At 68.0% G+C, this 56,768-nt stretch carries 54 protein-coding genes and 4 tRNA genes (1 of these 58 only partly in view); 11 read left to right on the top strand and 47 right to left on the bottom strand.

The features are described 5' to 3' along the window. Positions 1–162 precede the first annotated feature (162 nt). Positions 163–645 (bottom strand): DUF309 domain-containing protein, encoded by a 483-nt coding sequence (locus JOE46_RS23805; RefSeq protein WP_097210979.1) that lies wholly within the window; start codon positions 643–645, stop codon positions 163–165. A 115-nt stretch (positions 646–760) separates the two neighbouring features. Here JOE46_RS23805 and JOE46_RS23800 point away from each other — a divergent pair, with 115 nt between their 5' ends. Then, on the top strand, positions 761–1,222 hold the full coding sequence (locus JOE46_RS23800) for an SRPBCC family protein (RefSeq protein ID WP_097210978.1): 462 nt from the start codon (positions 761–763) through the stop codon (positions 1,220–1,222). 115 nt (positions 1,223–1,337) lie between these two features. Beyond that, positions 1,338–2,414, top strand: a complete 1,077-nt coding sequence (locus JOE46_RS23795) for a class I SAM-dependent methyltransferase (protein WP_209928668.1) — start codon at positions 1,338–1,340, stop codon at positions 2,412–2,414. A 77-nt stretch (positions 2,415–2,491) separates the two neighbouring features. On the opposite strand, the gene JOE46_RS23790 is transcribed toward JOE46_RS23795, so the two are convergent. Continuing rightward, positions 2,492–3,736 (bottom strand): acyl-CoA dehydrogenase family protein, encoded by a 1,245-nt coding sequence (locus JOE46_RS23790; RefSeq protein WP_097210976.1) that lies wholly within the window; start codon positions 3,734–3,736, stop codon positions 2,492–2,494. Positions 3,737–4,002: 266 nt separating this feature from the next. Here JOE46_RS23790 and JOE46_RS23785 point away from each other — a divergent pair, with 266 nt between their 5' ends. Continuing rightward, a complete protein-coding gene (locus tag JOE46_RS23785) occupies positions 4,003–4,626 on the top strand; it encodes a class I SAM-dependent methyltransferase (RefSeq protein WP_257017254.1) in 624 nt (207 codons plus the stop codon). Positions 4,627–4,650: 24 nt separating this feature from the next. Here the strand turns inward: JOE46_RS23785 and JOE46_RS23780 are convergent, their stop codons facing one another. After that, positions 4,651–5,040, bottom strand: coding sequence for a hypothetical protein (locus tag JOE46_RS23780; RefSeq protein ID WP_209928666.1), 390 nt, complete (start codon positions 5,038–5,040; stop codon positions 4,651–4,653). A 191-nt stretch (positions 5,041–5,231) separates the two neighbouring features. Between JOE46_RS23780 and JOE46_RS23775 the strand changes: the two genes are divergently transcribed. Together JOE46_RS23775 and JOE46_RS23770 are read left to right on the top strand one after the other, a co-directional pair. Next, on the top strand, positions 5,232–5,669 hold the full coding sequence (locus JOE46_RS23775; RefSeq protein ID WP_209928664.1) for a PaaI family thioesterase: 438 nt from the start codon (positions 5,232–5,234) through the stop codon (positions 5,667–5,669). Next, a complete protein-coding gene (locus JOE46_RS23770) occupies positions 5,666–6,604 on the top strand; it encodes an FAD-dependent oxidoreductase (protein ID WP_209928662.1) in 939 nt (312 codons plus the stop codon). Before JOE46_RS23775 ends, JOE46_RS23770 begins: the two co-directional genes overlap by 4 nt. On the opposite strand, the gene JOE46_RS23765 is transcribed toward JOE46_RS23770, so the two are convergent. Next, complete coding sequence (locus JOE46_RS23765; RefSeq protein ID WP_209928660.1) at positions 6,605–7,078, bottom strand: MarR family winged helix-turn-helix transcriptional regulator; 474 nt, start codon at positions 7,076–7,078, stop codon at positions 6,605–6,607. Further along, complete coding sequence (locus JOE46_RS23760) at positions 7,065–8,183, bottom strand: LLM class flavin-dependent oxidoreductase (RefSeq protein WP_097210970.1); 1,119 nt, start codon at positions 8,181–8,183, stop codon at positions 7,065–7,067. Before JOE46_RS23760 ends, JOE46_RS23765 begins: the two co-directional genes overlap by 14 nt. Positions 8,184–8,462: 279 nt before the next feature. Here JOE46_RS23760 and JOE46_RS23755 point away from each other — a divergent pair, with 279 nt between their 5' ends. Continuing rightward, the gene (locus JOE46_RS23755) at positions 8,463–8,603 is read left to right on the top strand and encodes a hypothetical protein (protein ID WP_179800488.1); all 141 of its coding nucleotides are present in this window, start codon (positions 8,463–8,465) and stop codon (positions 8,601–8,603) included. Positions 8,604–8,735: 132 nt separating this feature from the next. Here JOE46_RS23755 and JOE46_RS23750 read toward each other — a convergent pair whose 3' ends face one another. After that, on the bottom strand, positions 8,736–10,259 hold the full coding sequence (locus tag JOE46_RS23750; protein ID WP_097210969.1) for a DHA2 family efflux MFS transporter permease subunit: 1,524 nt from the start codon (positions 10,257–10,259) through the stop codon (positions 8,736–8,738). Then, positions 10,256–10,672 carry a MarR family winged helix-turn-helix transcriptional regulator gene (locus JOE46_RS23745; protein WP_077043522.1) on the bottom strand — a complete coding sequence of 139 codons (417 nt, stop codon included), beginning with the start codon at positions 10,670–10,672 and terminating at the stop codon, positions 10,256–10,258. Before JOE46_RS23745 ends, JOE46_RS23750 begins: the two co-directional genes overlap by 4 nt. 211 nt (positions 10,673–10,883) lie before the next feature. Between JOE46_RS23745 and JOE46_RS23740 the strand changes: the two genes are divergently transcribed. Beyond that, positions 10,884–11,372 (top strand): histidine phosphatase family protein, encoded by a 489-nt coding sequence (locus JOE46_RS23740; protein WP_097210968.1) that lies wholly within the window; start codon positions 10,884–10,886, stop codon positions 11,370–11,372. Between the two features lie 10 nt (positions 11,373–11,382). Here JOE46_RS23740 and JOE46_RS23735 read toward each other — a convergent pair whose 3' ends face one another. Next, positions 11,383–12,348 (bottom strand): NADPH:quinone oxidoreductase family protein, encoded by a 966-nt coding sequence (locus JOE46_RS23735; protein ID WP_209928658.1) that lies wholly within the window; start codon positions 12,346–12,348, stop codon positions 11,383–11,385. A gap of 137 nt (positions 12,349–12,485) precedes the next feature. Between JOE46_RS23735 and JOE46_RS23730 the strand changes: the two genes are divergently transcribed. After that, positions 12,486–13,244, top strand: a complete 759-nt coding sequence (locus tag JOE46_RS23730) for an acyl-[acyl-carrier-protein] thioesterase (RefSeq protein WP_097210966.1) — start codon at positions 12,486–12,488, stop codon at positions 13,242–13,244. A gap of 18 nt (positions 13,245–13,262) precedes the next feature. Here the strand turns inward: JOE46_RS23730 and JOE46_RS23725 are convergent, their stop codons facing one another. The 17 genes from JOE46_RS23725 to rplJ form a co-directional block, all read right to left on the bottom strand. Further along, positions 13,263–14,933, bottom strand: a complete 1,671-nt coding sequence (locus tag JOE46_RS23725; protein ID WP_097210965.1) for a 4Fe-4S binding protein — start codon at positions 14,931–14,933, stop codon at positions 13,263–13,265. A 149-nt stretch (positions 14,934–15,082) separates the two neighbouring features. Then, positions 15,083–15,286, bottom strand: a complete 204-nt coding sequence (locus tag JOE46_RS23720; protein ID WP_077040743.1) for a hypothetical protein — start codon at positions 15,284–15,286, stop codon at positions 15,083–15,085. Between the two features lie 120 nt (positions 15,287–15,406). After that, on the bottom strand, positions 15,407–19,366 hold the full coding sequence (locus tag JOE46_RS23715; RefSeq protein ID WP_097210964.1) for a DNA-directed RNA polymerase subunit beta': 3,960 nt from the start codon (positions 19,364–19,366) through the stop codon (positions 15,407–15,409). 120 nt (positions 19,367–19,486) lie between these two features. Further along, entirely contained in the window at positions 19,487–22,993 is a 3,507-nt protein-coding gene (gene rpoB, locus JOE46_RS23710; protein WP_097211093.1) for a DNA-directed RNA polymerase subunit beta, read from the bottom strand. Between the two features lie 418 nt (positions 22,994–23,411). After that, the gene (locus JOE46_RS23705) at positions 23,412–24,230 is read right to left on the bottom strand and encodes a hypothetical protein (RefSeq protein WP_097210963.1); all 819 of its coding nucleotides are present in this window, start codon (positions 24,228–24,230) and stop codon (positions 23,412–23,414) included. 151 nt (positions 24,231–24,381) lie between these two features. Further along, positions 24,382–24,990 carry a hypothetical protein gene (locus JOE46_RS23700; protein WP_097210962.1) on the bottom strand — a complete coding sequence of 203 codons (609 nt, stop codon included), beginning with the start codon at positions 24,988–24,990 and terminating at the stop codon, positions 24,382–24,384. A 54-nt stretch (positions 24,991–25,044) separates the two neighbouring features. Beyond that, positions 25,045–26,292, bottom strand: coding sequence for an MCE family protein (locus tag JOE46_RS23695; protein ID WP_097210961.1), 1,248 nt, complete (start codon positions 26,290–26,292; stop codon positions 25,045–25,047). Next, positions 26,289–27,557: an MCE family protein gene (locus JOE46_RS23690; protein ID WP_179800487.1), complete on the bottom strand. Its 1,269-nt coding sequence runs from the start codon at positions 27,555–27,557 to the stop codon at positions 26,289–26,291. The genes JOE46_RS23695 and JOE46_RS23690 overlap by 4 nt, the downstream gene beginning before the upstream one ends. Before the next feature lie 14 nt (positions 27,558–27,571). Continuing rightward, a complete protein-coding gene (locus tag JOE46_RS23685; RefSeq protein ID WP_373560237.1) occupies positions 27,572–28,858 on the bottom strand; it encodes an MCE family protein in 1,287 nt (428 codons plus the stop codon). Further along, positions 28,858–29,853, bottom strand: coding sequence for an MCE family protein (locus tag JOE46_RS23680; RefSeq protein ID WP_097211091.1), 996 nt, complete (start codon positions 29,851–29,853; stop codon positions 28,858–28,860). Before JOE46_RS23680 ends, JOE46_RS23685 begins: the two co-directional genes overlap by 1 nt. Beyond that, complete coding sequence (locus tag JOE46_RS23675; protein ID WP_097210959.1) at positions 29,850–30,917, bottom strand: MCE family protein; 1,068 nt, start codon at positions 30,915–30,917, stop codon at positions 29,850–29,852. Before JOE46_RS23675 ends, JOE46_RS23680 begins: the two co-directional genes overlap by 4 nt. Next, a complete protein-coding gene (locus tag JOE46_RS23670) occupies positions 30,914–32,278 on the bottom strand; it encodes an MCE family protein (protein WP_097210958.1) in 1,365 nt (454 codons plus the stop codon). The genes JOE46_RS23675 and JOE46_RS23670 overlap by 4 nt, the downstream gene beginning before the upstream one ends. Next, positions 32,275–33,135: an ABC transporter permease gene (locus JOE46_RS23665; RefSeq protein WP_077040736.1), complete on the bottom strand. Its 861-nt coding sequence runs from the start codon at positions 33,133–33,135 to the stop codon at positions 32,275–32,277. Before JOE46_RS23665 ends, JOE46_RS23670 begins: the two co-directional genes overlap by 4 nt. 3 nt (positions 33,136–33,138) lie before the next feature. Next, positions 33,139–33,933, bottom strand: a complete 795-nt coding sequence (locus JOE46_RS23660) for an ABC transporter permease (protein ID WP_027500658.1) — start codon at positions 33,931–33,933, stop codon at positions 33,139–33,141. A gap of 9 nt (positions 33,934–33,942) precedes the next feature. Continuing rightward, positions 33,943–34,989, bottom strand: coding sequence for an ABC transporter ATP-binding protein (locus JOE46_RS23655; RefSeq protein WP_097210957.1), 1,047 nt, complete (start codon positions 34,987–34,989; stop codon positions 33,943–33,945). A 294-nt stretch (positions 34,990–35,283) separates the two neighbouring features. Next, on the bottom strand, positions 35,284–35,670 hold the full coding sequence (rplL, locus tag JOE46_RS23650) for a 50S ribosomal protein L7/L12 (RefSeq protein WP_097210956.1): 387 nt from the start codon (positions 35,668–35,670) through the stop codon (positions 35,284–35,286). 120 nt (positions 35,671–35,790) lie between these two features. After that, positions 35,791–36,327, bottom strand: coding sequence for a 50S ribosomal protein L10 (gene rplJ, locus JOE46_RS23645; RefSeq protein ID WP_027500661.1), 537 nt, complete (start codon positions 36,325–36,327; stop codon positions 35,791–35,793). 416 nt (positions 36,328–36,743) lie between these two features. Here rplJ and JOE46_RS23640 point away from each other — a divergent pair, with 416 nt between their 5' ends. After that, positions 36,744–38,372 (top strand): MFS transporter, encoded by a 1,629-nt coding sequence (locus tag JOE46_RS23640; protein WP_209928656.1) that lies wholly within the window; start codon positions 36,744–36,746, stop codon positions 38,370–38,372. Positions 38,373–38,433: 61 nt separating this feature from the next. Here JOE46_RS23640 and rplA read toward each other — a convergent pair whose 3' ends face one another. The 11 genes from rplA to JOE46_RS23585 all read right to left on the bottom strand — a co-directional run bounded on the left by rplA (position 38,434) and on the right by JOE46_RS23585 (position 42,861). Continuing rightward, positions 38,434–39,150 carry a 50S ribosomal protein L1 gene (rplA, locus tag JOE46_RS23635; protein WP_077040733.1) on the bottom strand — a complete coding sequence of 239 codons (717 nt, stop codon included), beginning with the start codon at positions 39,148–39,150 and terminating at the stop codon, positions 38,434–38,436. Positions 39,151–39,222: 72 nt separating this feature from the next. Then, the gene (rplK, locus tag JOE46_RS23630) at positions 39,223–39,657 is read right to left on the bottom strand and encodes a 50S ribosomal protein L11 (protein ID WP_027500664.1); all 435 of its coding nucleotides are present in this window, start codon (positions 39,655–39,657) and stop codon (positions 39,223–39,225) included. Between the two features lie 55 nt (positions 39,658–39,712). Further along, positions 39,713–40,516, bottom strand: a complete 804-nt coding sequence (gene nusG, locus JOE46_RS23625) for a transcription termination/antitermination protein NusG (RefSeq protein ID WP_097210954.1) — start codon at positions 40,514–40,516, stop codon at positions 39,713–39,715. Between the two features lie 40 nt (positions 40,517–40,556). Further along, on the bottom strand, positions 40,557–40,961 hold the full coding sequence (secE, locus tag JOE46_RS27030; RefSeq protein WP_179800486.1) for a preprotein translocase subunit SecE: 405 nt from the start codon (positions 40,959–40,961) through the stop codon (positions 40,557–40,559). Positions 40,962–40,992: 31 nt separating this feature from the next. Continuing rightward, positions 40,993–41,065, bottom strand: a tRNA-Trp gene (locus tag JOE46_RS23615). A gap of 180 nt (positions 41,066–41,245) precedes the next feature. Further along, positions 41,246–41,674 carry a (3R)-hydroxyacyl-ACP dehydratase subunit HadB gene (hadB, locus tag JOE46_RS23610; RefSeq protein ID WP_097210952.1) on the bottom strand — a complete coding sequence of 143 codons (429 nt, stop codon included), beginning with the start codon at positions 41,672–41,674 and terminating at the stop codon, positions 41,246–41,248. Then, positions 41,674–42,129 carry a (3R)-hydroxyacyl-ACP dehydratase subunit HadA gene (gene hadA / locus JOE46_RS23605; RefSeq protein ID WP_097210951.1) on the bottom strand — a complete coding sequence of 152 codons (456 nt, stop codon included), beginning with the start codon at positions 42,127–42,129 and terminating at the stop codon, positions 41,674–41,676. The genes hadB and hadA overlap by 1 nt, the downstream gene beginning before the upstream one ends. Before the next feature lie 86 nt (positions 42,130–42,215). Further along, positions 42,216–42,380, bottom strand: a complete 165-nt coding sequence (rpmG, locus tag JOE46_RS23600; RefSeq protein ID WP_027500669.1) for a 50S ribosomal protein L33 — start codon at positions 42,378–42,380, stop codon at positions 42,216–42,218. 66 nt (positions 42,381–42,446) lie between these two features. Further along, positions 42,447–42,519, bottom strand: a tRNA-Met gene (locus JOE46_RS23595). Between the two features lie 40 nt (positions 42,520–42,559). Continuing rightward, positions 42,560–42,632 (bottom strand) — tRNA-Thr (locus JOE46_RS23590). Between the two features lie 146 nt (positions 42,633–42,778). Then, a tRNA-Tyr gene (locus JOE46_RS23585) sits at positions 42,779–42,861 on the bottom strand. A 153-nt stretch (positions 42,862–43,014) separates the two neighbouring features. Between JOE46_RS23585 and JOE46_RS23580 the strand changes: the two genes are divergently transcribed. Beyond that, positions 43,015–43,506, top strand: a complete 492-nt coding sequence (locus tag JOE46_RS23580) for a YajQ family cyclic di-GMP-binding protein (protein ID WP_027500670.1) — start codon at positions 43,015–43,017, stop codon at positions 43,504–43,506. Between the two features lie 143 nt (positions 43,507–43,649). Here the strand turns inward: JOE46_RS23580 and htpX are convergent, their stop codons facing one another. Together htpX and JOE46_RS23570 are read right to left on the bottom strand one after the other, a co-directional pair. Beyond that, the gene (gene htpX, locus JOE46_RS23575) at positions 43,650–44,522 is read right to left on the bottom strand and encodes a zinc metalloprotease HtpX (protein ID WP_077040728.1); all 873 of its coding nucleotides are present in this window, start codon (positions 44,520–44,522) and stop codon (positions 43,650–43,652) included. 114 nt (positions 44,523–44,636) lie between these two features. Next, positions 44,637–45,668, bottom strand: coding sequence for a polyprenyl synthetase family protein (locus tag JOE46_RS23570; protein ID WP_097210950.1), 1,032 nt, complete (start codon positions 45,666–45,668; stop codon positions 44,637–44,639). A gap of 195 nt (positions 45,669–45,863) precedes the next feature. On the opposite strand from JOE46_RS23570, the gene JOE46_RS23565 reads away from it, so the two are divergent. Then, positions 45,864–47,072, top strand: a complete 1,209-nt coding sequence (locus JOE46_RS23565) for a geranylgeranyl reductase family protein (protein WP_307861354.1) — start codon at positions 45,864–45,866, stop codon at positions 47,070–47,072. Here the strand turns inward: JOE46_RS23565 and JOE46_RS23560 are convergent. The 9 genes from JOE46_RS23560 to menD form a co-directional block, all read right to left on the bottom strand. Further along, complete coding sequence (locus JOE46_RS23560) at positions 47,065–47,415, bottom strand: Zn-ribbon domain-containing OB-fold protein (protein WP_245221157.1); 351 nt, start codon at positions 47,413–47,415, stop codon at positions 47,065–47,067. The two genes, JOE46_RS23565 and JOE46_RS23560, sit on opposite strands and share 8 nt — an antisense overlap. 192 nt (positions 47,416–47,607) lie before the next feature. After that, positions 47,608–49,932, bottom strand: a complete 2,325-nt coding sequence (locus tag JOE46_RS23555; RefSeq protein ID WP_097210947.1) for a LuxR C-terminal-related transcriptional regulator — start codon at positions 49,930–49,932, stop codon at positions 47,608–47,610. Between the two features lie 75 nt (positions 49,933–50,007). Beyond that, entirely contained in the window at positions 50,008–50,409 is a 402-nt protein-coding gene (locus JOE46_RS23550) for a Zn-ribbon domain-containing OB-fold protein (protein WP_097210946.1), read from the bottom strand. Continuing rightward, positions 50,406–51,290, bottom strand: coding sequence for an alpha/beta fold hydrolase (locus JOE46_RS23545; RefSeq protein WP_097210945.1), 885 nt, complete (start codon positions 51,288–51,290; stop codon positions 50,406–50,408). The genes JOE46_RS23550 and JOE46_RS23545 overlap by 4 nt, the downstream gene beginning before the upstream one ends. 103 nt (positions 51,291–51,393) lie before the next feature. After that, the gene (locus JOE46_RS23540; RefSeq protein WP_209928653.1) at positions 51,394–53,742 is read right to left on the bottom strand and encodes a LuxR C-terminal-related transcriptional regulator; all 2,349 of its coding nucleotides are present in this window, start codon (positions 53,740–53,742) and stop codon (positions 51,394–51,396) included. Between the two features lie 87 nt (positions 53,743–53,829). Beyond that, the gene (locus JOE46_RS23535; RefSeq protein ID WP_077040725.1) at positions 53,830–54,528 is read right to left on the bottom strand and encodes a demethylmenaquinone methyltransferase; all 699 of its coding nucleotides are present in this window, start codon (positions 54,526–54,528) and stop codon (positions 53,830–53,832) included. A gap of 58 nt (positions 54,529–54,586) precedes the next feature. Then, positions 54,587–55,729, bottom strand: a complete 1,143-nt coding sequence (locus JOE46_RS23530) for a glycosyltransferase family 1 protein (RefSeq protein ID WP_209928652.1) — start codon at positions 55,727–55,729, stop codon at positions 54,587–54,589. A gap of 86 nt (positions 55,730–55,815) precedes the next feature. Next, positions 55,816–56,286 carry a DUF3592 domain-containing protein gene (locus JOE46_RS23525; RefSeq protein WP_209928650.1) on the bottom strand — a complete coding sequence of 157 codons (471 nt, stop codon included), beginning with the start codon at positions 56,284–56,286 and terminating at the stop codon, positions 55,816–55,818. Beyond that, a protein-coding gene (gene menD, locus JOE46_RS23520) for a 2-succinyl-5-enolpyruvyl-6-hydroxy-3-cyclohexene-1-carboxylic-acid synthase (RefSeq protein WP_097210942.1) crosses the window boundary here: on the bottom strand, positions 56,283–56,768 show its final stretch. 1,137 nt of this gene lie beyond the right edge of the window; only the last 486 of its 1,623 coding nucleotides appear in the window; its start codon lies beyond the right edge, outside the window; its stop codon occupies positions 56,283–56,285. Before menD ends, JOE46_RS23525 begins: the two co-directional genes overlap by 4 nt.

Here is a 56,768-nt window from a genome sequence, read left to right as displayed (position 1 = left end):
TTGATCGCCACCCTGTTGGGCCTCGTCGGCCCCGCCGAGACCACCACCGACGGAAAGTTTGTCGGCAGCAGCACCGGGAACGTCGGCAGCACCTTCCCCTGATCGACACGCGCGGGTCTGCGCGTTGAGCGCGCGGACCCGCGCACCAGCCGGGCGACCCGGTCAACACCCCCGGCGCAGCAGCCGTGGTGTGCTCGGCACCGGGATCTCCGAACCCGCGCCCGCCAGCCCGTCCAGCACGCCCTGCGACCAGGCCACCAGGCCGGCGACATCGAGACCGTGCGGAGCGTCCGTCTCGAACCCACGGATCCGGTCCTGGCCGCGACGCAGCAGCGACTGGGCGCCGACGATATTGCCGCGCAACAGATGCGTCAGGCCCACCGCGAGCTGCGCAAGCCCCTGCCAGAGCTCGCGTTCGGAATCCGGCGCCGCCTTCCACGAACCCTCGAGCACCTCGTGTGCATGGAACGGCATGCCCTCGTCCAGCAGGCGCTGGGCCTCGACAATCGCCTCCGCAGGGGTCAGCAGGAACTCCTCCTGCACCCGCGCGACGCCCTCGGCGCCGCGCGGCAACGGCCTCCCCAACCCGTCGCGGGGGCGCGCATTGAGCGGCCTGCCCCGGCCGTCCCGTTCACGCTGCTGCATGCCTCCAACTGTAGTGAAGCCGATGGAACTCACAGCCGAACCCCTGTCCAGGTAACTGTGAAAGCTAGTACCGTCTACGTAGGCCGACAGGGCCGACATCGGTACGAGGAGAGACATGGGCACCATTCACATCACCGCGGTCGCGAAGGTTCCGGTGCACGCCGGCTTCTCCTATGTGGACGACTACAAGAATGTGCCGGCGTGGATGTTCGGGGTGACCCGGTTCGAGCCGGTCGGCGAGCAGACCCAGGGACTCGGGGCCACCTTCGACGCCACCATGCAGCTCGGCCCCAAGGCCATGAACTCCAGGGTCACGATCACCGAGTGGGAGCAGGACCGGCTGATCACGCTGGCCTCGGTCGACGGGATCTCGAACTCGTCGACGTGGCGATTCGCTCCGGCGAGCGACGACACCACCGAGATGACGGTGGACTTCGAGTACTCGCTGCCGGGCGGACTCGCAGGCAAGGTGCTCGCGAAGATCGTCGAGCCGATCGTCGGAACGGCCATCAAGCACACCGAGTCCACCCTGCGTCGCCGGGTCGAGGAGCTTGCGCGCACCGGCGCCACCGGGTGATCCCACCTCCGTCGCGTGCTTCACCCGGCGAACGAACGGTGACAGCGCGCCACGCTCGGACGACGATGGTCCGGGAGGGACGCATCCGTCGTCTCCGAGACGCGGGAGGGGGCTCATGTCCACAACGCAACCGGTCGCCGAGGCCGACGCTCTCGCCCAACGCCTCGTCGAGGCCGCACTCGGCACCGTCGATCTGCTGTCCATCCACCTCGGCGACCGCCTCGGCTGGTACCGGAGTCTGCGGGTCGACGGCCCGGCGACGCCGGAAGAACTCGCCGCCCGCACCGACACCCACCCTCGGTACGCGCGGGAATGGCTGGAGCAACAGGCCGTCACCGGTCTGATCGAGGTCGATTCCGACGGACCCCGACGATTCACGTTGCCGCCTGCGGCGGCGGAGGTGCTCACCGACGGGTCCAGCCTCGCCTACCTCGCGCCGCTGGCCCGGATGCTCTGCGCCGCGGCCGAACAGATGCCCGCGCTGCTCGAGGCGTATCGCTCCGGCGGAGGGGTCGGCTGGGCACAGTACGGAGCCGACGCCCGCGAATCGCAGGCCGAGATGAACCGCCCCTGGTACGAGCGGGCCCTGCCGGAGGCCCTGCGGTCGGTTCCCGACCTGGACGCGCTGCTTCGCGAGCCGGGCACCCGGATCGCCGACCTGGGCTGCGGCGGCGGCTGGTCGACGATCGCACTCGCCAGGGCGTACCCGGCTGCCACCGTGGACGGGCTCGACATCGACGCGGCCTCGGCGCGGCTGGCCTCGCGCAACGGCGACGCGAACCCGGACGTCGCGTCCCGCGTCTCCTTCCACTGCGGCGATGCCGCCCGGCTACCCGCGTCCACCTTCCGCTGCGTGTTCGCCTTCGAGTGCGTGCACGACATGCCCGATCCCGTCGGGGTGCTCGCCGCTGCCAGGCAGTCGCTGGTCCCCGGGGGCCGCGTTGTCATCATGGACGAGGCGGTCGCCGGCTCCTTCGACCCTCCCGGCGACGAGACCGAGCGACTGATGTACGGCTTCAGCCTGCTGATCTGCCTGCCGGACGGCATGAGCCACCGGCCCACCGCCGCCACCGGAACCGTCATGCGCCCGGACACGCTGCGCGGCTATGCGTTCGAGGCGGGATTCACAGGATTCGAGATACTCCCGATCGACGGCTTCGGGTTCTGGCGCTTCTACCAACTGACGGCCTGACGACCTCGCCGCCGCCACCGGAGATCGGTGACGGCGGCGAGGAAGAATCGGAGAGAGTTCGCCGTTGCGGCGCTGGGTCAGGCGCTGAGCAGGCCCTTCGCGATGTGCGTCACCTGGATCTCGTTGCTACCCGCGTAGATCATCAGCGACTTCGCGTCACGCGCGAGCTGCTCCACCTTGTACTCGGCCATGTAGCCGTTACCGCCGAACAGCTGAACGGCCTCCATGGCGACCTCGGTGGCGGCCCGCGAGGAGTACAGCTTCATCGCCGATGCCTCGGCGAGGGTCACCTTGTTGCCTGCGGCGGTGCGCTCGATCGCGTTGAACACCATGTTCTGCACATTGATCCGGGCGACCTCCATCTCGGCCAGCTTGAGCTGGATGAGCTGGAACTGAGCGATCTCCTTGCCCCACAACTTGCGGGTCTTGGCGTAGTCGATGCACAGCCGGTGGCACTCGTTGATGATGCCGAGCGCGAGGGAGGCGATGCCGATTCGCTCGGCCGCGAAGGACTCCTTGGCACTCTCCTTGCCGTCGCCCTTTGCCGGGTTCTCGGTCTCGCCGAGCAGCCGGTCCTTGCTGATCCGCACGTTGTCGAAGAACAGCTCGCCGGTGGGCGAGGAGTTCATGCCCATCTTCTTGAACGGCGGGCTCTGGGTGAAGCCCTCCATGCCCTTGTCGAGCACGAAGCCGAGCACCTTGCGGTCACGGCGGTCCACGGAGGAGTCGCCCTCGTCGAGCTTGGCGTACACGATGGTCACGTCTGCGTACGGGCCGTTGGTGATGAACGTCTTCTGGCCGTTGAGGATGTAGTCGTCCCCGTCGCGCCGGACGTAGGACTTCATGCCGCCGAACGCATCCGAACCGGAGTCGGGTTCGGTGATCGCCCACGCGCCGACCTTCTCCATCGTGACGAGCTCGGGCAGCCAGCGCTTCTTCTGTGCCAGCGTGCCGCGGCTGCGCAGCGTGCCGACCGTCAGGCCGAGGCTCACGCCCATCGACGCGACCAGGCCGAGGCTCACGCCCGCGAGTTCGCTGTTGAGGATGACGCCCATGCTGCCTGCGCCGCTGAAGCCGCCGCCCTTCTCGCCGGACTCGGGGACGGTCTCGCCGCGCTCGCGCGCTTCCTCCTTCGCGAAGGCCTTCTCGAGCGCCTCGCTCGCCATCTCGTCCATGCCGAAGGTCGAGTACATCTTCCGGATGATCTCGAACGGGGGCAGCTCGCCGCTCTCGAGCTTGTCGACGTGCGGCTTGATCTCCTTCTCGATGAAGCCACGCAGGGCGTCGCGGAACATCAGGTCGGTGTCAGACCACTCGTACATGTCGGGAACTCCCATTGATCGGCGGATCGTGCGCAACGTGCGGCACGCGAAGACGGCGCCGCGACTGCGCGGACACTCACCCCCAAATATAGAACACGTTCTTGTTTTCTGACAGCATCCTGCCGCATGCGCCAGGACCCGATGGCGACCGCGGGCACGACCGTCGACCCTGGACAGACCGATTTTCCGGGGAGCACACTGGCACCGGCGAGAGGATCCACGATGGCCGAACCCCGAGTCGAACCCGACGTGCCGATCGTCGACGCGTGGGGACAGCCGAGAGGGCGGGCGTGATCACCTGGTACCGGCTGGCCTACCGGCTCGGCCTCACGCCGTGGGAGTGGGCGGGCCAGTCGATCGGCGCGCAGCTGACCGCGTTCCTCGACAGCCGGGACGCGCAGGCGGGACCGCCTGGGAAAGCCCTCGACGCGGGGTGCGGTACCGGCTCCCACGCCATCGAATTGGCCCGTCGCGGCTGGCAGGTGACCGGAATCGACGCCGTGCCGCTGGCGGTGACCCGGGCCCGGGCGCGGGCCGAGGAGGCCGGGGTCGAGGTGACATTCGTGCTCGGCGATGTCACCGAACTCGAGAAGTCGGTCGGCCGCGGATATCGATTCGTGCTCGACATCGGGTGCTTTCACGGTCTCACCGCCTGCGAGCGGGACCACTACGCCGACGAGCTCACCCGGATCACCGAGCCAGGGGCGAGTCTGCTGATGTTCGCCTTCGGCCCCGGCCGACGGGGACCACTCCCCCGCGGCACGGACCGCGCCGAGGTGGAGCGTACGTTCGCCGGGTGGCGGCTGATCTCCGACGCCGCGGACAGCGGGGCGCTGCCGCGACCGGTCCGACGGGGGAACCCGCGCTGGTTCCACCTCGCCCGGTCATGAGGTGGTCGGGCGTCGACCGCGCCGTCAGGCCACTGCGGGCCGGTCTCGCCTGCTGGTCTTCCGATGGTGCTTACGCCCGGTCAGCGCCCAGCGCCGATCGGCCACCCGCGTCGTGCGGTGGTGGCGCTCGATGGTGAACTCCGTGATCGGTAGCCGCTCCAGCAGGCGGATGTCGGCACACGGGTCGCCGTTCACGCCCTGCTCGAGCAGCGAGAACGCCGTGTGGTTGACGGCGTGGATCGCGAGCCGGAGCGCGTCGAGCGCGCTCGGCCGCGGTCCGAACCTGGCCAGGGTGTGCCTACCCTGCACGGTGGTTCCGACCACCGCATAGAAGTGCCATTCCCCGGCGTGCTCCGAGTCGCCCGAATCCACGGGCTCGCCTGGCTGGTGTGTGGGACCGGATACAGTGCCCATCTTGCGCCTTCTTCCGTCTTCCGGTGTGGCGTCTCTACGACGGTAACGCGGGCCACCGACACTGTCCGTGTGCCTCGCCGTTGCGCGGGATACGGGTATTCCCCGACTTTTCCCGGCGAACCGGGGAGCCGTCGACGTGGCACCATCGCATTCACGCACCACATGTGATTCGTCACCGACACCGGGAGTGATTGCTCGTGACCCTTTCTCTCGACGAGGCCGCGGAAACCCTGGCCGCGCAGCCGTTCAGCACCCTGGTCGGTGCCCGGTTGACCGCCTTCACCGACGGCGCCGCCACCCTCACGATCCCGATCCGCCCGGAACTGCTGCAGCAGCACGGGTTCGTGCACGGCGGTGTGCTGTCCTACGCGGCGGACAACGCGCTCACCTTCGCGGCGGGCAGCGTGCTGGGGCCGAGCATCGTGACCTCCGGGTTCACCATCACCTACCTCCGTCCCGCGATGGGGACCGCATTGCGCGCGGAGGCGACGGCGGTGAGTTCGGGCCGCAGGCAGGCACTGTGCCGCTGCGAGATCTATGCGGACACCGAGAACGGGCCGGTGCTCTGCGCCGCCGCCCAGGGCACAGCCTCGGTCATCGACCTCGGCCGGACCATCACCTCCTCATGAGCACCGAGGCCACCGTGATCGGCGGCGGTGTGACCGGGCTGACCTGCGCACTCGAACTCGCGCGGGCAGGCCACGACGTCACCGTCCTGACGGCCGATCCGATAGCGGAGACGACCTCCGCGGTCGCCGCGGCGATCTGGTTCCCCTACGAGGCGGCACCCGCCGACGCCGTGCTGCGCTGGTCGACCGAGTCCGCGGCGGCGTTCGTCGGCCTCGCAGCGGACTCCTCGGCAGGCGTGGCCCTGCGAACCGGCACGGTGCTCGAGCGGTCCACTGCGCCGGACCGCTGGTGGACCCCGGCGGTGCCTGGACATCGGGTGATCCCGGGCGAGGAATTGTCGTCCGGCGTGACGAGCGGGGTGCGCTGCACGGTCCCGGTGATCGACATGGGCCGTTACCTGCCGTGGCTGGCCCGCCGGTGCGAAGCCACGGGCGTGCGGGTGATCAGGAGGCGGGTCGACGACCTAGCGGAGGTCACCGGGGAGCTGATCGTGCTCGCGGCCGGCCTGCGGTCGGCCGCACTGACCGGGGACGCCCCGCTGATCCCGCTGCGCGGCCAGGTGGTGCGCGTGGCCAACCCCGGGCTGACCGACTGGCTGATCGACGACGACAACCCGGCCGGGATGACCTACGTGGTGCCGCGCTTCGAGGACGTGGTGTGCGGCGGCACCGCCGAGCCCGGATCCTTCGACACCGCCGTCGATCCCGAGACCGAACGCGCGATCCTCGAGCGGTGCTACGACCTGGTGCCCGAGCTGCGGGGCGCGCCGATCCTCTCCCGCGGCGTCGGCCTTCGTCCGACCAGGCCCTCGGTGCGACTGGAGGCGCTCCCCGGCGCGCGCCGGATCATCTGCTGTTACGGGCACGGCGGCGCCGGGGTGACCCTCTCCTGGGGCTGCGCTCGGGAGGTGGCCGCCCTGGCGGGCCGAGCCTGACTACTGTTGCGCCAGTCGCAGTTTCGTCGTCAACCGCTCGAGCTCCGCGAGCTCCTCTCGGTCGAGCGCGGTGCCGACGTGGCGCCGGATCTGCGCGGCGTGCCGCCTGCCGATGCTGCGCTGCATGGCTCGCCCCTGCTCCGTGAGCGCCACGATCGTGCCCCGCCGGTCGTGCGGATCCGGCAGCCGGTCCAGCAGCCCGGCCTGCTCGAGACGCTCGACCATGCGGCTGAGGGACGGCTGGGTCAACAGGATCTCCCGGTTCAGCTCGTGCAGCCGGGCCCGTCTGTCCGGGCAGCGGCTGAGGGTGAACAACACGTCGTACTCGCGGCGGCCGAGGGGATCCCACGCGTCGGCCGACTCGAACCGCCGCATCAGCGCCACCTGGGCACGGAACAACGCCTCCCACGCGTCGGCGGCCAGCTCGGTGGTGCTGCGCGGCCGCCCGCCGACGGGCGGTTCAGTGGGCGGCATCGGTCGACGCCTCGAGGGTGCCGACGCGACCGTTCCGCTGCGCCAGCAGGCTCGCGTGCGTCGGCGGGTTCTCCGGCACGTGGGCCGGGCGCCGGGCCGCGAACTCGCGGCGCAGCACCGGGGCGACCTCGGAGCCGAGGAGGTCGAGCTGCTCGAGCACCGTCTTCAGCGGCAGGCCCGCGTGGTCGACCAGGAACAGCTGGCGCTGGTAGTCACCGAAATAGTCCGCGAAGGCCAGCGTCTTCTCGATCACCTGCTCGGGCGTGCCGACGGTCAGCGGGGTCTGCTCGGTGAAATCCTCCAGCGAGGGTCCGTGACCGTAGACCGGCGCGTTGTCGAAGTAGGGCCGGAACTCCGCGACCGCGTCCTGCGAGTTCTTGCGCATGAACACCTGCCCACCGAGGCCGACGATGGCCTGGTCGGCACTGCCGTGCCCGTAGTGCTCGAACCGCTCGCGGTACAGGTTGATCAGCGCGATGTAGTGCTCCTTGGGCCAGAAGATGTTGTTCGCGAAGAAGCCGTCGCCGTGGAACGCGGCGATCTCGGCGATCTCCGGGCTGCGGATCGAGCCGTGCCAGACGAACGGCGCGATCCCGTCGAGCGGACGCGGCGTGGAGGTGAAACCCTCCAGCGGGGTGCGGAACCGGCCCTGCCAGTTCACCACGTCCTCGTCCCACAACCGACGCAGCAGCTGGTAGTTCTCCAGCGCGAGCGGGATCCCCTCGCGGATGTCCTTGCCGAACCAGGGGTACACGGGCGCGGTGTTGCCGCGGCCCATCATCAGGTCGACGCGGCCGTCGGCGAGATGCTGCAGCATCGCGTAGTCCTCGGCGATCTTCACCGGGTCGTTGGTGGTGATCAGGGTCGTCGAGGTGGACAGGATCAGGTTCTCGGTCTTGGCGGCGAGGAATCCGAGCATGGTCGTCGGGGAGGACGGCACGAACGGCGGGTTGTGGTGCTCGCCTGTCGCGAAGACGTCGAGGCCCACATCCTCCGCGTGCTTGGCGATGGTCGTCATCGCCTTGATGCGCTCGTGCTCGGTCGGCGCCCGCCCCGTGGTGGGGTCAGGCGTGACGTCGCCGACGCTGAAGATTCCGATCTGCATGGTGACTCCCTCGAGCTGGATTGAACACGTCCGCTATTTCAATGCGTTTGCATGAATTTCCAACCGCGTCGGGGTCCGGGGTATTCCGCCCCCGCACAGCACCCCCGGGCGCGGCGGATAGGGGATGTCGGGCCAACCGGGGCAGCCGCAGGCCTGCCCCGATCGGGATCCCCTATTCACCCCCTAATCCGCCGTCACTCGCACCGATCGGCGGGGTGTCCGGCGTACCAATGGGACTCGACGCCGACCGGCGTCGCTCACCACGCGACAGGAGTACTCATGTCCTTCTCTGCCCTCTTCTCGTCCCTGTTCTCCTCGATGTTCGGTGGCCAGTTCGACAGCGGCTCGCTCGGCGGCACCATCGGCGGCGGCGCCGGTGGCGGCGCGAACGGCGGCGGCGCAGCCGGATTCGAGTCCTGATCCGCCCAGCGGCCGCGACCTAGGGCCTGGGGCCTGGGGCCTGGGGTACCAAACGACGATGGCCCGCACTCCCCCTCGGGAGTGCGGGCCATCGTCGTGAGAGTCGAGTTGCCCTCTAACTCAGCGAGTAACTCAGTGAGCCATCACCTGGGTCGCGTCGACCGGGGCCGCGGGCTTGCTCCTCGGCAGCAGGAACGCCGGGATCAGGGTCAGCAGGAGCAGCACCAGCGCCACCGTGAAGGTGTTGCCGAACGCGTCCGCAGCGGCGTCCAGGCCCTGCTCCACCGCTCCGGGCGGCATCTGCTCCGCGATCGAGGGATCCTGCCCGGCCGCGATGGCCGGTCCGGCGAGCGGGCGCGACAGCATCTGGTTGGTGAGCACCACCGACATGGTCGCGGTACCGACCGAGCCTGCGACCTGCTGGACGATGTTCATCAGCGTCGAACCGCGGGCAACGGTCTCGTTGGTCAGCGTCTGCATCGCCGCCGTCATGATCGGCATCATGGTGCCGCCCATGCCCAGGCCCATCACGAACAGGGCACCGAGGAGCACGACGTACGAGGTGTCGGCACCGACCTGGGTGAACACCGCCATGCCTGCGGCGATCAGGGAGAGGCCGCACAACACGATCTTTCCGGGACCGATCTTGTCGACGAGAGTGCCCGCCAACGGCATCGTGAGCATCGCGCCGATGCCCTGCGGGGCCAGCAGCAGACCGGCCGTGAGGGTGGTCTCACCGCGAACCTGCAGGAAGTAGCTCGGGAACAGCAGGCCGGCACCCATGAACGCGATCACGAACATCGTCGACGTGATGACCGCGATGGTGAGCTTGCGGTTCTGGAACAGGTGCAGGTCGATCAGTGGGTGGTCGGCGCGGAGCGCGTGGAACACGAAGCCGATCACCAGCGCCAGGCCGATCACAGCGGGGACCAGCACCCGAGTGGCCGCAACGGTGCCGGTCTCCGGGATCGAGGAGACGCCGAACAGGAACAGCGCGAGACCGGGCGAGAGCAGCAGCATGCCGAGGAAGTCGAAGGACTCGGACGGGCTCGGGTTGTCCTTGGGCAGCAGCACGAACGCGGCGGTCAGGGCGATGATGCCGATCGGCAGGTTGATCAGGAAGATCCAGTGCCAGCTGGCGCTCTCGATCAGCCAGCCACCCAGGATGGGTCCGCAGATGGGTCCGAGCATCATCGGGATGCCCAGCACGGCCATGACGCGGCCGACGCGGTGGGGACCCGCGGCCTTGGTCATGATCGTCATGCCCAACGGCATCAGCATGCCGCCGCCGAGGCCCTGCAGGACCCGGAAGCCGATCAGCGACTCGATGTTCCATGCCATAGAGCACAGCACCGAGGCGCCGACGAACAGCACCAGCGCCGTCATGTAGAGGCGCTTGGTGCCGAACCGGTCAGCCGCCCACCCCGTCACGGGGATGACGGTCGCCAGGGCCAGGGTGTACGCGGTCATGGTCCAGGCGACGGTTGCGTAGGTCGCGTTGAACTCGGACATGAACGTCGGCAGCGCCACGCTCACGACCGTCACATCGAGGATCGACATGATGGCACCGATCACCACCACGCTGGCGATCTTCAGAACTGCGCCGTCGATCTTGTCCGAGGCCGCGGGGGCGCCCGGAGGTGTCGGCGTCGTCATGGGTTCTCCTGACAATTGGCTCGCAGAACATCTCCCGCGAGAATGGGTTTGAGCGACTCGTACAGCCGGTCACGGTCCGAGTCCGAGAGGCGGGCCGCGAACGCTCGCAGCTCGCCCTTCTTGCTGTCGATGTGGCCGGAGGCGATGGCTCGACCGGCCTCCGACAACGAGATCCTCTTGATGCGGCGGTCCTTCGGATCCTCGCGGCGCTCCACCAGACCCTGATTGACCAGTTGGTCGATGTTGCGACCCGCGGCCGCGACGGACAGGCGCAGCCGCTCTGCCACCTCGTTGATCGCAACCGGCTTGCCGTGCTGCGCCAGCATGAACAGAGTTCGCACCTGCGAGAACGACAGGTCCACGGCGATCAGCTTGTCCATGGACTCCGACTCCCCCACCCCCAGCAGCCGCATGATGAACTCGTCGAGCGCCTGATACAGGTCTTCGGGGGAAGCGGCCACTCGTGCAATAGTAGCGATCGCGCAACTATTGCCCAAACGATATTAATGTGAAGGGCATCACGTCCGCCGCCGAGGCTCGAGCGCCCGCAGAGAGATCCGACCACGGTCTCAGGTCGCCGGGCAATCGAATTTCCGGCCGCCGACCGGCTCGCTCTGTCGGGACATGCCCTCGAAGGTTCTGATCCTGCTCCGACACGGCAAGTCCGCCTACCCCGACGGCGTGGCCGACCACGAGCGTCCGCTCGCGCCGCGCGGGCAACGCGAGGCCGGGCTGGCGGGCGACTGGATCCGCCTGACCCAGCCCCCGGTCGACGCCGTGCTCTGCTCCACCGCCACCAGGACCAGGCTCACCCTCGCGGCCAGCGGCATCGACGCTCCCGCCCGCTACGCCGACACGCTCTACGGGGCGAGTGCCGCCGAGGTGCTGCGCGAGATCGCGAGTACCGACGCGGCCGTGCGGACCCTGCTCGTCGTGGGGCACGAGCCCGGCATCCCGGACACGGCACTCGCGCTCGATCCGGGCGGCCCGCTCGCCGAACGGATCGCGGACCGCTTCCCGACCTCGGCCATGGCGACCCTGGCGGTGACGGGGTCCTGGGCCGACCTCCTCGTCTCACGCGCGCGCCTGACCGACTTCCACATCCCGCGCTGAGCGAGGCCCGCTACTCGCGGACGAGCACCGCCTTGCCGAGCACCTGACCGGCCTCGAGGTCCGCCAGCGCGCGGGCCGCGTCGGCGAGTGGATACCGGGCCTTGACCAGCGGCCGCAGGCCCTTCCCCACCAGTTCGGTGAGGTCCGCATGGGTGCGCGCCAGCGCCGAGGGGTCGGTGCGCAGGAACTCACCCCAGGCGGCGCCCACGATGCTGATGTTGCGGAACAGCACCCGGTTCACCTTCACGGACGGGATACCGCCGCCCGCGAACCCGATCACCAGCAGCCGGCCCTCCGGCGCCAGCACCCGGACGGCATCGTCGAAGGCGTCGCCGCCGACCGGATCGACCACCACGTTCGCGCCGCGGTTCTCGGTCAGCTCGCCCACCCGGGCTGCCCAGCCCTCGTCGAGCGCCACCACCTCGTCCGCGCCGAGTTCGCGGAGGAACTCGTCGGCCCCCGCCCGTCGGACCACCGCGATCACCTTCGCGCCGTGTGCCTTCGCCAACTGGATGGCCGCGGTGCCGACACCGCCCGCGGCACCGAGCACCACCACCGTCTCGCCCGCCACCAGGCCCGCTCGCCGGGACAGCGCGAACTCCATCGTCTGATAGTTGATGATGAGCGAGGCAGCCTCCTCGAAGCTCAGATCGGCCGGTATCGGCATCACCCGGGAGGCCGCGATCGCGACGCGCTCCGCGTAGCCACCGAGATCGGACATCGCCAGCACGCGGTCCCCGACCGCGAAGCCGCTGTCGTCCGGAGCGGACACCACCACCCCGGCCACCTCGGCGCCGGGGACGAAGGGCGGCTCCGGCCGCAGCTGGTACTTGCCGTAGCTGATGAGCAGGTCCGGGAAGCACACCCCTGTCGCGCGCACGTCGATCAGCACCTTGCCCGTCGCGTCCGGCTCGGGCACCTCCTGCAGGGCCATCCCTGCGGGCCCGGTCAACTCCGAGACCACAACTGCTTTCACCACAGACCTCCGTGTTCGCGCGCCATCGCAATCTCTTCTGCGATCCGACGCCCTGACGCTAGTCCTTGTCTCGCCGCGCCTGCGCGGGAAAGATACTGTTCGCGTCACGCCGGTGATCACCGCAGAGGAGCGCAGTCTTGGACTTCGATCAGCCGCTCGCCGTTCCCCCCGCCGACGGGCTGGGGTTCGCCACCTCGTGGCCGGTCCGTACGGGCGACGTCGCTCCTGACAACCGGCTCCGGCTCGACGGCATCACCCGGTACCTGCAGGACATCGGGTCCGACAACCTGGACGCCTCCGAACTCGCCGATCTCGACCCGCTGTGGATCGTGCGGCGAACCGTGATCGACGTCGTCCGCCCCGCACTGTGGCCGGACCGGATCCATCTGCGCCGCTGGTGTTCCGGCCTGTCGACCCGCTGGTCGGCGATGCGAGTGCAGCTCACCAGCGAGAAGGGCGCGCTGATCGAGACCGAGGGCTTCTGGATCAACATCAGCCCCGACACCGGGATGCCGACCCGGATCAGCGACAAGGGCATCGCCCTGCTGTCGCGGACCACCGACGAGCACCGACTCAAATGGCGCCCGTGGCTCGGCGGGCCGCCGCCGGAGGACGACGGCACCGACGCCCGATTCCACCTGCGCTCGACCGACCTGGACCCGATGGGCCACGTGAACAACGCGGCATACTGGCACGCCGTCGAGGACCACCTCGTGGCCCGGCCCGACCTGCTCGCCGGCCCGCACCGCGCCGTTCTCGAATACAACGCGCCCATCACCGGAGGCGAGGACGTCCACGTCCGCGCCACGCAGGACGCCGAGTCGATGAGCCTGTGGTTCCTGGTCGGCGGCGAAGTGAGGGCCGTTGCCCGGGTCTCGGGCATCGACCACTACTGAGCCGCCGACCGGCGGCCCCTACTTCTTGGCGATCGCCACCATCTCGGCGAGGTCGAGCAGCTTGACCCGCGGCCGACCGGACGCCTTGCCGAGCTCGCGCTCGCGGGCGTCGATCGCCTTCCACCCCGCCCAGTCCAGCGCCTCGGGCTGACGGTCCGCCAGCAGCGCCTCGAGCGCCTCGCGGTCGCCCTTCGGCGCGGGCAGCCGGTCCGCGGCGAGGTCCTCGATGACCAGCGCGATGGTGTCGTGCGCGCACTGCCGGTTGGTGCCGATCACGCCGGAGGGCCCGCGCTTGATCCAGCCTGCGGTGTAGGTGCCCGGCATCGGCTCGCCGGACTCCGGGTAGGTGACCCGGCCTGCGACGTTCGCGATCGTGCCGCGCGCGTCGTCGAACGGCAGGTCCGCGACCGGCACGCCCCGGTAGCCGACCGAGCGCAGCACCATGCGGGTCTCGAGCAATTCGGTCTGATCTGTGCTGCTCGCCCGCAGCGTGCCGTCCGGGCCCTCGACCATCTCGTTGCGCGCCACCACAACCCCGCTGACGTGGTCGTCGCCCTGGATCTCGACGGGCGAGGCCAGGAACCGCAGCACGATCCGCTTCACGTGGCCGGCAAGGGGACGCTCCGCGTACTCGCGCAGGATCTCCATCTTCAGCCGCTTGGCCGGGTTCTCCGCGACCTCGGCCGCGCTGTGGCTGTCGAGCTCGAGCTCGGCCGGGTCGACGATCACGTCCACGTCGGGCATCTGTCCGAGGGCCAGCAGCTCCGGGCTGGTGAAGGCCGCCTGGACGGGTCCGCGCCTGCCCAGCACCACGACCTCGCGGACGGCGCTGCCGCGCAGCGCTTCCACCGCGTGCTCGGCCATGTCGGTGCGGGCCAGCTTGTCCGGGTCGGTGACCAGGAGACGGGCCACGTCGAGCGCGACGTTGCCGTTGCCGACGATGACCGCGCGCGTGCCGGACAGGTCGAAGGTGTGGTCCGCGTACTCGGGGTGTCCGTTGTACCAGGCGACGAACTCGGTGGCGGCGAGGCTGCCGGGAAGGTCCTCACCGGGGATGCCGAGGTGCCGGTCGCTGGGCGCACCGACCGTGTAGAGCACCGCGTGGTGGTGCTCCATCAGGTCCTCGTGCGTGAGGTGCTTGCCGACCTCCACGTTCAGGTGCAGCCGGAAGCCGGGACGCCGCGAGACCTCCGCGAACACGTCGGTGACCGCCTTGGTCTCCGGGTGGTCGGGCGCCACGCCCGCGCGCACCAGGCCCCACGGCGTCGGCAGGCGGTCGAACATGTCGACCTCGATGCCCGAGCGCTTGAAGGAGAGCAGCTCGCGGGCGGCGTAGAAGCCGGACGGCCCGGCGCCGACGATCGCGACGCGGAAGGGTTCCTGGTCGGTCTTGGGGAACTTCAGCGAGGGGGCGGGATCCGCGTACTCGATCTCGGTGCCCGCGAAGTAGTCGGCGTTGATCTTCGAGTACCGCGCCATCGCCTCGGGCAGGTCGTCGTCGCGGAAGATCGCGTCCACCGGGCACGCATCGACGCAGAGCCCGCAGTCGATGCAGGTCTCCGGATCGATGTAGAGCATCTCGGTCGACCTGAATCCGCGCTCGTCCGGCGTCGGATGGATGCAGTCCACCGGGCACACCTCGGTGCAGCTAGCGTCGTTGCAACAAGGCTGGGTGATCACGAACGCCACTGTCGGCCTCCTCCAAAACTAGAACCTGTTCCTGCGACAATACCCGGCTGGTGCGAGCAAAGTCACAGAGGATCAGAGGATAGCCGCGCTGCCCCGCTCCCGACCGGATTCGGGCAGGTCGCGGGCGCCCCGATGGACCTGTCGGCGGGTCAGCCGAGGAACTTCTTGCCCGCCACCACGGCCACGCCGAGCAGGATCGCCAGGATCAGCGCCCAGCCGAAGCCGAGCAGCCACCAGGCCACCCCGAAGATCACGATCGCGGGCGCAGCAGCAACCAACGAGATCGCCGGATTCTCGCGGACCACCTCGAGCGCCGACTGCGCCTTCGAGCGGTCGATACCCTTGCCTGCCATCGAATCCTCCGTGGTGGTCGCCCGAACCGATGCCGGGGAATGTCCCTCCAACAGTAGACGCGAAACGGCCCCCGCACCCATTGCTGGGGGCGGGGGCCGTTTCACAGGCGCAAGAAGCGCTTACCGGTAATCGGTGCTGAAGCCGTAGTCGTCGAGCGGAACAGCAGCTCCGGTCCCGGTGCCGAAGCCTTCGGGGCTGTAGTACTGATCGTCGTACGACGGCACGGCGTAGGCCGCGGCGCGCGCCTCTTCGGTCGGCTGAACCTGGATGTTCCGGTAACGGTTGATGCCCGTACCGGCAGGGATCAGCTTGCCGATGATGACGTTCTCCTTGAGACCGATCAGCTTGTCCGAGCGGCAGTTGATGGCCGCATCGGTCAGCACGCGAGTGGTCTCCTGGAAGGACGCCGCCGACAGCCACGAATCGGTCGCCAGCGAGGCCTTGGTGATGCCCATGAGCACCGGACGACCGGCTGCGGGCTCACCACCCTCGGCGACGACGCGACGGTTGGCCGCCTCGAACTCGGAACGCTCGGTGAGCGAACCGGGCAGGAACTCGGTGGCGCCGGAGTCGATGATCGTCACGCGACGCAGCATCTGACGAACGATCGTCTCGATGTGCTTGTCGTGGATCGACACACCCTGGCTCCGGTACACCTCCTGAACCTCGTTGACCAGGTGGATCTGCACCTGACGCGGGCCCATGACGCGCAGCACCTCGTGCGGATCGGCAGCGCCCTCCATGAGCTGCTGGCCGACCTCGACGTGGTCACCGTCCGCCAGCAGGCGCTCGGAACCGTCGTCGTGCTTGAAGACGCGCAGACGCTGACGCTTGGACAGCTTGTCGTAGACGACCTCTTCGCCGCCATCGTCCGGGACGATGGTGATCTTGTAGAAGCGGTCGCCGTCCTCGAGCTGCACCCGTCCGGTGACGTCGGCGATCGGGGCCTTGCCCTTGGGGACGCGGGCCTCGAACAGCTCCTGGACACGCGGCAGACCACCGGTGATGTCCTCGCCTGCGACACCACCCTGGTGGAAGGTACGCATGGTCAGCTGGGTACCCGGCTCACCGATGGACTGGGCGGCGACGATGCCGACAGCCTCACCGATGTCCACCAGCTTGCCGGTCGCCATCGAGCGGCCGTAGCAGGTGGCGCAGACGCCGGTGCCGGTGGTGCAGGTGAGCACGGAGCGCACCTTCACATCGGTGATGCCGGCCTCGAGCAGTGCGTCGATGGCCGGGTCACCCAGGTCGGCGCCGCGCTCGACGATGACCGTGCCGTTGGCGTCGACCGCGTCCGCGGCCAGCGTGCGGGCGTAGGTGCTGGTCTCCACGTGTGCATCCCGGATCAGCGAGCCGTCGGCCTGCTTCTCCGCGATCGTGGTGACGATGCCGCGCTCGGTGCCACAGTCCGTCTCGCGAACGATGACGTCCTGCGAGACGTCCACCAGACGACGGGTCAGGTAACCCGAGTCGGCGGTACGCAGCGCGGTATCTGCCAGACCCTTACGGGCGCCGTGCGTGTTGATGAAGTACTCGAGAACGGTCAGGCCTTCCTTGAAGGAAGACTTGATCGGACGCGGGATGAACTCACCCTTCGGGTTCGTCACCAGGCCCTTCATACCGGCGAGCGACCGAACCTGCGTCATGTTGCCGGCGGCGCCGGACTTCACGATCATCGGGATCGGGTTGTCGTCGGGGAAGTAGGCCTCCATGGCCTTACCGACCTCGTCGGTGGCCTCGGACCAGATCTTCACCAGGGCGCTGTTGCGCTCGGTGTGGTTGAGGGCACCGCGCTGGTACTTCTTCTCGATCTGCTCGGCCTGGCCCTCGAACTTGTCCATGATCTCGGACTTGCTCGGCGGCACAAGGACGTCGGAGATCGAGACCGTGACGCCCGAACGGGTCGCCCAGTAGAAGCCGGCGTCCTTGAGCTTGTCCACGGTCTGCGCGACCACGATCATCGGGTAGCGCTCGGCGAGATCGTTGATGATCGTCGCCTGACGCTTCTTCGGCATCTGCTCGTTCACGAACGGGTAGTCCGCGGGGAGCAGCTCGTTGAAGAGCACGCGACCCAGGGTGGTCTCGGCGATCCAGCCGTCGCCGTAGTTCCAGCCGCCGTCGGGGAACAGCTCGTCCTCGAGCTCGCGCGGCGGACGCTGGGTGGTCAGGCGGACCTTGATCTGGGCCTGGACCTTCAGCGCGCCACGATCGACGGCCATGATCGCCTCGGCGGGCGACGAGTAGGCGCCGACCTCGGGACGATCCTTGCCTGCCGCGACGAGCTCACCGACGACACCCTCGTCCAGACGGGTCAGGTGGTACAGACCGGTCACCATGTCCAGACGCGGCATGGCGAGCGGGCGACCCGACGCGGGCGACAGGATGTTGTTCGAGGACAGCATCAGGATGCGGGCCTCGGCCTGCGCCTCCGCGGACAGCGGGAGGTGCACGGCCATCTGGTCACCGTCGAAGTCGGCGTTGAAGGCCTCACACACCAGCGGGTGCAGCTGGATGGCCTTGCCCTCGACGAGCTGCGGCTCGAAGGCCTGGATGCCGAGGCGGTGCAGCGTGGGTGCACGGTTCAGCAGCACCGGGTGCTCGGCGATGACCTCTTCGAGGACGTCCCACACCTGAGCGCGCTGACGCTCGACCATGCGCTTGGCCGACTTGATGTTCTGCGCGTGGTTCAGGTCCACCAGGCGCTTCATCACGAACGGCTTGAACAGCTCGAGAGCCATCAGCTTCGGCAGACCGCACTGGTGCAGCTTGAGCTGCGGGCCGACGACGATGACCGAACGGCCCGAGTAGTCGACGCGCTTGCCGAGCAGGTTCTGACGGAAACGACCCTGCTTGCCCTTGAGCAGGTCGCTCAGGGACTTCAGCGGGCGGTTGCCCGGACCGGTGACCGGACGTCCACGACGGCCGTTGTCGAACAGCGCGTCGACGGACTCCTGCAGCATCCGCTTCTCGTTGTTGACGATGATCTCGGGCGCGCCGAGATCGATCAGTCGCTTGAGGCGGTTGTTGCGGTTGATCACGCGGCGGTACAGGTCGTTCAGGTCGGAGGTGGCGAACCGGCCACCGTCGAGCTGAACCATCGGACGCAGCTCCGGCGGGATCACCGGCACGGCGTTGAGGACCATGCCCATCGGCGAGTTGCCGGTGGACTGGAAGGCCGCGACGACCTTGAGGCGCTTGAGCGCGCGCAGCTTCTTCTGACCCTTGCCGCTGCGGATGGTCTCCCGGAGGATCTCCGCCTCGGCGTCGATGTCGAAGTTCTCCATCAGCTTCTGGATGGACTCCGCGCCCATCGCGCCGGTGAAGTACTCGCCGTAGCGGTCCACCATCTCGCGGTAGAGGCCCTCGTCGACGATGAGCTGCTTCGGGGCGAGCTTGGTGAAGGTCGTCCAGATCTCCTCGAGCCGGTCCAGCTCGCGCTGGGCCCGGTCACGGAGCTGACGCATCTCGCGCTCGCCGCCGTCCTTGACCTTGCGGCGCACGTCGGACTTGGCGCCCTCGGCCTCGAGCTCGGCGATGTCCGACTCGAGCTTCTGTGCGCGGGCCTCGAGGTCGGCGTCGCGCTGGTCGGCGACGGACTTCTTCTCGACCTCCATCTCGGCCTGCAGGGTGGAGAGCTCGTTGTGGCGGAGCTCGTCGTCGACCGCGACGATCACGTAGGCGGCGAAGTAGATGATCTTCTCGAGATCCTTCGGCGCCAGGTCCAGCAGGTAACCGAGACGGCTCGGCACGCCCTTGAAGTACCAGATGTGGGTCACAGGAGCGGCGAGCTCGATGTGGCCCATGCGCTCACGGCGCACCTTCGCGCGGGTCACCTCGACGCCGCAGCGCTCACAGATGATGCCCTTGAAGCGGACGCGCTTGTACTTACCGCAGTAGCACTCCCAGTCCCGGGTGGGGCCGAAGATCTTCTCGCAGAAGAGGCCGTCCTTCTCGGGCTTGAGCGTGCGGTAGTTGATGGTCTCCGGCTTCTTGACCTCGCCGAACGACCACTGACGGATGTCCTCAGCGGTGGCAAGGCCGATGCGGAGTTCATCGAAGAAGTTGACGTCGAGCACGTAACTTCCTTTCCCCAGAGGGATTATGGTGTGCGCTTCTCAGCGCCTACCTGTCTGCCAAATTCAAATGTGGGCTACGCCCCCGGGCCACATCAACGACGTGGCCCGGGGACCAAACACCTAGTTCGCGAGATCGTCCACGGTCGCCGCCTCGTTCCTGGACAGGTTGATGCCCAGGTTCGCTGCCGCACGCTCGAGATCCTCGTCGTCGCCGTCGCGCATCTCGATGGCCGCGCCGTCCGAGGACAGCACCTCCACGTTGAGGCAGAGCGACTGGAGCTCCTTGAGGAGCACCTTGAACGACTCGGGGATGCCCGGCTCGGGGATGTTCTCGCCCTTGACGATGGCCTCGTACACCTTCACGCGGCCGACCACGTCATCCGACTTGATGGTGAGCAGCTCCTGCAGCGTGTATGCCGCGCCGTAGGCCTGCATCGCCCAGCACTCCATCTCACCGAAGCGCTGGCCACCGAACTGGGCCTTACCGCCGAGCGGCTGCTGGGTGATCATCGAGTACGGACCGGTCGAACGAGCGTGGATCTTGTCGTCGACGAGGTGGTGCAGCTTGATGATGTACATGTAGCCGACCGAGACCGGGTACGGGAACGGCTCGCCGGAGCGGCCGTCGAACAGGGTGGCCTTTCCGTCCGGGCCCACCATCTGCTCGCCGTCGCGGTTCGGCAGGGTCGCGCCAAGCAGACCGGTCAGCTCGTCTTCCTTGGCACCGTCGAACACCGGGGTGGCGATGTTGCTGTCGGCCGGGGCCGAGAGCATCTCCTCGGGCAGGGTCGAGGCCCAGTCCGGACGGGTGCCGTCGCTGGCGATCTGCACGTTCCAGCCGGTCTTGCCAATCCAACCCAGGTGGGTTTCCAGGATCTGACCGATGTTCATACGACGCGGCACGCCGTGGGTGTTCAGGATGATGTCGACGGGGGTGCCGTCGGACAGGAACGGCATGTCCTCCTGCGGGAGGATCTTGCCGATGACACCCTTGTTGCCGTGGCGGCCGGCGAGCTTGTCGCCGTCCTGGATCTTGCGCTTCTGTGCCACGTAGACGCGGACCAGCTCGTTGACACCGGGGGGCAGATCGTCGTCGTCATCGCGCGAGAACACGCGGATGCCGATGACCTTGCCGTTCTCACCGTGCGGGACCTTGAGGGACGTGTCGCGGACCTCACGGGCCTTCTCACCGAAGATGGCGCGCAGCAGACGCTCCTCCGGGGTCAGCTCGGTCTCGCCCTTCGGCGTGACCTTTCCGACCAGCACGTCGCCGTCACGGACCTCGGCACCGATGCGGATGATGCCGCGCTCGTCGAGGTCGGCGAGGACCTCGTCCGAGACGTTCGGGATGTCGCGAGTGATCTCCTCGGCACCGAGCTTGGTGTCGCGGGCGTCGATCTCGTGCTCCTCGATGTGGATCGAGGTCAGGACGTCCTCTTCCACGAGGCGCTGCGACAGGATGATCGCGTCCTCGTAGTTGTGGCCCTCCCACGGCATGATCGCGACGAGCAGGTTCTTGCCCAGCGCCATCTCACCGGCTTCGGTGCAGGGACCGTCGGCGATGACCTGGCCGGCCTCGACCCGGTCGCCCTCGTCCACGATCGGACGCTGGTTGGCGCAGGTGCCCTGGTTCGAGCGGGCGAACTTGCGCATCCGGTAGGTCTTGCGGCTGCCGTCGTCCGCCATCACGGTGACGTAGTCGGCCGAGACCTCCTCGATGACGCCGGTCTTCTCGCTGACGACGACGTCGCCCGCGTCGACCGCGGCGCGCAGCTCCATGCCGGTGCCGACCAGCGGCGCCTCGGAACGGACCAGCGGCACTGCCTGACGCTGCATGTTCGCACCCATCAGGGCGCGGTTGGCGTCGTCGTGCTCGAGGAACGGGATCATCGCGGTCGCGACGGAGACCATCTGTCGCGGCGAGACGTCCATGTAGTCGACGTCCTCGGCCGGGATCAACTCGACCTCGCCGCCCTTGGTGCGGACGAGGACGCGGTCCTCGGTCAGGCGACCGTCCTTGTCGACCACGGCGTTGGCCTGGGCCTTGACGTGGCGGTCCTCCTCGTCGGCGGTCAGGTAGTCCACCTGGTCGGTGACCTGTCCGTCGACGACCTTGCGGTACGGGGTCTCGATGAAGCCGAACGGGTTGACCCGCGCGTACACCGACAGCGAACCGATCAGGCCGATGTTCGGGCCCTCAGGGGTCTCGATCGGGCACATGCGGCCGTAGTGCGACGGGTGCACGTCTCGCACCTCGAGGCCGGCGCGCTCACGGGACAGACCACCGGGGCCGAGCGCCGAGAGACGACGCTTGTGGGTCAGGCCCGACAGCGGGTTGTTCTGGTCCATGAACTGCGAGAGCTGGGAGGTTCCGAAGAACTCCTTGATCGCGGCCACGACGGGACGGATGTTGATCAGGGTCTGCGGCGTGATCGCCTCGACGTCCTGGGTCGTCATCCGCTCGCGCACGACGCGCTCCATGCGGGACAGGCCCACCCGGATCTGGTTCTGGATCAGCTCGCCAACGGTGCGGAGACGACGGTTACCGAAGTGGTCGATGTCGTCGACCTCGACCGGGACCTCGACGCCGTCGGGCGCCGTCATCGCGGTGTCACCGGCGTGCAGGCGCACCAGGTACTCGATCGTCGCGACGATGTCTTCCTCGGTGAGGGTCGACGCGGTGATCGGCTGGCCGTGGTTCAGGCCCAGCTTCTTGTTGATCTTGTAGCGACCAACGCGGGCGAGGTCGTAGCGCTTCTCCTTGAAGAACAGGTTCTCCAGCAGGGTCTGCGCGCTCTCCTTCGTGGGCGGCTCGCCCGGACGCAGCTTGCGGTAGATGTCGAGCAGCGCCTCGTCGGTGCCTGCCGTGTTGTCCTTCTCCAGGGTGGCCATGAGGATCTCGGAGAAGCCGAAGCGCTCCGTGATCTGCTCGGTGGTCCAGCCGAGGGCCTTGAGCAGCACGGTGACCGGCTGACGACGCTTGCGGTCGATGCGGACGCCGACGGTGTCGCGCTTGTCGACGTCGAACTCCAGCCACGCACCGCGGCCGGGGATCACCTTGACGCTGTGCAGGTCCTTCTCGGTGCCCTTGTCCACGGAGTGGTCGAAGTAGACACCCGGGGAGCGAACGAGCTGCGAGACGACGACGCGCTCGGTGCCGTTGATGATGAAGGTGCCCTTGTCGGTCATCATCGGGAAATCACCCATGAAGACCGTCTGGCTCTTGATCTCGCCGGTGTTGTTGTTGATGAACTCCGCGGTGACGAACAAGGGCGCCGCGTAGGTCATGTCCTTGTCTTTGCACTCATCGGTCGAGGCCTTGACCTCGTCGAAGCGCGGGTCCGAGAAGGACAGCGACATCGATCCCGAGAAGTCCTCGATCGGGGACAGCTCGGTGAGGATGTCCTCCAGACCGCCGGTGACACTGCCGTCGCCGCGGGCGGCTGCCCGCTCACGCCATGCAGGCGATCCGATCAACCATTCAAAAGAATCCGTCTGTAGATCAAGTAGCCCTGGAACTTCGAGAGGTTCGCGAATCTTCGCGAACGAGACCCTCTTCGGGGCTCCGGGGATTCCGGCATTTGCCTTGGTCTGGCTAGAGACTGCCAAGATGCGTCCTTCCAGCACCTCACGCGGGCCGCTCGTGCTGCGCGACCGCCGCTGTATCTGCTTCTTCATGTGGGGCGAATTCGCTGGTCACAACCCGAACGAAACTCGCCAACAGACGCAGGAAGCGAACGCTTCACAGGCGGTGAGGTGGAGAGGTGGACAGGAGGCAGCCAGCGCAACGTCCAAAGGTACCCGAAGTCGACGCAGAATACAACTGGACAGGGCAGCCCAAACGGTGCCCAAGCCTGGCGTCCGTGCAATCCCTCGCGCCCGGTGCCTCCATTTGCGCCGGCGCGATCTTGCGCGGACCCGCTCCTACAGAAGGAGCGATCTCGCATGTCTCGCCATTAGAGTGACGCCTCAACCCCGCCGCGTCAAGACACGTCTCGGCGATTTGCCCCGCGGACACCGCCGGGACACCCGATCCGAGCCCCGATCAGCGGTCCCGGATGTCCGTGATCACCCAGTGGTCGCCGGACTTCGCCATGGTCACCGACAGCGGTCCCTGTGCGCTCCCCTGCGCCGCACCGTCGTTGGTCGCACTCACGTTCATGCTGGCCACGAGCTCGGCGCGGTCGTCCGAGAGCAACTTCAGACCGATGTCGGTCACCTCGGCGTTGGTGGCCGTCTTCGTCTGGATGACGGCATCCTTGGTGACCGCGGCGGTCTTGTCGAACTGTTCGCGCATGGCGTCGTCGAGGACCGCCCGCGCGTTCTCGAAGTCCTGCTCGACCGTGTCGAACTTGTACGTGTAGAGCGTCTGGATCGCATTTTTCGCGTCGGCCGTGACCTTCGAGGTCTCCGAGGTGTCGACCCAGGCCTGGTTCGGGACGTCGGCACCGGGCCGGAACGCGGCGACGAGCGCGAAGACACCGAGCCCAAGCGCCACCAAGCCGATCGTGGTGACCCGCTTCCAGCCCGCCATGACCATTTCCTGGTCGACCACAGGCTCGTCGACCGATTCTCCGTCGACCGCGGCCTCGGGAGCGGACGACGCGTCGGCGTCCGCCCCGGTCGCGCGCGGGCGCAGGGAACTGGTCCGGTTGATCGTCTTCGGCGCCTGCTCCGGCTCGGTCGCGGCGCTCTCGCCGCTCGCGTCGGCCACTACCGCTGCGGTGGCCTCCGTGTCGCCCGTGGCCTCCGCGGCGGCGACAGGCGTCCCTGCGGGCGGGCTGACGACATCGGGGCCCACTGCCACGACCTCGGTCTCGGTCGCGGCCGAACTCGCGGGCGGGGTGGCCTCGGGTTCGCTCACGGGTCCGCGGGGCGTACCGGACCCGGTACCGGCCACGCGGGGGCGACGCCCCTTGGGCTGGGGCGTGCTGGTGGTGCGACGACGTGGGGGCACTGTTCGATACTCCTTAGCTGTTCCGCTGCCGGATTGCCGCTGGTGCGGGGCCGAGGCCCTACTGTCCGCCGGACTCGGGAGCGGGGGCAGGGGCCCCTTCGGGCACGGGCGCCGGGGCCGGGGCGGGTGCCGGGGTGCCGGGGTCCATGGCGAGAGGCTGGCCGACGTTCTCGACCTTCGAGGCCTTCCAGACGCCGTCGACATCGGTCAGACCGATTCGCATCGTTATCTTGACCTTGCTGGTCGGCTTGTTCGGCCAGGTCGTGGTCGTGGTGAGCACGACGAGCGAGTTCGCGGTGCCCTCGTCTCGGCTCATCGCGGTGAGCGCGGCGTCGAGCACGTTCGCCTCACTCTTCGCGCCGGTCTGCTTGACCTGCTCGGCCATCTGATCCTTGGTCTCGGCCAGCGCATTGAGCATCTCGTCGCCGGTGATAGACGACTCCATGTTCGCGAACGTCTGGTCCAGATTCCCCGAGTCGACGGTGTTGAGATTGATCGCTGACTGGCGCGCGCCGGTCAGCGCGTCGTCGCGCGCGGCGGCCGCCGGCTTGTCCGAGAACAGGGCATGACCCCAACCGAACCCGAACCAGACGGCGGCCACGAGGGCCCCGATGGCGAGCACACTCACCGCAGCGAGAACAGGCTTCAGCAGTTTCGTGCTACGCATCACTTTTTCTACCCTACTACTTGGTAACTTCTGCTCGACTCCGCCGGAGCGGCATCACTTCGGGGTGATGCCGAGCAAGGGCGCGAGCTGCGTCGCGATCGGGTTGAGGTTGAGCTTGTCCGGATCGACCTTCGGCTTGTTGTCCCACGGCTGCGGTGTGGCCGGGTCCGCGTACACGATCCGGTTGGCGCTACGCACGCCGGTGACGCTGCCCAGCGGCGTGGTGCAGTTGGCCTGCATGTTCAGCGGGAACTCGTCGCGGGTCGGGTCGAAGTCGGGGTTCTCCCGCTTCATCTGCGCGAGGATCTCGTGCGTCCCCTCGTAGCCCTGGGTGCACGGCGGCGGGTTGTTGGTCTCCAGCAAAAGGCCCTGGTGCAGGGTGCCGTCGCCGGGTGCCGCGGTGCTCGCTCCCGCCGCCAGTCCCGGAAGGAACATCAACAGGGCGTTGAGTGCCAGGGTCCGCGGACCGAGGGCCGCCGTCACCAGCGCCAGGTTGTCCAGGTCGGTGGTCAGGGCCGGGCCCGCCGAATCGATCAGCGAACCGACCTCGTTGCTCGCGGCGGTGCCGGTCTCGATGAGGCGCCGCAGGTCCGGATCGCTGGCCCGGAGCTGGGCAGCCACCAGGTCCAGATCGGAGCTGAACTGGCGGATCGCCGAGGACTGCTCCGACTGGGTGTCGAGCACGGTCCTGGTGTCCCGGATCAGCGTCAGCGTCTGCGGCAGGTTGTCGATCCCCTCCTGCGAGAGGGTGTTGAGCGAATCCACCAGTACCTGCAGGTCGTCACCCTTGCCGTTGAACGCCTTGCCCAGCTCGGTGACCGTGGTGTTCAGCGCCTTCAAGGGCACCGAGCGCACCAGCGCGTTCGTGCTCGCCAGCACCTCCTCCACCGGAACCGGGGTGGCGGTGTCCTGGCGGACGATCAGCGATCCGTCCTCCAGGTAGGGGCCCTCGTCACTGCTCGGCTGCAGGTCGACGTACTGCTCACCGATCGCCGACCGGTTCGCCACCACGGCCTTGGCCGAGGACGGGATCTCCGGGGCGCTGGTGTTGATCTTCAGGTCGACCAGCACGCCGTCGTCGGTGAGGTGCAGGTCCCCCACCGTGCCGACCGGCACGCCGCGGTAGCTGACCTCGGCGTTGGTGAAGATGCCGCCGGAGTCGGCGAAGTCCGCCTGCACCGTGTACTGGCCGAATCCCAGCAGGTTGTCGAGCCGCACGTACTTCGCGCCGACGTAGAGCAGGCCGACGATCGCGACCAGCGCGAACGCCACCAACTGCCAGCGCACCAGAGCCGACCTCATCGTCCACCCACTCCCAGCTTGTCGAGCAGACCGCTCAGCGGATTCTGGTCCTTCTTCTCGGCGACCGGCTCGGTGCCGGGCGCCACCGGGGCGCCAGGAGCGGGCGCGGGCTTCGGGACGATCGGCGGCAACGGCAGGATCGAGACCGTCGGCCAGCCGGGCCGCGGGCCGTTCCCGTTGTAGTACGGGTTCGACGGGTCCACCTTCGGGACGTATCCGCCGTATCCGGGCGGCGGCGGAACGTAGACCGGGTCGGGCAGTCCCACCCCGAGCGCCTCGAACTGCTGGCCGAGTCGCATGTCCAGCGAGAGGAAGAGGTTCATCGAGTTGCCGTGGATGACCTTCTCCGCACCGTCCGGGAACGGGAACGTCGGGATCAGCGGGAGCACGGTCACCAGGTCCTCGCTCGAGTCGGCGAGCGCCTGCAGGGTCGGCCGCAGCGCGCGCAGGTCGGCGATCAGGTTGTCCTTGGACTGGACCAGCACGTCGGTGCCGACCTGACCGAGCCGATCCAGCTGGGTGAGCATCTGGATGAACTGCGGTTCCTGCTCGTTCAGGACCTGCACCGCGGGAGGGATCTCCGCGAGGATCTTCTCGATCTGATCGGTCTGCTCGTTGACCCGACCGGTGAGGGTGTCGAGCCCGTCGAGCGCCCTTGTGATGTCGTCGCGCTGCTTGTTCAGCCCGTCGATCAGCGTGTTCGCCTGGTCGAGCAGACTGCGTGCCTTGGACTCGCGGCCGTCCAGGGCCGTGGTGAGCTCGTGGATGATCGGCTGCAGCTGGGCGACCCCGCCGCCGTTGAGCAGCAGCGACAGCGCGCCGAGCACCTGCTCGATGTCGGTGGCGTGCCGGGTCCGGTCCACGGGGATCGTCGACCCGTCACTGAGCCGGGCCGCGTCGGCGTTGACGGGCGGGGCCTTGAGTTCGATGAACTTCTCACCGAGCAGGCTGGTCTGCTGCACCGACGCAAGCGCGTTCGCCGGCAGATCGACCGCGGAATCGACGACGACACCGACGGCCGCCGTCCAACCGTCGTCCGGGACGTCGATGCTCTCCACCCGCCCGACCGGGACGCCGTCGACCTTCACGGTGGACTGGGGCACCAGGTCGAGCACGTCATCGAACTCCACCGTCAGGTGCATCGGGTCGCTGCCGAGGTCGGCGCCACCGGGCAACGGAATGCCGTAGATGCCCTTGGACCCACAACTCGCGACCGTCAACGCGACGACGCATGCGCCGACACCGATCGCAACCGAACGCTTCACTGACCGTTCCTGCATCACTGGCCACCCCGCGGGATGTTCTGGTCGCTGAGGCCGGGGGCCTGCGAGTTTCCGAGTCGGGGCGAGACGTTTCCTGGGACCGTACCGGGCTGCGAGGGCCGCTGGAGGTTGTCGCCGCTGAGGATGCCGAACGGCAGATTCAACGACGGTGTCTTCACGCCCGCGGTCACCTGGTCCATGATCATCTTGCAGTTCTGGATCAGCGGCGCCATCTGGCGACCGAGCGCGTCGAACTTCGGGTCGCCCGGCATCAGCTTGCCGAGGTCGATCAGCTTGCACAGGGTCCCGAACGGGTCCTGCGTCTCGGGCAGGTTCACCCTCGAGGCAAGCGTTCCGGACTCCGCGTCGTACGAGTTCACGACGTTGCTGATGGCGATCGGCAGGGTGGTCAACGCGTCGACCAGGTCCTGCCGGTTGTCGGCGAGGGTCTGCGTCACCTGGACCAATCCTTCCGCGTTGCTCGTGACGGCCTCCTGGTTGTCGCGGACGAACACCGCCACGTCACCGAGCGCGAAGGAGAGCTGGTTCAGCGCGTCGCCGAGGTTCTTCCTTTCCCCGGCCAGGAAGCCGCTGAGATCGGAGAGCTGGGAGTTGAACTGGCGCACCTGCTCGTCGTTGGCCGCCAGCGCGCTGACGAAGGTCTGCAGGTTCCGGATCGTCTCGAACAGGTCACCCCTGTTGAGATTGAGGGTCTCGGCAGCCTTGGACAGCTCGGTGATGGTGGCGCCGAGCGCCTCACCGTTGCCGTCGAGGTTCTTGGCCGCGGTGTCGACGAACTCGGACAGCGCGCCGTCCTTGTTCGCCCCCTCCGGCCCGAGCGCCCTCGACAGCTCGTCGATGCTCGAGTAGAGCTGATCGACCTCGACCGGGGTCGCGGTCCGCTCGCGGGGAATGGTGGCGCCGGACTCCATCGCCTCGCCGCCCGAGTACGCGGGGGCGAGCTGGATGTACCGGTCGGACACCACCGACGGGGTGATCTGCGCGGCCTTGGCATCTTCGGGGATCTTCACCCCGCGATCGACGCGCATGGTGACCCGGACCTGGTCACCCAGTGGCTCGACCTCGTTGACCGAGCCGACCTTCACGCCGAGCACCCGGACGTCCGAGCCGTCGTAGATGCCGACCGACTTGTCGAAGTACGCGGTGATCTTGGTGGTCCCCGCTCGGGTCAACAGCCACCAACCGCCGAATCCCAGCACCAGCAGCCCCACCAGTACCAGCGCGGTGGCCACGATCTGACGGCTGCTGAACTTCTGCATCCTTCCCGAGGTCACGCCGGTCATCAGTTGCCCCCAATGGTTCGAACGGGATCGCGGTAACCCGGGATGAGCGGGAGCGCGGGCGGCGTCAGGTTCACGACCACCTGGTCGAACCAGCGACCGTTGCCGACGATGTTCGCGTACAGCCGGGTGAACGGTGCGTACAGCTTGATCGCCCGGTCCAGGTTGGCGTTGTTGTCCTGCAGGATCTGCACGACGCCGCGGAGCTGCTCGAGCGCGGGACCGATCTGCGCCTCGTTGTCCTTGACCAGCCCGGTCAGCTGCTGCGAGAGCCGCTGGGTCCCGGTGAGCAGCTGGGAGATCGCCTGCTGGCGGCTGTTCAGCTCGCCGAGCAGCAGGCCTGCGCTGCCGATCAGCTTGGTGAACTCGGCGTTGCGGTCGGCGAGCACCTTGGAGGTGTCCGCGGTCGCGGCGAAGAGCTTGCGCAGCTCCTCATCCCGGCTACCGATGGTCTTCGACAGCCGCGTCACCCCGTCGAGCGAGGCCCGGATGTCCGCGGGCGTCTCCGAGAACGCCTCGGACAGCGTCTTCATGCTCTGCGCGAGCTGCGGCGTGTCGATCGCGTCCAGCGTGGTGGTCGCGTCGCCGAAGGCGTCGAGCACGTCGTACGGGGAGGTGGTGCGCTCCAACGGGATCGTGTCCCTGGCGTCCAGGGTGTCGGATCCGCGCGGGTCGAGGGCCAGGTACTTCTGGCCGAGGACCGTCTTGATCTGAATCGACGCGGTGGTCTGGTCGCCCACCCAGGCGTCCTTGACCTTGAACGCGACCTCGACCTTGTCGCCGTCGAGCTCGACGGCGGTCACCTTGCCGACCTTGACGCCCGCGATGCGGACCTCGTTGCTCGGCTTGAGCCCGGCCGCCTCGGTGAACTGGGCCCGGTAGGTGGCGCCCGCACCGATGATCGGCAGGTCATCGAGGAAGAAGGCCGACACCGTGGCGAGCAGCGCCACCACGATGCCGAGCGCTCCGATGGCGGCTGGGCTACGACGTTGCTTCACTGTCCGGCCCCGTTCGCCGAGCACCGCGGTGCGGAGTTGGTGTAGATCGGCTGATTGACGGTCGGGAGTCCCGTCGGCAGGTTGAGATACGGCGACTCACCGGGACCCGCGACGACGTCGAGTCCGCACAGGTAGAACTGGAACCACGACCCGTAGCTCGCGATGCGGGACAGCTTGTCCAGCTTCACCGGCAGGGTGGCCAGGATCTTGTTCACGTCGTCGCTCTGCGCGTTCAGCGTTCCTGCCAGCGTGTTGAGCGCGGACACCGAGCCCTGGATCGACGGCCTCGTCGGTTCGAGCACGTCCGCGGTGGCATCGGCCAGCCCGGCGAGCGAGGTCACCGCGCTCCCGACCACGCCGCGATCGTTGGCCAGCCCCGTGACGAGCTGCTCGGTGTTGACGATCAGCGAGCTCAGCTCCTCGTCGTGCTTGTTGACGGTCTCGAGAACCCCGTTGAGGTTGTTGATCACGTCGCCGATCACTCGGTCCTTGTCCGCGATGGTGTTGGTCAGGCTGGCCGTGTTGCGCACCAGTTCGGAAATCGTGCCGCCCTCGCCCTGGAACACCTGGATGATCTGGAACGACAGCTTGTTCACGTCGTCGGCGCTGAGCGTCTGGAACAGCGGCCGGAAGCCGTTGAAGAGGGTCGTCAGGTTGACCGCGGGCTTGGTGCGCTCGATCGGGATGGTCGCGCCGCCGGACAGCTTCATGCCCTGCGCGCCCTCGCCCTGCTCCAGCGCGATGTAGCGCTGGCCGACCAGGTTCCGGTAGCGGATCGTGGCGGTCGAGCTGGCCGGGAGCCAGTCGCGGTCGGTCAGCGAGAACTGGACCTTCGCCTCCCGCTCGTTGACGATCGCGATCTCGTTGACCTGTCCGACGCGTACGCCCGCGATTCGGACCTCGTCGCCCTTGTTGAGCGACGCGACGTCCGTGAAGATCGCGTTGAACTTGGTACCACCGCCACCGCTGGTGTTCGCGATGGTCAAGGCCAGCGTCGCGGTCGCCAACACTGTGACGACGGCGAAGATGATGAGCTTGATCAGGGGAGCCGCGAGACCTCTCATCGGACACTCACCTCCGTTCCCCTCAATGCCGGCGCGCCCAGCAGCGTCGTCCAACCCGGCACCGCCTCCGGCAGGGTGCCGGTGCCCTTCCCGTAGATGACTGCCAATGTGTCCTGCTCGAGTGTCGATCCGGTGTAAGCGGCGGGCGTATTCTGCCCGGTCGCGGGGCTCGGGACCACCGAGTACTGCGGGGCGGCGGGCGACGGCACGAACGAGGGGCCCGGGTTGCGCGAGGGCACCTGGTAGGAACCGTCGTTGTACGAGCCGCCCGGGTACTGGCCGAACTTGTAGCCGGGCGCCGCAGGCTGATAGCACTTGGCGCCGCGGTTGTCGAAGAGCCGGGGCTCGTCCTGGTTCGGCAGGTAACGCCCCTTCGGGTTCACGAACACCGTGGCCGCGCGGGCGCCCGGGTGGTCCTTGAGGCTGCCGTCCGGGTTGAGCCCGAGGATGGCGCTTGCGCTCTCCACGATCGGCACGAACTGCGAGAAGGTGCAGCCGAAGGTCGGCGATGCAGCGGCCAGGACCTCGAGGGCCTCCCGCGAATCCGCCGCGATGGAGATCAGCGAGTCCTTGTTGACCTCCAGGAAGTCCGCGGTGCTGCCTGCGGTGGCGGTGACCGAGGACATCAGCGCCCGGATCTGGTTCTGCTGCTGGACCACGGTCGCGCCGGTGGTCCGCAGGTTGTCGAACGCATTGATCAGGTCGGGAGCGGCTTCCGAGTAGGTCTGCGAGAAGTCCGCGAGACCGCGCAGGCCCTCCTGCAGGTTCGGCAGCTCGGTGTTGACCCCGGCGAAGATTGTCTCGAGTCGCTCGATGCTCAACCCGATGTCGTTGCCGCGCCCCGCAAGTGCCTGCGACAGCGCACCGAGGGTGTTCGCCAGGTCCTGCGGCGGAACGGCCTGCAGCAGCGGCAGCAGCCCGTCGAGCAGTTCGCCGACCTCGATCGCGTTGCCGCTCTTGTCCTGGAGCAGCGTGTCGCCCTGCGAGATCGGGGCGGCGGTGTCGCCTGTCGGCACGATCAGCGAGACGTAGCGCTCACCGAACAGGGTCTTCGGCAGCAGCCGCGCCGTCGCGTTGGACGGGATCAGCTCGGCCTTGTCGGGGTCGATCGCCAGGACCGAGGTGACCTTGCCGTCTTCGGTCGAGGCCGACCGCACCTCACCCACGATCAACCCGCGCACCTTCACGTCCGCGTGGCTGGGCAGCGAGTTGCCGACCGAGTCGGTCACGAGGTTGACCTTCACGACCTCTTTGAACGACTTGTTGTACATCCCGATCGTGAACACCAGGAACAACGCGAGAACGAGAAAGAATGCCAGGCCAAGAATGCGTCGGCGCAGCACCGAACCACCGTCGGTCATCCGGCCACCCTCACTGTGGTCGTGGTGCCCCAGATGGCGAGGCTGAGGAAGAAGTCCAGCACCGCGATCGTCACGATCGCGGTCCGCACCGCCCGGCCGACGGCGACGCCCACGCCCGCCGGTCCGCCGGAGGCGTTGTAGCCGTAGTAGCAGTGGATCATGATCAGCACGAAGGCGAAGACCAGCACCTTGCCGAAGGACCAGAGCACGTCCACCGGCGGTAGGAACAGGTTGAAGTAGTGGTCGTACGACCCGCTCGACTGCCCGTTGAAGACGGTGTTGATCAGCCTCGATGCCAGATACGCGGCCATCAGACCGACGATGTAGAGCGGCACGACCGCGATGAACCCGGCGATCATCCGGGTGGTGACCAGGAACGGCACACTCGGCACCGCCATGACCTCGAGCGCGTCGATCTCCTCCGAGATGCGCATGGCACCGAGCTGGGCGGTGAAGCCACAGCCGACCGTCGCCGACAGCGCGAGGGCAGCCACGAGCGGGGCGATCTCGCGGGTGTTGACGTACGCGGAGAGGAAGCCGGTCAGCACGGAACTGCCGAGCTGCTCGAGCGCCGCGTACCCCTGCAGGCCCACGACGACGCCGGTGAAGCCGGACATCATCACGATGACGCCGATCGTTCCGCCGATGACGGCCAGCGCACCGCTGCCGAAGGTGACCTCGGCGAGCAGCCGGAGGACCTCTCGGCCGTAGTGCGTGAGCGTCCGCGGAATCCAGCCGATTGCCCTTGCGTAAAAGGACATCTGGTCGCCGGCGCGATCGAGAACGTGCAGCGGCGCGCGGGTCACCTTGCGCGCACGCATCAGTGTCCGGTCGCCGCGACCCTTGGCGATCGTCATGGGTTAAGCCCCCTTGGCAGGAACGACTTGCAGGTACACCATCGTGAGGATCAGATTGGCGAAGAACAGCAGCAAGAAGGTGATGACGACCGTCTGGTTCACGGCCTCGCCAACGCCCTTCGGCCCTGGATTGGGGTGCAGGCCCTTGTAGGCCGCGACCACGCCCGCGATGACGCCGAACACGGCGGCCTTCGCCTCCGCGATGTAGAGGTCCGGCAACTGCGCGAGCGCGGAGAAAGAGGACAGGTAGGCGCCGGGGGTGCCACCCTGGAGGATCACGTTGAAGAAGTACCCGCCCGCGATGCCGACCACCGAGACCAGCCCGTTGAGCAGCACCGCCACCAGGATCATCGCCAGCACGCGGGGGACCACGAGGCGCTGGACCGGGTTGATACCGAGCACCTCCATGGCGTCGATCTCCTCACGGATGGTGCGCGACCCGAGATCGGCCGTCACCGCCGAGCCTGCCGCACCGGCGATCAGCAGCGCGGTCACGATCGGACTGCCCTGCTGGATCACCGCCAGCACGCTGGCCGCACCCGTGAAGGACTCGGCGCCGAGCTGCTTGATCAGCGATCCGGTCTGCAGTGACACCACCGCGCCGAACGGGATCGCGACCAGCGCTGTCGGCAGGATCGTCACGCTCGCGATGAACCAGGCCTGTTCGATGAACTCCCGGAACTGGAACGGCTTCCTGAACGTGTTCCGCACGACATCGACGAAGAGCTGAAATATCAACCCGGCCTGTGTCAACGCGGCCGTCAGCGGACTGAGCAGCGTGCTCTTGGTACCCCCCATCGGCGCGTGCTACCCGCGTCCCCAGGAAGACGTCTCCATGCCGGAGTCGTCATATGCGGGAATCACCTGAGTGTTGTCCTCGGTGTCAAGGCTCTCCTGGATCGCGATCTGGGCATTGTGCGGCAACGTGTGCATGATCTGGCGGACGCGCTCCTGACGGCGGGCGACGGCCTGACGGAACGGCATACCGGGGGTGGCCTTCATCTGCGGGACGATGCCCTCGACGTCGTCGACACCGCCGTGGTGGTGGCCTGCATCGACCATCGCCTGCTCCTGCGCCATCTGCGCCTCGTCCTTCTCCTCGGACATGCCGATCGGGCCGAGCATGCTGCCGTTGAGGAACTGCTTGACCACCGGCTCGTCGCTGGTGAGCAGCACCTCGCGGGGACCGAACATGACGAGCTCCTTGCGGAACAACATGCCGATGTTGTCCGGCACGGTGCGCGCGAGGTTGATGTTGTGCGAGACGATCAGGATCGTCGCGTCGATCTGCGAGTTGATGTCGATCAGCAGCTGGCTGATGTAGGTCGTGCGGACCGGGTCGAGGCCCGAGTCGGGCTCGTCGACCAGGATGATCTCCGGGTCAAGCACGAGCGCCCTTGCCAATCCGGCGCGCTTGCGCATACCGCCGGAGATCTCACCGGGGAGCTTGTTCTCGGCACCGATGAGTCCGACGAGCTCCATCTTGCCCATCACGATGTTGCGGATCTCGGACTCGGACTTCTTGGTGTGCTCACGCAGCGGGAAGGCGACGTTGTCGAAGAGGTTCATCGACCCGAACAGCGCACCGTCCTGGAACAGCACACCGAACATCTTCCGGATCTCGTAGAGCTCTCGGCTGGAGCACTCCAGGATGTCGGTGCCGTCGATGACGATCGAACCGCGCTCCGGACGGAGCAGGCCGATCAGCGACTTCAGGAACACCGACTTGCCCGTACCGGACGGGCCGAGCAGGGCCGTGACCTCCCCCGGGGGGAGCGTCAGGGTGACGTCCTGCCAGATCTTCTGCGAGCCGAACGACTTGGTGAGTCCCTCGACTACTACCTCTACTCCCACCGAAAACCTCCACGCTTTTCGACACACTGACCCAATGTGGGTTGGGTCACTCTATCGCATCGAAGTGGTACCTGTGACGCTGAATGCTACTCATGAGTAGGGTTCGGGTGCAATCCGGCCCCTCCATGTCCGATTTATCCCCTCTGAACTGCATCGATGCGTCGCCTCAACGCTGAACAACCGTCCACTTCTAACGCGCTCGAGGTTCGGAATCCGGGCACCAAAAAGGGCCGCTCCCCTGACGGGGAACGGCCCTTTTGTCGAGCGTGAGCGCTGCGTTGTTACGCGGCGGTCTTACTTGACGGAGATGGTGGCGCCTGCGGCGACCAGCTTCTCCTTGGCGGCCTCGGCCGCATCCTTCGAAACCTTCTCGAGGATCGCCTTCGGCGCACCCTCGACGAGGTCCTTGGCCTCCTTCAGGCCCAGGCCCGCGACGACCTCACGGACGACCTTGATGACCTGGATCTTCTTGTCGCCGGCCGACTCGAGGACGACGTCGAACTCGTCCTGCTCCTCAGCGGCGTCCGCGGCGGCGGCCGGGGCACCGGCGGCGGCAACGGCGACCGGCGCAGCAGCGGTGACCTCGAAGGTCTCCTCGAACGCCTTCACGAACTCCGAGAGCTCGAGGAGGGTGAGCTCCTTGAACTGGTCCAGCAACTCTTCGGTGGTGAGCTTCGCCATGATGGCGGTCCTTCCTGTAAGTCCCATGTCGCTGATCCGCGACGAGGTGGGAGTGGTTTGGTACGTGATACGCAAGACCTTGTTCGCACCCGCGAGGGCGCCCGTCCGGTCTCGTGCGGATCAGCTTTCGGCTGCGGAGCCTTCCGCGGCCTTCTTGTCCTGCAGCGCAGCGGCCAGACGGGCCATCTGCGAGGCGGGGGCATTGAACAGGCCAGCGGCCTTTGCCAAGTTGCCCTTCATCGCGCCGGCGAGCTTGGCCAGCAAGATCTCGCGGGACTCGAGGTCCGCGATCTTGTTGACCTCGTCCACGGACAGCGCATTGCCGTCCATGTAGCCGCCCTTGATGACAAGCGCCTTGTTGTCCTTCGCGAAGGCCTTGATGGCCTTCGCTGCGTCAACCGGCTCGCCCTTGATGAACGCAATGGCGGTCGGTCCGACGAACAGGTCGTCAAGGCCCTCGACGCCCGCCTCTGCGGCGGCGCGCTTGACCAGGGTGTTCTTGGCGACGGAGTAGGTTGCGCCTGCTCCGAGCGCGCGTCGCAGCTGCGTCAGACTGGTCACCGACAGACCACGGTATTCGGTGATCACGGCGGCAGTCGAACCCTTGAACTGCTCAGTGATCTCCGTGACTGCGGAGACCTTTTCGGGCTTTGCCATACTTCGCCTCCTCTCGTGACATCGTGTTGGTGCACCCTCGGGATGCGGCCGTGACAATGCAAAACGCCCCGGTGCAGGCACACGGGGCGTTACGAAGAGATCCGGACCCAGCTCGCGCGAAGGCCCACCACTCCCCTACCTCGTCCTCCTGCGTGGGCCGTCGGGCTGTGTCCCGAACCTTCAACCAATGCCTCACGACATCGGTGACCAACGGTCTTGGGTAGAACTTCTTGGGGTGAACTCGAAATAGATCGAACTCTTCCGGAGAGAGTACCCGAACGGGCCTGACCATCCAAAACGAGCCGCCACGGGAAGCCTGGATCGTGACAGCCATCACATCTAACCCCCTAGGGTGACGGACCAGTCCCAAATTGACTGTTATATGTAGTTACACATAGCGAGTACCGTCACAACTCATGACCACGCTGGAACGCACCAACCCACCCGACAACAGGGTCGAGCTGATCTCCTCGCGCGCAGGGCGATTCGCGGCACTCGCCGTGATCTGCCTCGCGGAACTACTGGTGGTTCTCGACAACACGATCGTCAATGTCGCCCTGCCCTCGATCGGCGTCGAACTCCACACCGGGGTGAGCGGACTGCAGTGGGTGGTGGACGCCTATACCCTCACGTTCGCCAGCCTGCTGCTGGCCTGCGGCAATCTCGGAGACCGGTACGGCCGCCGACGCATCATGATCATCGGCCTGATCGGCGTCGGGGTGATGTCCGTGGCCGGCGCCAACGCCGAGACCCTCGGGCAGGTCATCGCCGCCCGGGCCGCCATGGGCGTGTTCGCCGCCGCGGTCTTCCCCGCCACCCTGGCCCTGATCATCAACATCTTCACCGACACCCGCGAGCGCGCGCTTGCCATCGCGGCCTGGACCGCGATGGCCGGCTTCGCCATCGCCATCGGACCGATGTCCGGCGGCTGGCTGCTCGAACACTTCTCCTGGCACTCGGTGTTCTGGATCAACGTCCCCGTCGCCGCGGTCGCGATCATCGCGACGCTGCTCCTCGTCCCTGAGTCCAAGGCCGCCGTCGTCGGCCGACTCGACCTCCCCGGGATCGTGCTGTCCATCGTGGGCATCACGCTGTTGGTCTGGTCGATCATCGAGGCCCCGCGCTACGGCTGGCTCAGCCTCGCCACCCTCGGTGGGATCGCGGCGGCGGCGGTACTCCTCGGCGCGTTCGTCTGGTGGCAGTTGCGCACCCCGACACCGATCCTCGACATGCGCCTGTTCCGGATCCGCAGATTCTCGCTGCCCGCGCTGGCGATCGCGATCGCGTACTTCTCGATGTTCGGGTTCCTGTTCCTGATCACCCAGTACTTCCAGGGAGTGCGCGAGTACACCCCGCTCGAGTTCGGCATCGCCTCGCTCCCCTTCGCGGTGAGCGTGGCGGTCGGCGCGCCCATCGCCACCCTGCTCGCGCAACGCATCGGCACCACCGCGGTCATCGTCTTCGGTCTGCTGCTGACCGGGCTCGGGCTCTACCTCGGCGGACTCGTCGACGTCGACAGCACCTACCTCGCCGACGTGTTGCCGTCGATGGTCTCGATGGCGCTCGGCCTGGCGATCGTCCAGGGCCCCGCCACCGAATCGATCATGTCCTCGCTCCCCCTCGACGAGGCCGGTGCCGGCTCGGCCGTCAACGACACCACACGCGAGATCGGCGGCACCCTCGGCGTTGCAGTGCTCGGGTCCATTGTCGCCTCGTACTACTCGACGACGATCTCGCCGAACATCGACCGGGTGCCCGCGATGCTGATGAACGAGGACGAGAAGGGATTCGCGCGGGCGACGGTCCTCAGTGTTCTCGAGATCCGCAAGCGGGAGATCCCGACGATGCTCGAACCGCAGCGGGAGAACCTGATCACGGCGATGAAGTCGGCGGTGCTGCAGGGCTCGCAGACCGCCTCCCTTGTCGCGACCGGTGCGGTGGTGGTCTGCGCGATCATCGTCGCGATCTTCCTGCCATGGGCGCCGTCGAAGGAGAACGCCGTCCTGCTCGCCTGGCGGAAGGACGAGGCAGACCCACAGGCGTAGGGACCGCAGACACGAAGAAGGCCGGTACGGAGATCCGTACCGGCCTTCTTGTCGAGCTGTCCTACTCTGCAGCATCCTCGAGGAGGTTGCGGGTGCGGTTCGGGTCCACCGGGATGCCCGGTCCGGTGGTGGTCGAAACCGTGACCTTCTTGACGTAACGGCCCTTCGCGGAGGACGGCTTCGCACGCAGGATCTCGTCCAGCGCGGCGCCGTAGTTCTCCACCAGCTTGGCGTCGTCGAAGGACGCCTTGCCGATCACGAAGTGCAGGTTGGCCTGCTTGTCGACGCGGAAGTTGATCTTTCCGCCCTTGATCTCGTTGACGGCCTTGGTCACATCGGCGGTGACGGTGCCCGTCTTCGGGTTCGGCATCAGGCCACGCGGTCCGAGGACGCGGGCGATGCGGCCGACCTTGGCCATCTGATCAGGGGTCGCGATCGCGGCGTCGAAGTCCAGCCAACCGCCCTGGATGCGCTCGATCAGGTCCTCGGCACCCACCGCGTCCGCGCCGGCGGCCTCGGCCTCGGCGGCCTTCTCGCCCACGGCGAACACGATCACACGGGCGGTCTTACCGGTGCCGTGCGGGAGGTTGACGGTGCCGCGAACCATCTGGTCCGCCTTGCGGGGGTCGACGCCGAGTCGAACGGCGACCTCGACGGTCGCGTCCATCTTCGTGGAGGAGGTCTCCTTGGCGAGCTTCGCAGCCTGCAGTGGGCTGTAGAGCTTGGCCTGGTCGACCTTCTCGGCGGCGGCGAGGTACGCCTTGCTGCGCTTTGCCATGTGTTCTGTCCTTACTAATGGTTCAGTTGTGGTTTCGGGCCTGGCCGGCCCTCCCACGCGATCTGGAGCTGCTTAGCCCTCGACGGTGATACCCATCGAGCGTGCGGTGCCGGCGATGATCTTCGCGGCCTGCTCGATGTCGTTCGCGTTGAGGTCTTCCTGCTTGGTCTTCGCGATCTCGCGCACCTGGTCCATGGTCACCGTGGCGACCTTGGTCTTGTGCGGCTCGCCGGAGCCCTTCTGCACGCCTGCGGCCTTGAGCAGCAGTCGCGAGGCGGGCGGGGTCTTCAACTTGAAGTCGAAGGTCCGGTCCTCGTAGACGGAGATCTCCACGGGGATCACGTTGCCGCGCTGCGACTCGGTGGCCGCGTTGTAGGCCTTGCAGAACTCCATGATGTTCACGCCGTGCTGACCAAGCGCGGGACCCACGGGCGGTGCAGGGTTAGCCTGACCGGCCTGGATCTGAAGCTTGATGAGCCCGGCGAGCTTCTTCTTCTTGGGGGGCATCTTTCGTTCCTAATTTCTTGTGTGTGTCTTGCTACTGCAGTGCAAGTTTTTGTGGCTAGATCTTCGCGACCTGCGTGAAGGACAGCTCGACCGGCGTCTCGCGACCGAAGATCGACACGAGGACCTTGAGCTTCTGCTGCTCGGCGTTGACCTCGCTGATGCTGGCGGGCAGCGTCGCGAACGGGCCGTCCATGACGGTGACCGACTCACCGACCTCGAAGTCCACCTCGATGAGGGGCTTCGCGACGGAGGCTGCGGCTTCGCCGGTTCCTGCGGCAGCGGCGACGGGCTTCTTCGCGCCCTCCTGCGGCATCAGGAACTTGACGACCTCGTTGATGGTCAGCGGCGACGGCCGCGAGGTGGCGCCGACGAAGCCGGTGACACCGGGCGTGTTGCGGACCGCGCCCCACGACTCGTCGTTCAGTTCCATCCGGACCAGGATGTAGCCGGGCAGCACCTTGCGATTGACCTGCTTGCGCTGGCCGTTCTTGATCTCGGTGACCTCTTCGGTCGGGACCTCGACCTGGAAGATGTAGTCGCCGACGTCCAGGTTCTGCACGCGGGTCTCGAGGTTGGTCTTCACCTTGTTCTCGTACCCGGCGTACGAGTGGATCACATACCAGTCGCCGGGCGCGCGGCGGAGCGCGGCCTTCATCTCGGCAACGGGATCGACCGGCTCCTCGGAGTCGGCGGCGATGGCGTCGTCTGCGGAAGCTGCTGCCTCTTCGACGGGAGCGTCGGCCACGGGAGCGTCACCCTCGCCGAGGACTGCCGCGTCAGCGGACTCCGCGGCGACCGCGTCATCGGCAACATGCTCTGCGGCTGCAGCCTCAATTGCGTCGTTCTCGGGGGTGCTCACTGGCGCACTCGCTTCCTCTCATCACGTTCGGTGTCCGGCGTCAGCCGAACAGCCAACTGACGCCCTTGATGAACGCCAGGTCCAATCCACTGATGAACGCGACCATGAAGGCCACGAACGCCAGTACAACGGTGGTGTAGGTGATCATCTGCTTGCGGTTAGGCCAGATCACCTTCCGGAGTTCCGTGATCACCTCACGGAGGAACTTCCTCAGGCGCTTGAAGAGATTCTCCTTGCGCGGCTTCTCCGGCTTGGCCTTCGTGGCCAAGGGGGTGCCTGCGACCTTCGCGGCCTGCGACTCGGTCGCGGCGGCATGGGTACGACGACCCGGACGCTTTCCAGTCGGACGAGAGGCGACGGGAGCTGAATCACTCGCGCCGGCCGCGGTGGCGTCGACGTCCGGAGACCCCGCCGCGCTATCGGCCTTTCCGCGATCCTCGCTCACCGTCGTTCCTCTCAGTCGCTGACATCCGGGGCAGGGGCGACAGGACTTGAACCTGCAACCTGCGGTTTTGGAGACCGCTGCTCTGCCAGTTGAGCTACGCCCCTCTGGTTGACCGACGCGTCCCGATCATCATGATCCGGACCGATCAACCTCTCCGTGACCACACAACACGCGCGCTACCCTCAGCGGCCCGAATGGGCACGTAGGGCAGCGCGCAGCGCTGGTTGATCCCAGAAATCTCAGTGTACTGCACGGTAGTCGAACAAACCGAATCGGCTGGTTACTCAGCCGAAGCGCACGGTCGCGGTAGCGCGACCGAAGATCTTCTTGTCGTCCACTTTGGCGACGATGGCGACCACGGCGGAGCGGGCCTCCTCGTCGACGGACTTCACCTTGCCGGTGAGGACGATAACGGCACCCTTGCCGTCGTTGGGCACGACGACAGGGCTGGTGAAGCGAACGCTGTATTCGGTGACCGCACCCGGATCGCCGAGCCAGGAGGTCACATAGCCGGCGCCGATGCCCATGGTGAGCATCCCGTGCGCAACCGCACAGGGGAGGCCGAGCTTCTGCGCCGTCGCGTCATCCCAGTGGATGGGGTTCGGGTCGCCGGAAACGCCTGCGTACTGCACCAGGTCGGACCTGGTCAGGGGCACGGTCTCTTCGGGCAGTTCCTCGCCGACGGAGATCTCCGCGAAATCGCGAACGGACATCACTCGACCTCCTCGGCATGCCGACCGACCAGTGTGGTGTACAGGGTCTGGACGACCTGGCCGTCCTGATCGGTGATCTCGTTGCGGGTCACGATGATGTCGCTACCGCCCATCGTTCGGATCGAGTCGACATACACGTCGCAGTACAGACGGTCGCCGACCTTGACCGGACGGTGGTAGACGATGCGCTGATCGGTGTGCAGGACCCGGCTGAGGTCCAGCTCGACGTCCAGGGCCTTGAAGAACTCTTCCTGCGCGAGGAAGCCGAAGACAGCAATGAAGGTCAGCGGGGCCACGAGGGTGTCGTAGCCGATCTTCCTGGCGGCCGCTTCGTCGCGGTAGACCGGGTCGTCGCTCTTGACGGCGCGCGCATACTCGCGCACCTTCTCACGACCGACCTCGTAGTAGTCGCTGAACCTGTGATGCAGGCCAACGAGATCAGGACTCAACTTCACAGCAACGCAACCTATCTGCTTGGGACGCAGCTAGGCCAGGAAGCCGGGAACCGACCCCTACGATCTCCGCGTCGACTCGAAGAGTACTAGCGCGACTCGCGGTGCGCCTGATGCGTTCCGCAGTTCGGGCAGAACTTCTTGATCTCGAGACGATCGGGATCGTTACGACGGTTCTTCTTGGTGATGTAGTTGCGGTGCTTGCATACCTCGCAGGCCAAGGTGATCTTGGGCCGAACGTCAGTCGAGGCCACGGGATGCCTTCTTTCGGATAAATCTGATCGGGGTCAATCAGGGAGTGTTCTATGTGTCCACTTGTGTAGCGATGGCCGGACTTGAACCGGCGACACAACGATTATGAGTCGTTTGCTCTACCAACTGAGCTACACCGCCTCGGTGCATCGGTGCCAGTCTATGGACACCCAATCCAGCGAGCCCCCTAACGGAATCGAACCGTTGACCTTTTCCTTACCATGGAAACGCTCTGCCGACTGAGCTAAGGGGGCATGCTTCCGCGCACTTCGTTCATGCGCTGAAGCCTCCAAGAGATTACACAGCGGCGGGGCCGAGTGCCAAACCCGCAGGTCAGGAGCTCTTTCCATCCGTGTAATCAACGAGCCCCGGCGAGCTTGCGCTCACCGGGACCCGGAGGTGGCAGGTGTAGGATTCGAACCTACGTAGGCATAAGCCGACGGATTTACAGTCCGCTCCCATTGGCCGCTCGGGCAACCTGCCTGGTGTCATCCAGATCAGATCCGAAGTACTCCGGACCATCTCTGGCGCGGACAAGAGAATACCTCTACCGGGGCGGGTAAATGCAAACCGTGTGGTTATCGTGGGGTTCTCACGCGCTGGCGCAGGCCCGCGCACGATGAACTAGGAGTTGCCGTGGCGGATTCGTCCTTCGATGTGGTGAGCAAGGTTGACCGGCAGGAAGTGGACAACGCGCTGCACCAGGCGGCCAAGGAGCTGTCGACGCGTTTCGACTTCCGCAACACCGGCGCGAGCATCGACTGGTCCGGCGAGGAGGCGATCACCCTGACCGCCGACACCGAGGAGCGGCTGCTGGCGGCGCTCGAGGTGTTCAAAGAGAAGTTGATCCGCCGGGACATCTCACTCAAGGCGTTCGACGCCGGCGAGCCCGCGCAGTCGGGCAAGATCTACAAGCTGTCCGGGACCCTGGTCCAGGGCATCACCACCGAGAATGCGAAGAAGATCTCGAAGAAGATCCGCGACGAGGGCCCCAAGGGCGTCAAGGCGCAGATCCAGGGCGACGAGCTCCGCGTCAGCAGCAAGAAGCGCGATGACCTGCAGGCCATCATCTCGCTGCTCAAGGGCGAGGACTTCGGCATCGCGCTGCAGTTCGTCAACTACCGCTGATCACCCGATAGCGCATCGAGGGGACCGCGACGGCCGCACCGGCCGCGCGGTCCTCTCTGCGTCGGCGGCGGCCCGACACGATGGGGCCGATCCGCATTCACCCAGACTGACCAGCGAACAACCTTGTCCCCCAGCGATATCCGTCACTCAGGCAGTCGTCGGCCCGCCATCTTCTCCAAGCGGTCGATCCGCTCCGCCATGGGCGGGTGGGTGGAGAACAGCCGGCTCATCTTGTCCCCCGCCCGGAACGGGTTCGCGATCATCATGTGCGACTGCGCGGCGATCTTCGGCTCCGGCGGCAGCGGGGCGGCCTCCACGCCGCGCTCCAGCTTGCGCAACGCCGAGGCGAGCGCCAGCGGATCACCGCTGAGTTCCGCGCCGGACTGGTCGGCCTGGTACTCCCTCGAGCGCGAGACCGCCATCTTCACCACCGAGGCCGCGATCGGACCGAGCAACGAGACGAGCAGCAGCGCCAGCGGGTTCGGCCTGCCCTCGCCGCGGCCGCCGAACATCGAGGCGAACATCGCCATGTTGGCCAGGCCCGAGATGACCGCGGCCATCGCACCCGCGACCGAGGAGATCAGGATGTCGCGGTTGTACACGTGCGAGAGCTCGTGGCCGAGCACGGCCCGCAGCTCCCGCTCGTCGAGGATCTGCAGGATGCCGCTGGTGCAGCAGACCGCCGCGTTGCGCGGGTTGCGACCCGTGGCGAAGGCGTTCGGCGCGGCCGTGGGGCTGATGTAGAGCCGGGGCATCGGCTGGTGCGCCGTCGTCGCCAGTTCGCGCACGATCTTGTAGATGACAGGCGCCTCGACCTCGGTGACCGGCTGCGCGTGCATGGCCTTGAGCGCCAGCTTGTCGCTGTTGAAGTACGCGTAGCCGTTCATCCCGACCGCGAGGACGATCGAGAAGATGAGGATGCTCCTGTTGTTGAACAGCGCCCCGATGAACACGATCAGCGCGGACATCCCCACCAGCAACGCGAAGGTCTTCAACCCGTTGGAATACCGGTGCACGTTGGGCCCCTTTTCTCGCCGGACACTCAGTTGAACAACGAAAGAGCCCGGAGGGACGTTCCCCCGCACGCAGCGCGTCGGCGAGCCACGTGGACCCGAGCCGAGACGTTACCGTCAGCCGACCCGCGCGATCGTGTAATCCACCAGCCGTCCCAGCGCGTCGTTCGCCGGCCCCTGCGGCAGCTCCGCGAGCTGCGCGTGCGCCGAGTCGGCGTACTCCGCCAGCTTGGCCTTGGCAGCCGCCATGCCGGGGGAACGCTCCAGCAACGCCAGCGCCTCCGCGACGGCGTCGTCGTCGGTGACCGGGCCGTCGAGCAGCACCCGCAGTCGATCGGCGTCGGGGCCCTCCTCACGCAGCGCGTAGAGCACCGGCAGGGTGTGCACCCCCTCGCGCAGGTCGGTGCCAGGGGTCTTGCCGGACTGCGCGGCGACCGAGGAGATGTCGATGATGTCGTCGGAGATCTGGAAGGCGGTGCCCACCGCGTCGCCGAGCCGCTCGAGGCGGACCACGTCGTCGGCGCTCGCTCCCGAGAAGGTGCCACCGAACCGACCGCAGGCCGCGATCAGCGATCCCGTCTTCTCCCACACCACCTTCAGGTAGTGGTCGACGGGATCCTGCTGCTCCTTGACGCCGATGGTCTCCCGCATCTGCCCGGTGACGAGCTCGGCGAAGGTCTCGGCGATGATCCGCACCGCCTCGGGTCCGAGCGTGGACACCAGCCGGGAGGCGTGCGCGAACAGGTAATCGCCCGCCAGGATGGCGATGGAGTTGCCCCAGCGCGAGTTCGCACTCGGGGCGCCGCGTCGCATCGTCGCCTCGTCCATCACGTCGTCGTGGTAGAGCGTGGCCAGGTGCACCAGCTCGACGACGGTGGCCGCGGTGATGGTCGCCGGGTCCGTCGGATTGGGGCCCAGCTGCGCCGTGAGCAGGGTGAACAGCGGCCGGAACCGCTTGCCACCCGCCTTCGCCAGGTGCAGCGCCGCCTCGGTGAGAAAGTCCTCGCCATCCGAGAGCTCACTCACCAGCAGGCTCTCGACCTCGGCGAGACCCCCACGCACCACCTCGGCCAGCGCCGGATCCCCCAGATCCACGCCGGCAACGACCGTGCCCATCGCTTCGCTCGTGCTCACGATCTCAGTACCCATCCCGTCTCGCGTGATGCCCAGCAACCGATGCCATAACTGTCACGGTAGTGAACCTATCGGGTTCGCGGCCCGTCGGGCTGACCACAGCGGTCCACCCCGGCCTGAGAAGATACTGGGGTGGTGCCATCGCCTGTCGACCCCGATCCCTCCGCCGCCCGTTCCGAGGCGCCGGATGACGTCCCCGCGCAGGCCGAAGTGGTGGTGATCGGCGCAGGTCCCGCCGGTTCCGCGGCGGCGGCATGGGCGGCGCGCGCGGGCCGCGAGGTGCTGCTCGCCGACTCCGCCACCTTCCCGAGGGACAAGACGTGTGGCGACGGACTCACCCCGCGCGCCGTGGCGGAACTCGTCCATCTCGGCCTCGGTGACTGGCTCGCCACCCGCGCCACCAACCGCGGCCTGCGGCTGAACGGGTTCGGGCAGGAGTTGGAGCTGCCGTGGCCAGGCGGCTCACTGCCGAGTACCGGCAGCGCCGTCCCGAGAACCGAACTCGACGACCGGATCCGACAGGTCGCGCTCGACGCCGGTGCCCGGATGGTGCAGGGCGCCAAGGCCGTCGATGCCGACCGGGAGGGAAACCGGGTGCGGTCGGTGACCCTCCAGACGGCCGATGGGCCACGCACGGTCCGATGCGAGCACCTCATCGTCGCCGACGGCGTGCGCTCCACCCTCGGCAAACGTCTCGGCCGCGAGTGGCATCGCGACACCGCGTACGGGGTGGCGGCCCGTGCCTATGTCCGCTCGGCCCGCAGCACCGACCCGTGGATCACCTCGCACCTCGAACTGCGCGACCGCGAGGGGACCCTGCAGGCCGGCTACGGCTGGGTGTTCCCGCTCGGCACCGGCGAGGTCAACCTCGGCGTCGGCACCCTGGCCACCGCGAAGCGGCCCGCGCCCGGCGCACTCCGGCCGCTGATCGAGCTGTACGCGGAGCAGCGCCGCGACGAGTGGCGGCTCGACGGCCCTGTGCGCGCGGTGGCATCGGCTCTGCTCCCGATGGGCGGGGCGGTGTCCGGGGTGGCGGGGACCAACTGGGCGATCATCGGCGACGCCGCGGCCTGTGTGAACCCGCTCAACGGCGAGGGCATCGACTACGGCCTGGAGACCGGCTCGATGGTGGCCGAGGTGCTCGGAGCCCCGGACCTCACCGAGCTGTGGCCGACCCTGCTGCGGGAGCGGTACGGGCAAGCCTTCTCGATCGCCCGTCGGCTCGCAGGCCTGCTCACGGTCCCGCGGGTGCTGCCTGCCTCCGGGCCGCTGGCGATGCGTTCGCGTGCGCTGATGACGATCGCGGTCCGGGTGATGGGCAATCTCGTGACCGACGCAGATCGCGACCTGACCGCGCGGGCGTGGCGGGCGTCGGGGTCGTCCTCGCTGCGACTCGACTCCCGGCCGCCGTTCAGCTGATCGCGACCCGATCTGCGACAGCCTGCCGAACGGCGAAGACGGGGAACCGCTCCCCCGGTTCCGCCAGCCGGAACTCCACCCGCACCGACCGATCAGGATGCGCCGGCAGCTCCCCCTCGATCCAGGTGTAGATCCAGGGCCCCTCGTCGAGCTCGACGATCGCGAGGGTGCACGGCACCAGCGCCAGCGGGAGGGCGGCGGACGAACAGTCCACCACCGTCCACGACACCACGGTCCCCGTGCCTGCGGCCCGCACCCGCTCGAGCTCGTCCCGTCCACACGAGGTGCACTTCGTCTCCTCGGGGGCCAGCAGCGTCGCGCACGCCTCGCATCGCAGGATCATCAGCGCCCGCCGCCGGACACGGACACTTCTCGCACCTGTGGATGTGCACTGCACCTGTCGCTCGAACATCGGGGACCTCGGCTTCCTGAGCTGATGACGACTCAAGTGTCCCTTTTGCCCGGCTCCCCGGCGACGGTGGAACCACCCGGGTGGGTACCTGTTTTCTCCGCCGACCGACCCCCGACGCGGGCGTCAGAGCGATTGGGTGCCGACCTGCGCCTGCTCGACGACCCACGCCGCGATCTGCGCCCGGGAGGTGAAGCCCATCTTGGCGAGAACGTGCTCGACGTGGCCCTCGACGGTCCGCGGGGCGATCACCAGTTGCTCGGCGATCGCCCTGTTCGTCAGGCCCTGCGCGACCAGGTCGGCGACCTGCCGCTCACGTCGGGTCAGGGCCGAGGCGACGCCCGAGGTCGGCGCCCCCTGGAGTTGCTCGTCCAGCGCGTACGCGATGCCGTCATCGAAGCTCAGGTTGGCGCCCTGCTCGAAAGCCGACTCGTAGGCGCGCTTGGCGAGCGCGCTGCGGACCTGCAGCTCCGACTCCTCGCGGTACGCAAGCAGGGGTGGTATCACGACCCCTGCGCTGCCGACGACCCGCCACAGCGAGTTGGCGATGCCGAACAGCACGGCCGCGCGCCTGGCGAGCCGATCGCCCGCGGCGACCCAGGCCAGCGCCTCGACACAGATGGCGGATCCGAGCGGATCGTCCACGACGCGGCTGAGCCGAAGGCCCTGCTCGAGCAGCCCGGCCGCCCGCCGGGGATCGCTCTGCCACAACGCGAGCCCGAGGGTCGACAGCGAGTAGGCCCGGTACACGGACTCGCCGCGGGATTGGGTGATCTCGAGAGCCGCCTCCTGGCAGGCGATCGAGCGCTGCGTGTCCCCGAGCAGCCCGCAGGCCAGCGCGAGGCCGAGCAGCGTCGCGAGCCGTAGCACCAGCTCCCTGCCCGTGTGGAAGGCGTCGGTGATCTCCTCGAGGGAGGAAACGGCCAGCCGCATGTCTCCGCTGCACACCGCGAGCTGCCCGACGGCGAGGGTCACGAGCGCGTGGGCCTGAGCGTCGTCGAGGACCTCGGCGGCCTCACGCGCCCGCTCGACCAGCGCCGCGCCCGCCTCGATGTCGCCCTGGTTGCCTGCCAGCACGCTGTTCGCGTACAGCCCCCACAGCCACTCCACGGTCGGCTGCCCGTCCTGGCGGTCGAGGAACTGATCGAGCCAGTGCCTGCCCTCCCCGAGCAGGCCCCTGGACAACCAGAACGGGGCGAGGGCATCGGCGATACGCAGGCCTGCCGCCTCCTCTCCCGGCTCGGTCAGGCAGAACTCCATCGCCTCGCGCAGGTTCGGCTGCTCCCGCCCCAGCCGTGCCATCCACTCCATCTGCCGCGGACCGATCCACTCGGCCTCCACGCGGATCACGAGCTGCTGGTACCAGTCCCGGTGCCGCCGCCGCATCGAAGCGTGTTCACCGGATTCCGCCAACTTCTCACGGCCGTACTCGCGGAGGGTCTCGAGGAGCCGGTAGCGCACCACGGCACCCGCTTCCTCCCGGATCAGGATCGACCTGTCGACCAGCGCCGCCACCACATCCAGCAGGTCGTCCGGGCTCAGGTCCCCGGCACAGATGCCCTCCGCCGCATCGAGCTCGAAACCACCGGTGAACACCGACATCCGCCGCCACAGCATCCGCTCCGGCTCGGTGCACAGCTCATGGCTCCAGTCGATGCACAGGCGCAGCGTCTGTTGCCGCGTCGGCGCGCCGCGACTACCCCCGGTCAGCAGGCTGTAGCGATCGTTCAACCGGTCCAGGATCTGTTCCGCGGACATCGCCCTCATGCGCCCCGCGGCCAACTCGATGGGCAGCGGCAGCCCGTCCAACCGCTGACAGATCCGGGCCACCGCGACCTGGTTGTCCTCGGTGAGCCCGAACTCCGGGACCGCGGCGGACGCCCGTTCGGCGAAGAGCGCCACGGCGTCGCCCCCAGCCGAACCGCGCCCGGACGAGCGCAGATCCGGATCCGGGACCGACAGCGGCGGCACCCGCAGAAAGGCCTCAGCTCCGATGCCGAACGGCTCGCGGCTGGTCGCGAGGATCCTGAGGTCCGGGCAGCGCCGCAGCAACGCTTCGGCGAGCGCCGCGGCCGCGTCGAGCACGTGTTCGCAGTTGTCCAGCACCAGCAGCAGCCGTCGATCGGCGAGGTACTTTGCCAGCGAGTCCTGCGTGCGATTCGTCGACTGCTCCCGCAGCCCCAGCGTCGCGGCCACCAGGTCGGGCAGCAGCGCCTCCTCCCGCAGCTCGCCGAGCTCGACCAGCCACACCCCGTCCTCGAACGACCGCCGCGAGTCCTCGGCCACCCGGAGCGCGAGCCGGGTCTTGCCGACCCCGCCGATCCCGGTCAATGTCACCAGGCGCGAGACAGACAGCAGCCGCCTCGTCTCGGTCACCTCGCGGCGACGGCCGACGAAACTGGTCAGCTCGAGCGGCAAGTTCCCGACCTTGCCCCGGACAGCGCTAGCCATCGAACCGTCACTCTCAACACGCCGGTCCCCTGCCCAATCGACGCTACCCCCGGAGCGGGGTGGCGGGGGGCCGTGTCAGGCGACTCGAACGGCAGGCGCGTGTTGGCAGCCGTGGAACACCGGGTACCGCTCGTCGGACTCCAGGTGGTCGAACTCCACCCGGACCGGGCGGCCGGGGCGAACCGCGATCTCACCCTCGATCCAGCTGCAGATCCAGGGCCCGTCGTCGAGCGCGACGACGGCCAGCATGGACGGCAGGGCGTCGTCGTCCGCACCCGCCCGCGCACGGTCGGCCAGCTTCCAGGTCACCATCGACCCGAGCCCGGTCGACGGCACCCGCGACAGGTGGTCGCTCCCGCACGAGGAGCAGGTCACCGCGACCGGCGCGAGGAGCAGCCCACAGCACTCGCAGCGCCGGATCATCAGCGTGCGCGCGGACAAGCCGGCCCACAGGTGGGTCCCGCCCGCGACCGTCACAATGTCACCGCCGCGGGTGTGTGCGGCTGCGTCTGCTCCGCGCCGAACACGGTCCCCATCGCGGTGCCGAATCCGTGCGGGTCGTCGATCAGCCAGCCGTGGTTGCCCGCGACGGTGACGACCGTGGGATTGCGGAGCGCGATGCGAAGGGATTCGAAGCTGGCGCGCGGGATGAACGTGTCGTCGCCGCCCCAGAGCAGCGTCACCGGAAGGCCGCGCTCCGCCAACTCGTCGAGTTCGCCGCGCAGATCCGCGTTTCGGGCCAGGTGCGAGAGGCGCCACATCGCGAGCGGATTGCGCAGTACGTTGCCCACCGCGTCCGCGGTGATCGCCAGCAGGCCCGCGACGGACGGCCGAATGGCTAGGGCGTCGCCGGTGGCCGCCGCGCCCCAGTCCCACAGGGGCCGCTCGCCGATCGGGCGCACGTCGCCGCCCCCGGGGGACCATGCGGCCCCGCCCACGGAGTTGACCAGCACCAACCGCGCCACCCTTGGTCCGAGGTCGTGTGCGGACTGGATCGCGACCCCACCTCCGAACGAGTGGCCGACGAGCGTCACCGGTCCCGCGATACCGATCGAGTCGAGGAACTCGCCGAGCCAGCGCGCGTACCCGGCCAGGTTTCGCTCCTGCGGGGGAAGTTCCGCGGTGCCGCCGAATCCGGGAAGCGAGGGCGCGAACACCCGCACTCCCTGGGCTGCCATCCGAAGCAGTGCGCGGTCGTAGGCGCGGGGGGTCAGCGCGTATCCGTGCAGGAACACGACCGGAGCGCCTGCACCCGCAACCGCATAGGACGCCGCCCGACCCTCGACGAGGGTGTTCTTCCAGCTGGTGTTCCTCGCCTGGCTGACAACGTAGGGGTGGCTTGTCGGGTGCTGCAACATCGAGGGCCTCGGCTTCGCGGTCGCGGATATGACCCAGCACACATTGCCGCTTGCGCCCGGTGACCGTCAGGGCGGAACTACCCGGATGTATACCTGTTTCTGATCAGGCCCCCCGTTGCGCGTCCGGCTCCTGCTCCCGCGTCCGCTCGAGATACCAGGCGGCGATCTGGGTGCGCGAGGTGAACGCGAGCTTGGCCAGCACCCGCTCGACGTGTCCCTGGGCCGTCCGCGGGGAGATGACCAATTTCTCGGCGATCGCCCTGTTCGTGAGGCCCTGTGCGACCAGCTCGGCGACCTGCATCTCACGCCGGGTCAGGCTCACGGCCTCCTCTACCGCAGGCGGCCCGGCCGGGCGGCGTTCACCGAGCGCGTAGCCGATCGCCTCGCGGAAATCCATTCCCCTGCCGCGGCGCCGTGCCTCCTCGAAGGCTCGATCGCCGAGTGCCGCTCGTGCCCGCTGCTTGCACTCCGCGTGGTGGCTGAGCAGGTTGGGCAGTGTGACGGTGATGCCCCCTTCCGCTTTCGCCAGCGCGTTTGCGGCCCCCAACAGCACGGCGGCCCGGTCCGGCGCGTCCTCGACTGCCGCGATCCACCCCATCGTCTCGAGGCACCACGTGGCGATGATCGGGTCGTTGACCCGTCGGATCAGGCGCAGGGCCTGCGCCAACTGTGCGGACGCCCGGGTCACGTCGCCCTTGTGCAGGGTCGCAAGGCCGAGCCCCCACAGTGCGTACGCGCGATAGTAGGACTCGCCACGCGACGCGGTGATGGCGAACACCTGCTCGTAGCAGGCGACCGACCGGTCCTCGTCGCCGAGGAGTCCGCTGGCAACCGCCAACCCGAGCAGGCACCCGATCGCCCGTTGGAGTTCGCCGGTCGGCCGACTCGTCTGCAGTGCGTCTTCGAACGAGCTCCGCGCGCCCTTGAGCTGGCCGCTGAACAGTGACCGGAAACCGGTCGCGTACCCGGCGGCGGCCCGCAGCATCGGATCGCCCAGCTCCTCGGCGAGCGCACCGCATTCCTCCACGAGGGCGGTGGCGGTGGCGAATTCTTGCTGCATGCCGGTCATGACGCTGGCCCCGAACAGCGCGAGCACCCGGTCGGCCGTGCGTCGATCGCCCGACCGCGCCAGCGCGCGATCCAGCCAGCGCCTGCCCTCGCTGATCAGCCCGCGGCAGATCCAGTACAGGTACAGGGAATTGACCATCCGGAGGCAGGCGTCGGCCTCGGCGTCGCCGGGCGCGGTGAGGCTGAAATGCAGCGCCTCCCGCAGGTTCGACGTCTCCCGCTCCAGGCGGCCGATCCACGACACCTGGTTGGGCCCGATCCACTCGGTCTCGGCCGTGTGGGCCAACCGCGCGTACCAGTCCCGGTGCCCGCGATGCAGCCCGTCGCGGTCACCCGATTCCCGCAACTTCTCGTTCCCGTAGGCGCGGAGGGTCTCGAGCAGCCGGTACCGCACCGCGGGACCCTGCTCCTCGCGGATCAAGATCGACTTGTCGACCAAGGACGCCAGGACGGCGCGCAGGTCGTCCGAGGACAGCTCCCCCGCACAGATCCCCTCGGCGGCGTCGAACTCGAATCCACCCGAGAACACCGACAGCCGGGCCCACAGCTCCTGTTCCCGGACCGAGCACAGCTCGTGGCTCCATTCGATGCTGGACCACAATGTCTGCTGACGGGTCGGAGCGCCGCGGCTGCCAAGGGTCAGCAACCGGAATCTATCGGTCAACCGCTGCAGAACCTGTTCGGCCGTCATCGCGCGCAGCCGCACCGCCGCCAACTCGATCGGCAGCGGCAGGCCGTCCAGCCGGTGGCAGATCCCGGCGACCGCACGCCTGTTGTCCTCGGTGAGGGTGAACTCGGGTACCGCGGCGGCGGCCCGCTCGGTGAACAGCGCCACCGCGTCGTATCGGGGAAGGCCCTGCAACGAGGGCGCCTCGTCGCTGCTCGGGGCCGTCAGCGGCGGCACCCGCAACACCGCCTCGCCGCTGATGCCGAGGGCCTCCCGGCTCGCGGCGAGAATGCGCATCTCGGGGCAGGCCGTCAGCAACGACTCCGCCAGGCCCGCGACCGCCTCGACGAGGTGCTCACAGTTGTCGAGCACCAGCAGCAGGCGGCGGGTGGCGAGGTGGTCCGCCAACACCTCCTCGGGAAGGTGGGCGAGCTGGTCCCGAAGTCCGAGCGCGGCGGCCACCGTGGCAGGCACCAGCGTCGGGTCGTACACCTCACCCAGTTCGACGAGCCATACCCCGTCGTCGAAAGCACGCCGGGAATCCTCGGCCACTCGCAGTGCCAGCCGGGTCTTACCGACCCCGCCGATCCCGGTGAGCGTCACCAGACGGGACTCGGACAGCAGCCGTCGCGCCTCGGTCACCTCATGGCGACGGCCGACAAAACTGGTCAGCTCGAGGGGCAGGTTCCCGACCTTGCCTTGCACGGTGGGCGGCATCGAAGCGTCACTCTCATCACACGGTCCCCTGCGCTTTCCACGTTACCCGCCGCGATCGTGCCGACGGGCGGGTTGCCGTGGGCTGGACTACCGTTCGGCGCGGTGCAGCGCCACGACGCCGCCGGTGAGGTTGCGCCACTGCACGTTCTTCCAGCCGGCCGCCTCGATCTTGAGGGCCAACTCCTCCTGCGTGGGCCAGGCCCGGATCGACTCCGCGAGGTACACGTAGGCATCGGGGTTGCTGCTCACCGCGCGCGCCACCACCGGCAGCGTCTTCATCAGGTACTCCATGTAGACCGTGCGGAACGGGCCGAACGTCGGGGTGGAGAACTCGCTGACCACCAGCCGTCCGCCGGGCTTCGTCACCCGGGCGATCTCCCGCAGTCCTGCCTCGAAGTCGGAGACGTTGCGCAGGCCGAACGAGATGGTCGCGGCGTCGAACACCGCATCCGCGAACGGCAGTGCCATCGCGTCGCCCGCCACCATCGGCACCCGACGGTCGGCGCCTGCCTTCAGCATGCCCTTGGAGAAGTCCGCGGCCACCACCCAGGCACCGGAACGCCCGAGCTCGACCGTGGACACACCGGTGCCCGCCGCAAGGTCGAGCACCCGCTCCCCCGGCTTCAGGTCGAGCGCCGCCCGGGTCGCCTTGCGCCAGGTGCGGTCCTGCCCGAAGGAGATGATCGTGTTGGTGAGGTCGTACCGCTTCGCGACGCCGTCGAACATGGACGCGACCTCGTGCGGTGCCTTCTCCAGTGAGGCCCGAGACCCGTGTGTTGTTGCCACACCGTTGACGTTACAGGCGCGCACCGGGCGCCCCGCGCCCAGTTCGCGCGCGGGTGGCTCAGGCCGAGCGCTGCGCCGGGACACCGCGCGAGCCCGTCACGTCCTCGTAGTGGCCCAGCAGTTCGCCGCACACCGAGGACCACGTGCGGTGCAGCACCGACCTCCTGGCGGACGCTCCGAACCGGGCGCGCGTTGCCCGGTCCCGCAGCGCGATCACGGCGCTGGGCAGCAGCTCCTCGAAGCGCTCGACCGGCAGCAGGTAACCGTTGCTGCAGTGCGCGACGAGATCGCGTGGTCCGCCTGCGTCCGGACCGATCACCGGGACACCGCTGGCCAGGGCCTCCTGCACCGCCTGGCAGAAGGTCTCGTGCTCGCCCGGGTGCACGAACAGGTCGAGGCTCGCGTAGGCGTTGGCCAGCTCGTCTCCCCCGAGTTGCCCGGTGAACACCGCCGACGGCATCAGCCGCTCCAACCGCGCCCGTTCGGGGCCGTCGCCGACGATCACCAACTGCAGGCCGGGGTCGGCGGCCAGCACGGCCAGCCGCTCGACGTGCTTCTCCGGGGCCAGCCGTCCGACGAACCCGATCACCAGCCGATCGGCGTCGCACCAGCTCGCCCGCAGCTCCGCGCTGCGCCGGGAAGGCGCGAACCGCGTGGTGTCCACCCCACGACCCCAGCGGAACACCCGTGGCACACCTCGCGATTCGAGCGCCTCGACGGCGGCCGTGGACGGGGCGAGGGTGCGGGCGGCCCCGCGGTGCAGGCGGCGGGTCCACCGCCACGCCGCCCTGCTGGTCAGTCCGAGGCCGTAGCTCTGCGCGAAGCCGGCCACGTCGGTCTGGTAGACCGCGACGGCGGGCACGTCGAGCCGGTTGGCGGCGGCCAACCCTCCCGCGCCGAGCAGGAAGGGCGACGCCAGGTGCACGACGTCCGGGTCGAAGGACCGCAGCGCCGAGGTGATCCCCGGCTGCGGGATGCCGACGGGGAGGGAGCTGACCCGCGGGATCATCACGGCAGGCACGCGGTGCACCGGGAACCCGTCGTGTGAGGTCGGGGCGGCCGGGCGGCCGGCGACACTGTCGGGGGCCACGAGCAGCGCCTCGTGTCCGTGGCGCCTGAGGTGCTCGAGCACCCGGATCACCGAGTGGGTGACCCCGTTCATGTTCGGCAGGAACGACTCCGCGACGATGGCTACTCGCACCCGCCCAGTGTCCGCGCCGCGCGGGCCGGGACGGGAAGGCCGAGGTGTCCGGGCGGCGAAGTTCCGGCGAAACCTGGGCTACCGGGTCAGTCGGGCGGGGCTGCCGTCACATCAGGCGGCTCGGCCGCCGTCACATCAGGCGGCTCGGCCGCCGTGCGCCGCCGGACCAGCCACAGCGCGGGCAGGGTGATCAGCCACGTCACCGCGATCACCGAACCGGCGGGGACCAGCGCCACCCGGACATCGCGACCGGACACCCGGACCAGGTCCGGATCGGACCTCGCGTACTCGACGTCGATCCGCTGGCCGACCATCAGCTCGGTCGGGTACAACACGCCGAGCCGCGGGTTCTTGGTGACCCCGTCCGGGGTGACGAAGCTGATCGCCGAGCGCAGCCGGCCGGCGGAGAGCACCTCCGCGGTGGCCACGCCCTTGTCGGACTCGATCGTGAGGTCGTTGCGCCAGGCCGCGACCACCAGCAGCACCGCAAGCACCGAGATCCCGATCGCCGCGACCAGGATCCCCTTCCTGACCCGGCCCGCCACCGTCGGCGTCACAGCTGCGCCCGCACCGCGGCGTGCAGTTCGCGCAGCCCGGAACGTTCGGTCGCGACCTCGAGGACCCTGATCCCCGCGGTGTTCGGCTCGGTCAGCGCCGCCGCCAACTGCTCGGGGTTCACCGCGTGGTGCTCAACCCGGTAGGCGGCGCAGAGCGCGGACAGGTCCATCCCGTGCGGGGTGCCGAACACCCGCTCGAAGACACCCGCGTACTGCGGGTCGCCCTGCTCGAGGAGCTCGAAGATGCCGCCGCCGTCGTCATTGGCCACCACGATCGTGAGGTCGCGCGGCCGCGGCTCCCCGGTGCCGATCAGCAGGCCGGAGGCGTCGTGCAGGAAGGTCAGATCGCCCATCAGCGCGAGGGTGCGGGTGTTCTCCCCCTGCGCGGCCATCGCCGCACCCACCGCCGTCGACACGGTGCCGTCGATACCCGCGACGCCACGGTTCGACAACACCCGGACGCCCGGCCGCGGATAGCTGAC

Origin of the sequence: Rhodococcus sp. PvR099 (assembly GCF_017833315.1) — a bacterium.
Classification (GTDB): domain Bacteria; phylum Actinomycetota; class Actinomycetes; order Mycobacteriales; family Mycobacteriaceae; genus Rhodococcus_G; species Rhodococcus_G oryzae.
Note: the sequence above shows the minus strand (reverse complement) of the source record. Positions and strands in the feature narration are given on the sequence as shown.

What these genes read in the sequence shown, in the direction of transcription:
- JOE46_RS23800 (WP_097210978.1), top strand. Translation starts at nt 761, where the DNA reads ATGGGCACCATTCACATCACCGCGGTCGCGAAGGTTCCGGTGCACGCC.
- JOE46_RS23740 (WP_097210968.1), top strand. Translation starts at nt 10,884, where the DNA reads ATGCCCTCGAAGGTTCTGATCCTGCTCCGACACGGCAAGTCCGCCTAC.
- hadB (WP_097210952.1), bottom strand. Translation starts at nt 41,674, where the DNA reads ATGTCCGTTCGCGATTTCGCGGAGATCTCCGTCGGCGAGGAACTGCCC.
- JOE46_RS23720 (WP_077040743.1), bottom strand. Translation starts at nt 15,286, where the DNA reads ATGGCAGGCAAGGGTATCGACCGCTCGAAGGCGCAGTCGGCGCTCGAG.
- JOE46_RS23660 (WP_027500658.1), bottom strand. Translation starts at nt 33,933, where the DNA reads ATGGGGGGTACCAAGAGCACGCTGCTCAGTCCGCTGACGGCCGCGTTG.
- rplL (WP_097210956.1), bottom strand. Translation starts at nt 35,670, where the DNA reads ATGGCGAAGCTCACCACCGAAGAGTTGCTGGACCAGTTCAAGGAGCTC.
- JOE46_RS23555 (WP_097210947.1), bottom strand. Translation starts at nt 49,932, where the DNA reads ATGGCTAGCGCTGTCCGGGGCAAGGTCGGGAACTTGCCGCTCGAGCTG.
- JOE46_RS23695 (WP_097210961.1), bottom strand. Translation starts at nt 26,292, where the DNA reads ATGAGGTCGGCTCTGGTGCGCTGGCAGTTGGTGGCGTTCGCGCTGGTC.
- rplJ (WP_027500661.1), bottom strand. Translation starts at nt 36,327, where the DNA reads ATGGCAAAGCCCGAAAAGGTCTCCGCAGTCACGGAGATCACTGAGCAG.
- JOE46_RS23805 (WP_097210979.1), bottom strand. Translation starts at nt 645, where the DNA reads ATGCAGCAGCGTGAACGGGACGGCCGGGGCAGGCCGCTCAATGCGCGC.
- JOE46_RS23700 (WP_097210962.1), bottom strand. Translation starts at nt 24,990, where the DNA reads ATGCGTAGCACGAAACTGCTGAAGCCTGTTCTCGCTGCGGTGAGTGTG.
- JOE46_RS23755 (WP_179800488.1), top strand. Translation starts at nt 8,463, where the DNA reads ATGTCCTTCTCTGCCCTCTTCTCGTCCCTGTTCTCCTCGATGTTCGGT.
- JOE46_RS23770 (WP_209928662.1), top strand. Translation starts at nt 5,666, where the DNA reads ATGAGCACCGAGGCCACCGTGATCGGCGGCGGTGTGACCGGGCTGACC.
- JOE46_RS23765 (WP_209928660.1), bottom strand. Translation starts at nt 7,078, where the DNA reads ATGCCGCCCACTGAACCGCCCGTCGGCGGGCGGCCGCGCAGCACCACC.
- JOE46_RS23780 (WP_209928666.1), bottom strand. Translation starts at nt 5,040, where the DNA reads ATGGGCACTGTATCCGGTCCCACACACCAGCCAGGCGAGCCCGTGGAT.
- rplK (WP_027500664.1), bottom strand. Translation starts at nt 39,657, where the DNA reads ATGCCCCCCAAGAAGAAGAAGCTCGCCGGGCTCATCAAGCTTCAGATC.
- JOE46_RS23570 (WP_097210950.1), bottom strand. Translation starts at nt 45,668, where the DNA reads ATGGGTACTGAGATCGTGAGCACGAGCGAAGCGATGGGCACGGTCGTT.
- JOE46_RS23685 (WP_373560237.1), bottom strand. Translation starts at nt 28,858, where the DNA reads ATGACCGGCGTGACCTCGGGAAGGATGCAGAAGTTCAGCAGCCGTCAG.
- JOE46_RS23670 (WP_097210958.1), bottom strand. Translation starts at nt 32,278, where the DNA reads ATGACCGACGGTGGTTCGGTGCTGCGCCGACGCATTCTTGGCCTGGCA.
- JOE46_RS23540 (WP_209928653.1), bottom strand. Translation starts at nt 53,742, where the DNA reads ATGCCGCCCACCGTGCAAGGCAAGGTCGGGAACCTGCCCCTCGAGCTG.
- JOE46_RS23795 (WP_209928668.1), top strand. Translation starts at nt 1,338, where the DNA reads ATGTCCACAACGCAACCGGTCGCCGAGGCCGACGCTCTCGCCCAACGC.
- JOE46_RS23675 (WP_097210959.1), bottom strand. Translation starts at nt 30,917, where the DNA reads ATGAGAGGTCTCGCGGCTCCCCTGATCAAGCTCATCATCTTCGCCGTC.
- rplA (WP_077040733.1), bottom strand. Translation starts at nt 39,150, where the DNA reads ATGGCAAAGCGCAGCAAGGCGTACCTCGCCGCCGCCGAGAAGGTCGAC.
- JOE46_RS23745 (WP_077043522.1), bottom strand. Translation starts at nt 10,672, where the DNA reads ATGCGGCTGCTGGGGGTGGGGGAGTCGGAGTCCATGGACAAGCTGATC.
- JOE46_RS23760 (WP_097210970.1), bottom strand. Translation starts at nt 8,183, where the DNA reads ATGCAGATCGGAATCTTCAGCGTCGGCGACGTCACGCCTGACCCCACC.
- JOE46_RS23665 (WP_077040736.1), bottom strand. Translation starts at nt 33,135, where the DNA reads ATGACGATCGCCAAGGGTCGCGGCGACCGGACACTGATGCGTGCGCGC.
- JOE46_RS23750 (WP_097210969.1), bottom strand. Translation starts at nt 10,259, where the DNA reads ATGACGACGCCGACACCTCCGGGCGCCCCCGCGGCCTCGGACAAGATC.
- JOE46_RS23640 (WP_209928656.1), top strand. Translation starts at nt 36,744, where the DNA reads ATGACCACGCTGGAACGCACCAACCCACCCGACAACAGGGTCGAGCTG.
- JOE46_RS23560 (WP_245221157.1), bottom strand. Translation starts at nt 47,415, where the DNA reads ATGATCCTGCGATGCGAGGCGTGCGCGACGCTGCTGGCCCCCGAGGAG.
- JOE46_RS23545 (WP_097210945.1), bottom strand. Translation starts at nt 51,290, where the DNA reads ATGTTGCAGCACCCGACAAGCCACCCCTACGTTGTCAGCCAGGCGAGG.
- JOE46_RS23790 (WP_097210976.1), bottom strand. Translation starts at nt 3,736, where the DNA reads ATGTACGAGTGGTCTGACACCGACCTGATGTTCCGCGACGCCCTGCGT.